Source organism: Cryobacterium melibiosiphilum (genome assembly GCF_003602235.1).
GTDB lineage: Bacteria > Actinomycetota > Actinomycetes > Actinomycetales > Microbacteriaceae > Cryobacterium > Cryobacterium melibiosiphilum.
In genome coordinates this window covers 1-56,538 of record NZ_QZVS01000080.1, presented here as the reverse complement: position 1 = coordinate 56,538, position 56,538 = coordinate 1, and the positions used below count along the sequence as shown (strand labels likewise).

Here is a 56,538-nt window from a genome sequence, read left to right as displayed (position 1 = left end):
CCGTCGGCCTGTCGACAGCCCTCGATCAGCTGCACGGGCATCCGCACGCCGCCGTTGGCGATGGTCTGATAAATGCTGGAGACCTGCAGTGCCGTGGTCGTGAGTCCCTGGCCGAACATGGTCGCGTACTGGGTCTGGCTGTCCCAGTTCTCGGGGTCGCGCAGGATTCCGGAGTCTTCGGCGGGAAAGCCGGTTTCGGTGGCCGCGCCGACGCCGAACTTCTTCATGTAGTCGTAGCGCTCCTTGTTCGAGAGCAGCTCGCCGAATTTCGACATGCCGGTGTTCGACGAGTCGATGAGCACGCCGGTCATGGTCAGCTTGTCGTCGCCGTGGGCATGGCTGTCGTTGATGTTGGCACCGTTGGCGGGCAGATAACGGTAGGGCGCCACGACCCCGCTGTTCACGGTGGCTTTACCCGAGTCGAGCACGGATGCCGCGGTCAGCGACTTGAACGTCGATCCCGGCTCGAACGAGGCCGTGAAGGCGCGGGATCCGCGGTTCTCGGGGTCTTCGGTGCCGCTCACGTTGTTCGGGTCGACGCTGGGATAGTCGGCCACGGCCACGAGCTTGCCCGTCTTGGCCTCCTGCACGACGACGGTGCCCCAGGCCGCTCCGGTCGCCTGGGCCTGCTCGGCGAGGGCCTGCTGCACAAACCAATTCAGGTCGGAGTCGATGGTGGTCACGACGTCGCCGCCGTCGACGGCCGGGGTCGTCGTGACGCTGCTCCCGGGAATGCGCACTCCGTCAGCGCCCTTTTCGTACGTTTCGGTGCCGTCGACACTGGCGAGGCAGGAGTCTTCGCCGAGTTCGAGGCCGGCCTGGGCCTTACCCTCAGAGGACACAAAGCCGACGAGGTTTCCGGCCACGGCACCGTTCGGATAGACCCGGCTGGGGTTGGTGCGCGGGTAGATCCACGGGATGTCGAGGTCGTTGATGGCGCGGAGCGCGTCGACGTCGACGGCCCGGGTCAGGTATACGAAGTCGGAGTCGGGGTTGTCGGCCAGGGCCGCGTCGAGCATGGCCTCGATATCGGGACCGGTTTGCCCCGTGACGGCTCCGAGCTCGGCGGCGGCCTGGCCGACGCTGATCGATGTCTTCTCCCCCTCGACGGTGCGGTAGAAGGACTTCGCATTTTTCGGCGACGCGGTCACGTCGTAGCGCATGACCGAACCGGCCAGCAGGACACCGTTGGCATCGAGAATGTCGCCGCGGGCGGCGTAGACGGTCTGCCCGACGGAACGGTTGCCGACGGAGTCGGCGGTGAGGGCATCCGCTCGCACGACCTGGATGTCGACGAGCTTCACCACGAAAACGGCGACGACCGCGAACAGCACGAGCACGGTGACGGCGACGCGCCGTCGGCTGGAGTTGCTGCGCCGATTCATTCCGGGCGCACGGGGCCCTGTCTTCCTCGGCACGGGTAAATCCTTACTGCGGCGTGAGCCGCGGGTTTATCGGGTGGCGGGCGAGGGCAGTCCGCTTTTGATCGGAACCGCGGGGGTGGGTGTGACTGCAACAGTAGCCGCGCCACCGTCGGCAGTGCCGAGCGACGCGTCGTCAATTTGGGTGAGTACGGCGGAATCGGTCAGGAGCGAGTTCGGCACGAGGCTCGCAGCCCCACCCTGCGACCCGAGCGCCGAGCTGGGGGCACCGAGAACCGCACCGTCCGAGAGGCGCAGGTACACCGGATTGGAGTTGCTGACCATGCCGAGGGACTCGGCGTTGGAGGCGAGGCTCTGCGGCGAGGACAACCGCACGAGGTCCTGGCTGACGCTCTCAGACGTGCGGCCGAGTTCGACCTGCTCTCCGCGGAGGGTCGAGATCTCATACGCACCCTGGGAGATGCCGACGCTCAGCAACAGCTGCGCGATCACGATCGCCGCAACACCGGCGGTCGCGGTGAGCGCGTACGTGATGCGGGGTCGCTTGCGGTGCGCCGCCGCCGGAGCCACGATCTCGAGTCGGCGCTCGGTCGGCGCCGCGGACGGGCTCGGGGTGAAACTCGGTCGAACGCGTGCGAGGTTGTCGCTCATTCGGCCCTCCTCAGTCGTTCGGCGGCACGCAGGCGCACCGGTGTTGCACGGGGGTTCTCGGCTTTTTCATCGTCGGATGCCAGTTCGGCGCCGCGGATGAGGAGGGTGAAGAGCGGTTTGTGTTCGGGCAGTTCAACCGGCAGACCGGCCGGGGCGGTGGAACCGGATGCGGCGGCGAGGGCACGCTTGACGAGCCGGTCTTCCAGGGATTGGTAGGCCATGACGACGATGCGGCCGCCGACCGCGACGCTCTCGAGAGCGGCGGGAATGGCCCGTTCGAGCACGGCGAGTTCCTGGTTGACCTCGATGCGCAACGCCTGGAAGACGCGCTTGGCGGGGTGTCCCATCCTCTGCACCGCGACCGGCGTTGCCGCCGTGATGACCTCAACGAGCCGGCCCGACCGCACGAAGGGTGTCGTCTCCCGGGCGTCGACGATGGCTTTGGCGTAGCGCGCCGCGAGTTTCTCTTCGCCGTAATCGCGGAAGATGCGACGAAGGTCCGCCTCGCTGTACTCGGCGAGGATCCGTTCCGCGGTGAAGTCCTGGGTGTTGTCCATGCGCATGTCGAGCGGGGCGTCCTTGGAGTAGGAGAAGCCGCGGTCGACGCGGTCGATCTGCAGGGAGGACACGCCGAGGTCGAAGAGCACGCCGGCGACCTCGGGAATACCCAGTCCGTCGAGGGCCTCCGCGATGCCGTCGTAGACGGTGTGCACGAGGTGGATCCGGTCGCTGAACGGCGCGAGGCGTTCTGCCGCAATGGCGAGGGCGTCAGTGTCGCGGTCGAGGCCGACCAGGGTCAGCTCCGGGAATCGCTGCAGGAAGGCTTCGGCATGGCCGGCCATGCCGAGCGTCGCGTCGACGAGCACGGCGCCGGGCGCGCTCAGCGCGGGGGCAAGCAGCTCGATGCACCGTTCCAGCAGAACCGGGGTGTGGATATCGCTGAGCGGGCTACTGAGCGGGCTGCCGATCGGACGGCCGGGGTGCTCGCCAGTGGGTGGGCTGTCGTTGGTTGTCATAATGCCGGGCCAGACCCTGAGTCCTGATTCCCATCCATTCCTGACCTGGCACCGGGGAAGTGTGTCAGGGAAAGAACGGCTGGGAGTCAGGGGCCAGGGGCTAGAAGAGTCCCGGAATCACCTCCTCCGTGGTGTTGGCGAATGAGATCTCCTGCTCGGCCAGGTAGCTGCTCCAGGCCTCGCTGTCCCAGATTTCGACGCGGCTGCCAGCACCGATGACGGTGAGCTCCCGGTCGAGTCCCGCGTAGGTACGGAGGTTTGCGGGAATGGTGACGCGGTTCTGCTTGTCCGGCGTTTCCGAGCTCGCGCCGGAGAGGAACACCCTGAGGTAGTCCCGCGCCTGCTTGCTCGTCACGGGGGCCTGGCGGATCTTGTCGTGCAGCTCCCCGAACTCCTGGGTGCTGAAGACGTAGATGCAGTTTTCCTGACCACGGGTCATGACTACCCCGGTGGAGAGCTCCTCGCGAAACTTCGCGGGGAGAATGATGCGGCCTTTTTCATCGAGTTTGGGGGCGTAGGTCCCGAGGAACATCGTCACCCCTTCCCGATTCGACGGATTCGCTCCACCCGGCTCAGGTGTTGCTCCACTTTACTCCACTATCACCCACGTTCTCCGGATTCACGAGCAGATTCGGAGAATGTTCACCGGAACACCCGGAAACTACGGGGATCGGATCGGTGGAGGAAAAGGGAGGGGCCTGAGCTTTTCGCGCGGGATCTGGACGAAAAATGGGCGCAAAAAAAGGGCCGATCGGATGATCGGCCCTTTTGGAGGTCAGATTATGAAGTCTGGGGCGGTGCGTGTGAAGCGTGGGGAGAGCTGTGGAGCTGGTGGAACAGGCTTGACGCTCGAGCTACTGCTGTCCGTCCTGGCGACGGTCCCAACGGTCGTTCATGCGATCCATGAAGCCCTGCTCCGACGAGGCCGGCGCAGAGCTGCGGCCGGCGGGGGGCGGACCGGAGAATCCGCGAACGGATTTTCCGGGGGTGATGGCAATCAGCACGCCGCCGAACATGAGCGCGAAGCCCACGATGCCCAGCCACAGTTGCTGCAGTGCAACCCCGGCTATCAGCGCGCCGATTCCGGCAACGGCAAGCAAGACGCCGATGACGATTGAGCGATAGTTGGGTCGAAGTCTCGTCACACCGACGCTGGCGACAAAGTCGGCATCGTTGTGATAGAGGCTGCGCTCCATCTCTTCAAGGAGTCGCTGCTCCTGTTCCGAAAGCGGCATCTCATTCCCTCCAATAACGGGATCGAGCGGGTTGGCTCTCAATTCTAACCCCGCCACGGTGGCTAGGCTAGGCAGGTGACTGAAAGCACCCATCTGGTCGATCTGGTTGATTCTCGTGTCGACGAATTCCTGATTACCCGTGAACCAATTGTGACCTTGATCAGCCGTGACCTGACGCCGTTAGTGGACTTCTCACGGCAATTTCTCAGCGGTGGAAAGCGGTTTCGAGCCCTCTTCTGTTACTGGGGTTGGCAGAGCGTTCGGGGCGACGAATCCGGCGACCTCAGACCCGTCGTTTCGGCCGCCGCCGCCCTCGAAATCTTCCATGCCGCGGCACTCGTTCACGACGACATCATCGATAATTCCGACACCCGGCGGGGCGGAGCATCCGCTCACAAACTGTTCGAGGGCCTGCACCGGTCGGAGGGCTGGGCGGGCACCGCCGACGACTTCGGCCGCGCGTCCGCCATCCTGCTCGGCGACCTGCTGCTCGGCTGGAGCGATGAGCTGCTCGACGAGGGGCTCGAGGCCCTGCCCGCGGATGCGCCGACCCGTGCCGCCGGCCGGCGCGCCCGGCTCGAGTTCAACCACATGCGCACCGAGGTCACCGCGGGCCAGTACCTGGACATCCTGGAAGAACGGGCATGGATCGTGCAGGCCGAGTCGGAACTGCTCGAGCGGGCGCTGCGGGTCATCACGTTCAAATCCGCCAAGTACAGCGTGCAGGCGCCGCTCGTGATCGGCGCGGCTCTCGCCGGCGGCACCGCGGAGCAACTGGACGCCCTGCGGGCTTTCGGGCTACCGCTCGGTATCGCCTACCAGCTGCGCGACGACCTGCTCGGAGTCTTCGGCGACGCATCCGTCACCGGAAAGCCGAGCGGGGACGACCTGCGCGAGGGTAAGCGCACGGTATTGGTGGCCCTGGCTCGCGAAACGCTCACCGCGGGCGAGCGCAGCCTGTTTGATGGGGAACTCGGCGACGTCACGCTGGATGCGGCCCGCATCGTGGCGCTGCAGGAGCTGATCCTGGCCAGTGGAGCGGTCGACCGGGTCGAAGCGATGATCGCCGACCGGGTTGCCGAGGCCGAAGCGGTGCTTGCGGACGCACCGCTGGCAGAGGGTGCTCGGGACCAGCTGAGAACGCTCAGCGCGAGGGTGACGCGCCGAGCGTTCTAACCGCGGTCGTTCTCATCGCGGCGTGGCGCTGGCTCAGGCCAGCGCCTGGGCGACGCGGCGCACCTCGGCCTTGCGGCCGGCGCGGAGCGCGTCGATCGGGGCAACGCCGAGGCTGTCGTCGACGTTGAGCAGCCAGTCCATGGCCTGGTCGTCGGTGAAGCCGTCATCGCCGAGCACATAGATGGTGCCGCGCAGTTCGGGGAGCGGAGCGCCATCACGGATGAACGCGGCGGGAACCTGCAGCACGCCGTCACGGCGAATCGCGAGCAGGAGTTTGTCTTCAATCAGCTGCTTGACACGGCTGGGGCTCACGTTGAGCACATTTACAAGGGCAGGGAGGGTAAGCCACTGAGGCTCTGAAAACTCTTCGGTCACCTGCTAAGCCTCCCACGAATCGAGGTTCGGTTCAAACATCACGACGTGGGGTCACCCATCCGCTTGCACAACTCCCTGCACATTCGCCCCACCCGCACCACTGATTGACTCCTCTATCGATGTGTGCCAGCGTGGTCAGTCGACCGCAACGAACGGGAGCTCAATGTCGGCTGAAGTGAGCACAATCGTCCAGAAAGTCGTGGCCTTGGCCCAAAAGCGCCGGGATTCCCGGCCCAACGATGAGACCCCCAGTTCGCGGGGTGCCTCTCGGAGCCTGGCCCTGAGCGTGCCGATCGTGCTCGTGAGCACCCTCGCCATCTCGCTGAATCTGGCTTCCCCCGCGCAGGCGGCCGTCATCGCGAAGAAACCTCTCGGCTCCGGCCCGCTCCTTGCCGCGCCCGCACCGACCCTCGCGACGGCTGCCGTGCGCGCCGAGGCCGCACCCGTCGACTACACCGTGGCGGAGGGCGACACGATCAGCGGCATCGCGGCACGGTTCGGGCTCGCGAGTGCGTCCGTCCTGGCTCTCAACGGCCTGGGCTGGTCGGCGCTCATCTTTCCCGGCCAGGTACTGAAACTGGCCGAGCAGGCCCCGGCACCCGCGGCGACCCCGGCAGCCGCGCCCGCCGCCGGACAGCACACGGTGGCGTCCGGCGATACCATCAGCGGCATCGCGGCGGGCTCCGGGCAGTCGATCCAGGCGATCCTCGACGCCAACGGACTCACCCGGAGCAGCACTATCTTTCCCGGGCAGTCCCTCGTGATCCCGGGCGCCGCGGCAACCGTGGCCGCCGTCACGCCCGTTGCTGCTCCGGTCGCCATCACCCCCGTGGCCTTCGTGGCACCGCCGGCCGGCAGCCACACCATAGCCGCCGGCGACACCATCGGCGCCGTCGCGGCCGCTGCGGGCCTGTCGGTGCAGGAGATGCTCGACGCCAATGGCCTCGGCTGGTCGAGCATCATCTACCCCGGCCAGGTGCTGACCGTCCCGCAGCCGGCCGCCGTCATCGCGGCCGCTGCGGCAGCGGCAGCGGCAGAGGCCGCGGCCGCGGCTGCCCAGGCCGAAACAGCCGTCGCCGTGACCACCGTCATGACCGACGAGATGCGCCAGAACGCCCAGACCATCGTCTCGGTCGGCCGGGCGGCCGGCGTCTCCGACCAGGGTCTCGTGATCGCCCTCGCCGCTGCGGCCCAGGAATCCGGCCTGCGCAACGTGGACCATGGCGACCGCGACTCGCTCGGCCTCTTCCAGCAGCGTCCCAGCATCGGGTGGGGCACCGACGAGCAGGTCATGGATCCGACCCGGGCGAGCCTCGCCTTCTTCGGTGGTGCCGGTAACCCCAACCCCGGTGTGACCCGCGGGCTGCTCGACATTCCCGGCTGGGAATCGATGAGCGTGACGGATGCCGCCCAGGCGGTGCAAATATCCGCTCACCCCGATTTCTATGCCAAGTGGGAGGCTTCGGCACGGCTCTGGTTGCCGCAGCTGGGCTGACGATCGGTCTTCGTCGGTCTCCCCGCAGCCCTCCGGCTGCCAATAGGGTGTGCAGGATTCGTCTTGGCGGAGTGTTTGCCGCCCGGGCGCTCCGCGAATCCCTAGAATAAATCGAGTGAGTGATATTCCGACCGACCCGATGCTCGGCCGTCTGATCGATGGTCGTTATGAGGTGCGCTCGCGAATCGCCCGCGGGGGCATGGCAACGGTCTACCTCGCGACCGACCTGCGCTTGGAGCGGCGGGTCGCACTCAAGATCATGCACGGGCATCTCGCCGATGACGCCGCCTTTCGCAGCCGATTCATCCAGGAGGCCCGCTCGGCCGCGAGGCTCGCCCATCCCAACGTGGTCAACGTCTTCGACCAGGGCCAGGACGCCGATATGGCCTACCTGGTCATGGAGTATCTTCCCGGCATCACCCTGCGCGACCTGCTCAAGGACTATGGCCGGCTGACGCCGGAGCAGACCCTCGACATTCTCGAAGCCGTGCTCAGCGGTCTCGCCGCCGCCCACAAGGCCGGCATCGTGCACCGCGACGTCAAACCCGAGAACGTGTTGCTCGCCGACGACGGCCGCATCAAGATCAGCGACTTCGGCCTCGCTCGCGCGAGCAATAACAACACCGCCACCGGACAGGCCCTGCTCGGCACCATCGCCTACCTCTCCCCCGAGCTGGTCACGCGGGGTGTAGCGGATGCCCGCAGCGACATTTACGCCCTCGGAATCATGACCTTTGAGATGCTCACCGGCGAGCAGCCATATGTGGGCGACGCGCCCATGCAGATCGCCTACCAGCACGCGAACGACACCGTGCCGATGCCGAGCAGCAAGGTGCCGTCGATCCCCCAGGAACTCGACGAACTGGTGCTGTGGGCCACGGCCCGCGACCCGGAACAGCGGCCCAGAGACGCTCGCGTCATGCTCGACCAGCTGCTCGACGTCGGAAGCATGCTGCGCCCGGCAGCGGCCGGTGCACAGACGATGGTCATGCCGCGCGGCGGCCAGTCCAGCGGAGTGCTGCTCGGGGCACCGGTCTCCGCCCTGACGGCCGAAGCCGAAACCCAGATTCTCGGAGCCGCCACCCTCGTGGCAACCGGGCCGGGAGCCCCCAACGACCTCGTGCTGCCGGGCGGCGGCACGGTACCCAACGGAACCGTGCTGGCCAAGAAGACGCGTGGCCGCAAGACCCGCGGCTACTGGCTCTTTGCCCTCGTGCTCTTTCTCGCGACTCTGGTCGGCGGCACCGGCTGGTATTTCGGCTCGGGCCCGGGCTCCGAGGTGGCCGTCCCCAGTTCCCTGGTGGGCACCACGCCGGAAGACGCCGCCGCACAGCTGCTCGAACTCGGGCTCATTGCCGAACCCGGCGAGGTGTACAGCGCCACCGTCGCGGAAGGCCTCGTCGTCGCAACGGATCCCGATGCCGGTACTCGGCTCGCCCAGGACAGCGTCGTGACCGTCATCGTCTCACTGGGGCTGCAGCCCATCACCCTGCCCACCCTCGCCGGCCTCAGCCAGGCCGACGCGGAAAACGCCATCACCGGTCTCGCTGCTGTCGTCGGCACGATCGACCCGGTCTTCAATGCCGACGTCGAGTCGGGAGTCGTGATCGCAGCGACCAGAGAGAGCGATGGCGGCGATGTATCCGCTGGTGGCGGCTACTTCGAAGGCCTGACCGTCAACCTCGTCGTGTCTCTCGGCGCCATCCCGGCCGTGGCCGGCGAGACGGTGCAGGACGCCACGGCCATCTTCGCCGACAAGGGCCTCCTGGTCACGCGCGGCGAGGAGTCCTACCACGACAGCATTCCCGAAGGAGACGTGATCCGCGGCACAGCGCCCGAGGGAACGATCCGCGCCGGCGCAACGATCACGCTGACCATCTCCCGTGGCCCGGAGCCGGTCGAGGTGCCCAACGTCGTCGGTATGGGCTGGAGCGAGGGCAAACAGGCCCTGATCGACCTCGGCTTTGAGCTGAGCTACAATCCCGGAGCCGACCTGGTCGCTGCGCTGCTGAAGATCACGTCGACGGACCCCGTGGCCGGAACATCCGCTCCCCGGGGCAGCACAGTCACCCTCACCGGCCAGATCTAGGCCACAGCACGTCCTGGCGCACGGCGCGCCCGATATTGGTGCGCTACTGTCACGGCGGTAGCGCTCACCCGCATCGGGCGCGGTCGTGCTCAGCGCGACCGCGCCTGACAGGTACTCACTTCGCGGCACTCGCTCAGTCAGCGGGCACTCGTTGAGCCAGCGGGCACTCATCGGAACAAGTGCCGGCTCGCAGAACGAGTGCCGCGACAGCGGGACCGAGCCTCAGCAGCCCCGGGCGCGGCATCCGCTGCCGAGAACGGATGCCGCTGAGCTGATTATCTAGCGGACGGCGAGTTCCTCGGCGACCAGGAAGGCCAGTTCGAGGGACTGCATGTGGTTCAGTCGCGGGTCGCAGAGCGACTCGTAGCGGGTCGCCAGGGCGGCCTCGTCGATGTGCTCCGAACCGCCGAGGCACTCGGTGACGTCGTCGCCGGTGAGCTCCACGTGGATGCCGCCCGGGTGCGTGCCGACCGCGCGGTGTGCCTCGAAGAAGCCCTTGACCTCGTCGACGACGTCATCGAACCGACGGGTCTTGTAGCCGGTCGGAGTCGTGACGCCGTTGCCGTGCATCGGGTCGGTGACCCAGAGCGGGGTGGCGTCGCTCGCCTTGATCGCCTCGAGGAGGGGCGGCAGGGCATCGCGGATCTTTCCGGCGCCCATGCGGGTGATGAAGGTCAGGCGACCGGGTTCGCGGTTCGGGTCGAGCTTGTCGATCAGGCGCAGCATGTCGTCGGCCGAGGTGCTCGGGCCGAGCTTGACGCCGATAGGGTTGCGCACGCGCGAGAGGAAGTCGACGTGGGCACCGTCGAGGTCGCGGGTGCGCTCCCCGATCCAGACGAAGTGCGCACTCGTGTTGTAGGGCGTGCCGGTGCGGGAGTCGATGCGCGTCATCGGGCGCTCGTAGTCCATCAGCAGGCCCTCGTGGCTTGTGTAGAACTCGGTGCGGCGAAGGGCTTCGAAATCGGCGCCGCAGGCGATCATGAACTTGATCGCGCGGTCGATCTCCTTGGCCAGCTTCTCGTAGCGCTGGTTGGCCGGGTTTGCGGCGAAGCCCTGGTTCCAGCTGTGCACCTGGCGCAGGTCGGCAAAGCCGCCCTGCGTGAAGGCACGGATGAGGTTGAGGGTCGACGCGGCGGTGTGGTACCCCTTCACCAGGCGGGCCGGGTCGGCCTCGCGAGACTCCGGGGTGAAGTCGTAACCGTTGACGATGTCGCCGCGGTAGGCGGGCAGTGTGACGTCGCCGCGGGTCTCGAAGTTGCTCGAGCGCGGCTTGGCGAACTGGCCGGCCATGCGGCCCATCTTGATCACGGGCATCGAGGCACCGTAGGTGAGCACGACGGCCATCTGCAACACGGTCTTGACGCGATTGCGGATCTGCTCGGCGGTGGCGCCGCTGAAGGTCTCGGCGCAGTCGCCGCCCTGCAGCAGGAAGGCGTGGCCGCTGGCGGCCTGGGCGAGCCGGTCGCGCAGGATGTCGACCTCGCCCGCGAAGACGAGAGGCGGCTGCGTGGCCAGCTCGGCGGAGGCCGCGGCTACGACGGCGGCGTCGGGCCAGGACGGCTGCTGCTTGATCGGCAGTGTGCGCCAGTGGTCAAGGCCGGCGATCACGGATTTTTCTGCCACGACAACCGGTTCGGTGGGGTCTACCACGGGGTGATTCCTGGTTTCTCTTGGGCGCACATCGTCCGAGCTCGAGAGTATCGAGCTGTCATCGGTCGAGAACTGTGGGCGGTGAACAGGCCTAAACGTGCTAGACGGCCTGCGCTGAGCCTATCGCGAAAGGGTCGCGCGCTTTTCCTTGACGGACGTGGCATAGACGTCGACGTACTCCTGGGTGCTGAGGCGCTGCAGCTCGTACATGAGCTCATCGGTCACGCTGCGCAGCACGAAGCGGTCGCCCTCCATGCCCTCGAAACGGGTGAAGTCGAGCGGAGTGCCGATCACGATGCCGATGCGCCGAACCTTCGGGATGCGCGTGCCGGTCGGCATGGCCTTCTCGGTGTCGATCATCGCGACCGGGATCACCGGGACACCGGATTCCAGCACCATGCGGGCCACGCCGGTACGGCCGCGATACATCTTGGCGTCGGGGCTGCGGGTGCCCTCGGGATAGATGCCCAGCACGCCGCCCTGGCCGAGAACCCGGAGCCCGGTGTTCAGGGAATCCTCGGAGGCCTTGCCCCCCGAACGGTCGATCGGCAGCTGGCCCGTCGCCTTGAAGAACTGCTTGGTCGCCCAGCCCTTGAGGCCCTTGCCGGTGAAGTACTCGCTCTTGGCGAGGAAGACGACCCGGCGGGAGACGACGAGCGGCAGGAACACCGAGTCGATGAACGACAGGTGGTTGCTGGCGAGAATCACGCCGCCGTTCTTGGGGATGTTGTCGAGGCCGACGACCCAGGGCCGGAAGATACCGAGCAGCAGGGGGCCGACGACAATGTTCTTCATGAACCAGTAGAACAACGTTATTCCTTAGGTAAATTGACGGCGGCGTGACTGATGCAGCCTACTGCGTGACGCTGTGGCGGGCGAGGTCGGCCGCGCCGACGACTCCGGCGTCATTCACGAGCTGGGCGATCACGAACTCCGGCTCGGGGTGGTACCCGCGGGCGGGCAGGTGTTCCAGGAACGCGGTGCGAATCGGTTCGAGGAGCAGGTCCCCGGCCGCGGCCACTCCCCCGCCGAACACGAAGACCTGCGGGTCGAGCACGGCGCCGAGGCTCGCGCAGGCCTGGCCGAGGGCACCGCCGAGCTGGCGCAGCGCGGCGAGGGCACCGCCGTCGCCGGCCAGGATGAGCCGGCCGACCTCCTTGCCGGTCAGTTTGCCCTTGCGGGACCTGGCGGCGGCCAGCCCGAGCCCGACGCCACCGGCATCCGCATACTCGTTGGCGATGCGCAGCAGGGCCCGGCCGGATCCGTATTGCTCGATGCAGCCGTGGGCGCCGCACCCACAGGGCAGGCCGTTCGGCACGAGGCGCAGGTGCCCGAGCTCGGCGGCCGCGCCGAAGCCGCCGCGGAAGAGGCGATCGCCCGCGACGATGGCGCCGCCGACGCCGGTGCCGATGGTGAGCATGACCATGTCGTGGAAGGGCCGGCCGGCGCCGAAACGGAACTCCGCCCAGCCGGCGGCATTGGCGTCGTTCTCGATGAGGATCGGCAGGTCGAGTCGGGCCTCGAGCTTGGAGCGAAACGGCTCGTTGCGCCAGTTGATGTTGGGGGCGTAATGCACCGTGGATTGCTCGGCGTCGATGAATCCGGCGGCCGCGACACCGGCGGCGATGACCTGCTCCCCCGCCACGAGGCCCTCGATCATGGCCACGACGGCGTCTTCGATCTCACGAGGGTCGGTGGCCTCGGTGGGGACCCGATCGGAGCGGATGATGGTGCCGCTCGCGTCGACGAGGGCGCCGGCGATTTTGGTGCCCCCGATGTCAATTCCAATGGCGTGCACGGCGCACCTTTCGTGGTGGATGGTCATCGATGCGTCACAACTGTTATAAGCATGGGCGCGGCTCCGGGTGACCCACAACCGCACCCTCTAGAGTGTAGTAAAACAGTTTGCCGTGAGGCGAAAATGCCCCCTTGACCGCAGATTTACTTCGAGCGCAGATTTGCTCGGTAGAGTGTGGGCATCCGCTGCCGGTACCGAAGGAGTTACCGTGAAACAATTTGACGTCCCCGCCATCGTTCCCGCCGATCCCGGCGCCAATGTCACCGATCTTCTCATCGATCGTCTCGCCGCCACCCCCGACTCCGTGCTGTTCTCACTGCCGAGAAACGGTGAATGGGTGCCGGTCACGACACGCGAATTCCACACCCAGGTCGTCGCCCTCGCCAAGGGCCTCGTCGCCGCCGGCATCGCCCCCGGCGACAAAATCGGCTTGATGTGCAAGACCCGCTACGAGTGGACCCTCATCGACTTCGCCGTCTGGTTCGCCGGCGCCGTGCTCGTGCCGGTCTACGAGACCAGCTCCCCAAGCCAGGTGCAGTGGAACCTGAGCGACTCGGATGCCACGGCCCTCATTGTCGAGACGCCGGACCACTTCGCGCGCTTCGACGAGGTGCACCCGGACCTGCCGAACATCGGCCAGGTCTGGCAGATCGATCTGGGCGACCTCGACAAGCTGGCCGCCGGAGGCATCGACGTCGCGGACGCCGAGATCGACCGTCGCCGCAACCTCACCGTCGGCGACGACATGGCTACCCTGATCTACACCTCGGGGTCAACCGGTCGGCCGAAGGGCTGTGTGCTCACCCATGCGAACTTCCTCGAGACGAGCCGCAACTCCGCGGTGGCCCTCAAAGAGGTGCTCACGCACCCGCAGGGCGCCTCGACGCTACTGTTCATCACGACCGCGCACGTCTTCGCTCGTTTCATCTCGGTGCTCTGCGTGCACGCGGGCGTGCGGGTCGGGCACCAAGCCGACACTAAGCAGCTGCTGCCGGCTCTCGGCAGCTTCAAACCCACGTTTTTGCTGGCCGTTCCCCGGGTCTTCGAAAAGGTCTACAACTCCGCGCAGCAGAAAGCCGAGGCCGGCGGCAAGGGCAAGATCTTCGACGCGGCCGCCCACATCGCCGTCGAACATTCCAAGGCGGTCCAGGCCGGAACCACGATTCCGCTGATGATGAAGGTCAAGTTCGCCCTGTTCGACCGTCTCGTCTACAGCAAACTGCGCGCCGCGATGGGCGGCAACGTGGTCTACGCCGTCTCGGGCTCCGCGCCCCTCGGCGAACACCTGGGCCACTTCTTCCACAGCCTCGGCATCGTCATCCTGGAAGGCTACGGTCTCACCGAGACGACGGCCCCGGCGACGGTGAGCCTCGCCACCCGCGCCAAGATCGGCACGGTCGGCCCGCCGCTTCCGGGCGTCTCGGTGCGCGTCATGGACGACGGGGAGATCGAGGTGAAGGGCGTCAATGTCTTCAAGGAGTACTGGAAGAACCCCGAAGCCACCCGCGACACCTTCAACGAGGGCTGGCTGCGCACGGGCGACATCGGCTCCTTCGACAGCGACGGGTTCCTGACGATCACCGGCCGCAAGAAAGAGATCATCGTCACGGCCGGCGGCAAGAACGTCGCCCCCGCCGCGCTCGAAGATCCGATTCGCGCCAACCCGCTCGTCGGCCAGGTTGTCGTCGTCGGCGACCAGAAGCCCTTCATCTCGGCGCTCGTGACACTCGACCCGGATATGCTGCCGGTCTGGCTCAACAACAACCACGAGGATGCCGGAATGACCCTCACCGAGGCATCCGTCAACCCCGCCGTGCGCGCCGAAATCCAGCGGGCCGTCGACCTGGCCAACCAGGGTGTGTCCCGGGCTGAGTCGATTCGCAAGTTCACGCTGCTCGACATCGAACTGACCGAGGCGAGCGGGCACCTGACGCCGAAGATGAGCATCAAGCGCAACATCATTCTGCGGGACTTCGCCGCCACCATTGACGACATGTACGCCGGTGCACCGGTGACCGAGGGCTTCTCGATTCGGGACTAGCACCACCCCGAAAACGACCGGGCCCCGAGAACCTGAACCGCTACGAAATGGGCCGCCCTGCCGAGGCAGGACGGCCCTTTTCTGGTCGGCCGGAATTTTCGGGGTGGCCGGTTAGAACCAGGTCGACTCGCGGACCTCTTTCATGGCCGCACGCCGGTTGGCCTTGTCGAGCCGGTCGAGGTAGAGCAGGCCGTCGAGGTGGTCGGTTTCGTGCTGCAGCGCCTGCGCCATGATGCCGGTGCCGGAGAGTTCAACCGGTTCGCCATCGAGGTCGATCCCGGTGACGCGGGCGAACGGATACCGCATCGTCGGGTACCAGAGTCCCGGTACCGACAGGCAGCCCTCATCAAGTAGCACCGGCTCACCGCTGACCTCGACGACGACGGGATTCAGGATGTAGCCGATGTCGCCGTCGACGTTGTAGCTGAAGGCGCGCAGGTTCACGCCGATCTGCGACGCGGCTACTCCGGCGCGGCCGGGCAACTTCACGCTGTCGACGAGGTCCTGCACGAGGGACCGCACGCGGTCGTCAATGGTGAGGATCGGGTCGGACACGGTTTTGAGGACCGGGTCCCCGAGAAGACGGATCTGGCGTTCGGGCACGGAGGAAACCTTAGGGTAAGGGGAAAGTGGGTGGGAGCGGGTCAGGCGTTCTGGTCGGCCGGCAAGCCCTCCACCACGAGGGCGGCCAGGGTTCGCGCGGCGAGCTGGGTGATGGGCTGCAGGTCTTTGTAGGACACCACACTGCCCGCGGCGAGTTGGGCGTCGTAGGGAATACGCACGATCTCGCGCACCCGGGACCGGAAGTGGGACTCGATCTCTTCCAGGCGAACCAGGTTGGTGCCCTGCGTGGCCGTGTTGATGGCCACGATGCTGTTGCGCACGAGGTCGCCGTAACCGTTGGCTTCGAGCCAGGTCAGGGTCTCCGACGCGAGCCGGGCCTCGTCGACGCTGCCCCCGGAGACGATCACGATGGAGTCGGCGCGCTGCAGGGTCGCCCGCATCACGGAGTGCACGATTCCGGTACCGCAGTCGGTCAGCACGATCGAGTAGAACCGGGCCGCGAGGTCGGCGACGACGTTGTAGTCGTTCTCGTCGAAGGCCTCCGAGAGCAGCGGGTCGGTGTCGGAGGCGAGAATGTCGAGCCGGGTCTCGTCCCGCGAGACGAGCGCGGTGAAGTCGGTGAAGTTGCCGATCGAGGCGGCGCGGGTCACGACGTCGCGCACGGTGAGGCGGGTCTGCTTGCTCACCCGTTCCGACAGCGTGCCGCGGTCGGGGTTGGCGTCGACGGCGATGATGCGGTCTTCGCGGGCGTCGGCGAGGGCCATTCCGAGCAGGGCGGTCACAGTGGTCTTGCCCACACCACCCTTGCGGGTGAGGATCGGCACGAACCGTGCGCCGCCATCGAAGTGGCGGCGGATGCGTTCATCCATCTGCTGGTGCGCCCGCACCTTGGCGGAGTCGCCGAGGTTGACCAGGTGCAGCGTGGCGTCGTAGACGAACCGGTTCCAGGCGCCGCGTGGGGCGCGGCGCGTGCGGCGGTTGACCTCGAGCAGGCGGTCGGACGTGAGCATTGACGCTGATTCCGGCGCGCCGCCTTCGGTGCGGGACGCGCGGGCGTTTTCGGCCGGTGGCGTGCCCAGCGGCACGGCAACGGATGTCGTGGCGAGCGACGCGCGCACGCCGCGCGGATTCGACGGAGTGCTGACCTCGACGGTGTGCGTGGCCGGGTGCTGGGTGGAAGCCCGCGCGAGTGTGCCCCGCGGGAGAGTGGGCTGCGAGAGAGCGGATTGGCTACCCGGTCCGACGGGCACGGTCCCGGGTGCGCCGGCGCGGCGCGGGCCCGGCGGTCGCTCTGCGGCGACCGCCGCGACGGGCAGGGGCACACTCAGGTTCTCGGGCAGGGCGGCGGCCAGGTTGTCGATGCTGTGCGGCGGGAGCTCGCTGTTGTACTCCTCGGTGAAGACATCACCGGACGCGGCCGAGGCTCGCGCCTCACCGTGCGCCCCTCGCGCGCTGCCGGTGCCGACACCGCCGCGTGCTCCCGACGCGCCGGTTGCGCCCGCAGTTCCCTGCGCGGCGGAACCGCCGTCGTCGTTACCCTTTTCTGCCATGTGTCCCTGCCCTTCGATAGCCGGGCCTAATCCTAGCGCGGACGTACCACCACAAGCAGATCGCCTGCATCCACCTGCTGGGTGACCGGGATGGCGACGCGTTCGATGACACCGCTGATCGGCGAGGTGATGGCGGCTTCCATCTTCATCGCTTCGATACTGGCGATGCTCTGGCCGGCTTCGATGGTCGCGCCCTCTTCGACCTGCAGGGTGACGACTCCGGAGAACGGCGCGGCGATCTGGCCGGGCTGATTAGCGTCGGCCTTCTCGGCGGTGCGAGCTTCGACCGTGATGCTGCGGTCCCGCACGAAGACGGGGCGCAACTGACCGTTCAGCACCGTCATCACCGTGCGCATGCCCTTCGCATCCGCTTCACCGATGGCTTCGAGGCCGACATAGAGACGCACGCCCGGGGCGATGTCGACGGCGTGCTCCTGGCCCTGTTGCAGGCCGTAGAGGTAGTCGACGGTGTCGACAACCGACAGGTCACCGAACAGCTCACGGATCTGCTCGAACTGGCGGGTCGGCGCCGGAAACAGCAGTTGGTTGAGCATGCTGCGCCGGGTCGGGCTGTCGGCGTCGAGTGCGGTGCGCTCGGCCCCGGTGAGCTCGGTGACGCCGATGCGGATGTTGCGGCCGGCGAGCACCTTGCTGCGGAAGGGTTCCGGCCAGCCGCCGGGCAGGTCGCCCAGTTCGCCCGCCATGAACCCGATGACGGAGTCGGGCACGTCGTACTTGTCGGGGTTCTTCTCGAAGTCGGCGGGGTCGGCCTTCACCGCCGCGAGGTAGAGGGCCAGGTCACCGACGACCTTCGACGACGGTGTCACCTTCGGCACCCGGCCGAGGATCTTGTTCGCCGCGGTGTACATGTCCTCGATGAGTTCGAAGTGGTCGGACAGGCCGAGCGCGACCGCCTGGGTGCGCAGGTTGGAGAGCTGCCCGCCGGGGATCTCGTGCTTGTAGACCCGCCCGGTGGGCGCCGACAGGCCGGACTCGAACGGCCGGTAGACGTGACGCACGGCCTCCCAGTACGGCTCCAGGTCGCAGACGTTCGACAGCGAGATGCCGGTGTCGCGTTCGGTGTGGGCGAGGGCGGCGACGAGGGAGCTGGCCGAGGGCTGGCTGGTGGTGCCGGCCATCGGAGCGCTGGCCACGTCGACCGCGTCCGCGCCCGCGCGGGAAGCGGCCAGCAGGGTCGCGAGCTGACCGCCGGCGGTGTCGTGCGTGTGCACGTGCACCGGAAGGTCGAAACGCTCCCGGAACGCGCTGACGAGCTTCTCAGCGGCGGCGGGGCGCAGCAGACCGGCCATGTCCTTGATCGCGAGTACGTGCGCGCCGGAGTCGACGATCTGCTCCGCGAGGCGCAGGTAGTAGTCGAGGGTGTACAGGTCTTCGGCCGGGTCGAGCAGGTCGCCGGTGTAGCAGACGGCCACCTCGGCCAGGCTGCTGCCGGTTGCCAGGACCGCATCGATCGCCGGGCGCATCTGCGACACGTCGTTCAGGGCGTCGAAGATGCGGAAGATGTCAACGCCGGTCGAGGCGGCTTCGCGCACGAAGGCATCCGTCACCTCGGTCGGGTACGGGGTGTAGCCGACTGTGTTGCGGCCGCGCAGCAGCATCTGGATGTTGATGTTCGGCAGCGACTCCCGCAGCGCGGCGAGGCGCTCCCACGGGTCTTCACCGAGGAACCGCAACGCGACGTCGTAGGTCGCGCCCCCCCAGGCCTCAACCGACAGCAGTTCGGGGGTGAGCCGGGCCACATACGGGGCGACGGCAACGAGGTCTTTGGTGCGCACCCGGGTCGCCAGCAGCGACTGGTGGGCATCACGGAACGTGGTGTCGGTCACGGCGAGGGCGGTCTGGGCTCGAAGGTCGGCCGCGAACTTGACCGGTCCGAGCAACTGGAGGCGCTGGCGTGAGCCCTCCGGAGCCGGCACGGTCAGGTCGAGTTCGGGAAGCTTCTCGGTCGGGCTGACCAGCGTCAGGGGCACGCCGTTGGGCTGGTTGACGGTGACGTCGGCGAGCCAGTTGAGGATCTTAGTGCCGCGGTCCTTCGACGTTCGGGTGCGCAGCAGGTCGGGACGCTCATCGATGAACGAGGTACTCACGTCGCCGGCGGCGAAGTCAGCGTCTTCGAGCACGGCCTGCAGGAACGCGATGTTCGTCGAGACGCCGCGGATGCGGAACTCGGCGAGGGCACGCTTGGAACGGGTGACGGCGGCCGAATAGTCACGGCCACGGCAGGTGAGCTTGGCGAGCATCGAGTCGAAGTGCGGGCTGATCTGCGTGCCCGGGTTGATCGTGCCGCCATCGAGACGGATGCCCGCGCCACCCGGGGAGCGGTAGGTCGTGATCTTGCCGGTGTCGGGTCGGAACCCGGCGGACGGGTCTTCGGTCGTGATGCGGCACTGGAGCGCAAAACCACGCAGGCGGATCTGCTCCTGCCGCAGGTCGAGGTCGGCGAGGGTCTCCCCCGCCGCGATGCGGATCTGGGACTGGACGAGGTCGACATCCGTCACCTCTTCGGTCACGGTGTGCTCGACCTGGATGCGCGGGTTCATCTCGATGAAGACGTGCTGGCCAGCGCGCTCGCCCACGGTGTCGAGCAGGAACTCGACGGTGCCGGCGTTCACGTAGCCGATGCTGCGGGCGAACTTGATCGCGTCGGCGTAGAGCTTGGCGCGGATCTCGTCGTTCAGGTTCGGTGCCGGCGCGATCTCGATGACCTTCTGGTGGCGGCGCTGCACCGAGCAGTCCCGCTCGAACAGGTGCACGGTTTCCCCGGTCGCGTCGGCGAGGATCTGAACCTCGATGTGGCGGGGGCGCAGCACGGCAGCCTCGAGAAACATCGTCGGGTCGCCGAAGGCGCTGTTGGCCTCGCGCATGGCCTCTTCGAGGCTGCCGCGGAGGTCCTTCATGCTCGCGACGCGGCGCATGCCGCGCCCGCCGCCACCGGCGACGGCCTTGGCGAAGATCGGGAAACCGATCTCCTCGGCCTGGCTGATCAGCAGCTCAACGTCTTGCGACGGCGGCGTGGACTTCAGCACCGGAACCCCGGCCGCAATGGCATGCTCCTTCGCGGTGACCTTGTTGCCGGCCATTTCGAGCACGTCGGCGCCCGGACCGATGAAGGTGATGCCGGCCGCGGCGCACGCCTCGGCGAGCTCCGGGTTCTCCGACAAAAAGCCATAACCGGGGTAGATGGCGTCGGCGCCACTCTGCTTGGCGACCCGAATGATCTCGCCCACATTCAGGTACGCGCGCACCGGATGCCCCGGCTCGCCGATCTGATAGGCCTCATCTGCCTTCAGGCGGTGCAGCGAATTGCGGTCCTCGAAGGGAAACACCGCAACGGTCTTCGCCCCGAGCTCAAACGCCGCGCGCATCGCACGAATCGCGATCTCTCCACGGTTGGCAACAAGGATTTTCGTGAACATGCAGACCTTTCGACGGTGACGCGGCGTACAGGCAACGGTTAGGTTCTCCCAGACTAGTGAAGGTAACGTAGCTTCTTGTGCACGTACTAAGCGTTAGCTCCCTCAAGGGAGGAGTAGGAAAGACCACGGTGACCCTTGGTCTGGCTTCTGCTGCCTTCGCCCGGGGTGTCCGCACCCTCGTGGTGGACCTCGATCCCCAGTCCGACGTCTCGACCGGAATGGATATCCAGCTTGCCGGCCACCTGAATGTGGCCGATGTGCTGACCAGTCCGAAAGAAAAAACCGTGCGGGCTGCCATCGCGCCCAGCGGCTGGACCCGTGGCGGCCAGGGCACGATCGATGTCATGATCGGCAGCCCGTCGGCCATCAATTTCGACGGCCCGCACCCCAGCATCCGCGACATCTGGAAGCTTGAAGAAGCCCTCTCCACCGTCGAAAAAGACTATGACCTCGTGCTCATCGACTGTGCACCGTCGCTGAACGCCCTCACGCGCACGGCGTGGGCCGCGAGCGACCGCGTCGCCGTCGTCACCGAACCGGGACTCTTCTCGGTCGCCGCCGCCGACCGTGCGCTGCGCGCGATCGAAGAGATCCGTCGTGGGCTCAGCCCGCGCCTGCAGCCGCTCGGCATCATCGTGAACCGGGCGCGCGTGGCGTCGCTCGAACACCAGTTTCGGATCAAAGAGCTGCGCGACATGTTCGGGCCGCTCGTGCTCAGCCCCCAGCTGCCGGAGCGCACGTCGCTGCAACAGGCGCAGGGCGCCGCGAAGCCCCTGCACGTGTGGCCGGGCGAGAGCGCCCAGGAGATGGCCGGCTACTTCGACCAGCTGCTCGAGCGCATCCTGCGCACCGCACGCATCGGCGAGTACGCCGAAACCGCCGTCGCGCACTAACCTCGCGCGTATCCGCCGCCGGCCGCGGCTCGTGACAGCGCGTCAATCGTCGGTGTGATCTACTCACGCCGACGATTCAGCCGCTTTCACGGCATAGTCGGTGCGGTTAGGAGATTTTGCGGGTCGTGCGACGCTGGGCGAGCTCATCATCGGGGTCGGCGAGCTGCAGGTCGAGTTCGACCAGGCTCGTCTCGACCTCGCGCAGCACCTTGCCCACGGCAATGCCGAACACGCCTTGGCCGCGGCTGACGAGGTCGATGACCTCATCGTTGCTCGTGCACAGGTAGACGCTGGCGCCGTCGCTCATGAGCGTGGTCTGGGCGAGGTCGCTGACGCCGGACTCGCGCAGCTGGTTGACCGCGGTGCGGATCTGCTGCAGGGAGATGCCCGTGTCGAGCAGGCGCTTGACGAGCTTGAGAACGAGAATGTCACGGAAGCCGTAGAGCCGCTGGGTGCCGGACCCGGTGGCCCCGCGCACAGTGGGCTCGACGAGAGCGGTGCGCGCCCAGTAGTCCAGCTGGCGGTAGCTGATGCCGGCGGCGCGGGCGGCGACGGCACCGCGGTAGCCTGCCTGGGCATCCAGTTCGGGCATGCCGTCGGTGAAGAGAACGTCCATGCCGTAACGGTCGGCATCGTCTTGCGGGTTTACGTCAGTCATGATGCCTCCCTCCGGAGATGTTCACAAGCAGGTGTGTGGTGCTTGGACAACGCTATCGATGCGGGTGGCTTCGACCCGGGACATCCGCTTGACCAAAATCGTGTCGAGGCACATCGGCTTGGGGTGGGCGCACCACGGCATCCTCCAGTGTACGACCTACTTGGTCAAGCGGCCGAGGGCAGATCGAATGAGGCTGCTGCGCACAACCTCGAGCTGGCCGGCGATTTCGACGGCCATTTCCGAGGCTTTCGCCCGGCTGGAGGCGTCTTTGCGGCGCGCCTGCGGCACGAGGGCGCTCTCGATCAGGCCGAGTTCGCGTTCGGCGGCCCCGCGGAACCCGCGGAGGTGGCGCGGTTCGATACCGCTGCGCTGCAACTCGACGAGGGCGCGCAACACCAGCAGGACATTCTCGCCGTAGTAGTCGGCGGGCAGGATGATCGAGGCCGATACAGCGTCGTGCATCAGGGCAGCGGATGCCCCGGCGTCACGAATCAGCTCGTCACGGCTCAGTCGCCGCGCGGCGGAGAGCATGGTGAGTCCCGGAGTCGCGCCACCGGGCAGCGTGGGTGACAGCCCGGCGTCGAGGTCGTCCAGGTACGCCCGGATCACCTTGAGCGGCAGGTAGTGGTCGCGCTGCATGGATAGGATCAGGCGCAGGCGCTCGAGGTCACCGGCGGCGAACTTTCGATATCCCGATTCGGTGCGTGCCGGGGAGACCAGTCCCTGCTCTTCGAGAAACCGGAGCTTCGACGGTGTGAGATCGGGAAAATCCGGCGTCAGGCGCGCGAGAACCTGGCCGATGCTGAGGAGAGGCGCCGCGCCCGAGGCCAACGCCCGGGCGGAGGATGCCGCCATTAGTCGCTCGCTGCGGCGGCGTGCGCGAGGTCAAGGCGCGACGCGTAAAACGTGAGGCGGAACTTGCCGACCTGAACTTCGGCACCGTCACTCAGCTGCGCGGTGTCGATGCGGTTTCCGTCGAAGTACGTGCCGTTCAACGACCCGAGGTCTTTGACCCCAAAACGCGTACCGGTGCGCAGGAATTCGGCGTGACGACGGGACACGGTCACGTCATCGAGAAAAATATCAGCGTTCGGGTGGCGTCCCACGCTCGTCACGTCGGCGTCCAACAGAAATCGTGCGCCCGTATTGGGTCCGCGACGGACGACGAGCAGAGCCGAACCGGACGGCAGTGCCGCGATCGCCGCCTGTTCCTCGACCGATACGTCGCCGTCGAGTGCGGCGAGTTGCGCCGCGAATTCGTGACCGAACGTCATCGTTGAGTCTGTCATCGGGCTCTGAGAAACCGAGTCTGCGGGCGTCACGTGAGCCTCTTTCGGGTCCTCGGACTTGTTTGTGCTGTCGAAATCGACCACCGTGCACCTCCTATCGTTCAAGCGTATCGGATGGAGAGGGTGCTCGAACCCGGGGAATGCGAGTTACGCGCACTGTTTCGATGAGGTAGATGATGCCGGCCCACCAGTAGAGGAACGCTCCCCAGAGTCCGAAGGCCCAGCCGACCGGCCCGGACCACCACGCCAACTCTGGAAAGGCTTGCCCCAGCATGATCACTGGCAGCGCATAAAACAAGCAGAACGTGGCTATTTTTCCGAGCAGGTGCACCGGAAGCGGCCCAAAGCCGTAGTTGGCCAGCACCACCCCGACGACGAGCATGAAGACGTCGCGCCCGACCACCACTGCGACCAGCCACCACGGAACCAGGTCACGCAGGGCGAGCCCGATGAGGGCCGCGAAGATGTAGAGCCGGTCGGCGGCGGGGTCGAGGAGCTGGCCGAGCCGGGTGATCTGATTGAAGCGCCGAGCGATGTATCCGTCGAGAAAATCGGTGGCGCTGGAGAACGCGAGAACGAGCAGCGCTCCCGCGTCGTGGCCCTCCGCCAGAAGGTACAGGAAAACCGGCACCAGGAGCAGCCGCAGCAGGCTCAGCACGTTGGGCACAGTCCAGACCCGGGAACTGACCGGGCTGGTGCCGGTGGGGTGCGGGCGGACGGGACGCGACCCCGCGGATCCGCTCGGTGTGCTGGTCACAGGCCGAGTCTACCGGGGCGACCGCTGCAGCCCACGGATCAGCCGCGACCCCTGCCGCTGGCCCCGGTTTGTTCACTCCGGTTGGTTTCAGCGCCGTTGGTTTCAGCGCGGTTGGTTTCAGCGCGGTTGTTCTCGACGCTGCGGCGCAGGGCCTCCATCAGGTCGAGCACCTCACCGCCACCCGTCGCGTCGTCATCGCCGTCACCGTCACCCGGCAGGCGTCCGAAGGTCTCGTCGGTGTCGACCGAGTCGCCGCGCTCGAGCTTGGCCTGGATGAGCGCGTTCAGCTGGGCCTGGTAATCGTCGGTGAAATTCTCGGGGGCGAAATCCGCCGCAAACGAATCGACGAGGGTCGCCGAGAGCTCGAGCTCCCGATCGGAGATGCGCACCCGTTCGCCGAGCGCCGGGAATTTCGCCTCGCGTACTTCGTCGTTCCAGAGCAGCCCCTGCAGCATCAGCACGTCGCCGCGCACCCGCAGCGCGCCGAGCCGGGTCTTTTGGCGCAGTGCGAAGCGCACGATCGCGGTGCGCTCGGTGGACTCGAGGGTTCGCCGCAGCAGAACGTAAGCCTTGGCGGATTTGCCGTCGGGTTCCAGGAAGTAGCTGCGTTCGAACATGATCGGGTCGAGTTGCTCGTTGGGCACGAACTCGACCACGTCGATCTCGCGGCTGCGTTCCTCGGGCAAGGATTTGAGTTCGGTGTCGGTGAGGATCACCGTTTTGTCGCCGTCGTCGTAGGCCCGGGTGATGTGGGCGTAGTCGACGACGCGGCCGCACACCTCGCAGCGGCGCTGATAGCGGATGCGGCCGCCATCCGTGTCGTGAACCTGGTGCAGCGAGATGTCGTGGTCTTCGGTGGCGCTGTAGACCTTGACGGGAACGTTGACGAGCCCGAAGGTGATCGCGCCTTTCCAGATCGATCTCATGCAGACAGTACACACCCGCCGTGCGTTCGCGGCTACCCGGGGTTGATCTTCGGTCTGGGCGCACGGTCTGGATGCACGGTCTGGATGCACGGTCTGGTCGGGCGGGCGACCTCGGGGCATGCTGGGCGCATGACCGATGCCCGCCAGGTGGTGACCGTGAACGGACACCGCATCACGCTCACCCACCTCGACAAGGTGATGTACCCCGAGACCGGCACGACCAAGGCTGAGGTGCTCGCGTACTACGCCAACGTCGCGCCCGCGCTCATCCGCTACACCGCGAACAGACCGGCCACCCGCAAACGCTGGGTGCACGGTGTGGGCTCCACCGATGAGCCCGGTGCCGTGTTCTTTCAGAAGAATCTCGAGGAGGGCGCACCGGACTGGGTACGCCGCCTGCCGATCCAGCACACCGACCGGATCAGCGTCTACCCCCTGGTGAACGATCTCGCCACCCTCACCTGGCTCGCGCAGCTGAGCGCCCTCGAAATCCATGTGCCGCAGTGGCAGTTCGCACCCGGCGGTGAAGCCCGAAATCCCGACCGGCTCGTGCTGGATCTCGATCCCGGGCCGGGAGTCGGCCTGGCCGACTGCGCCGAGATCGCCCGGTTCGCGCGAACGATACTGCAGGGAGCGGGCCTCGAACCGATGCCCGTCACGAGCGGCAGCAAGGGCATCCACCTGTATGCACCGCTCGACGGACGGTATTCGGCGGAGCAGGTCGTGCTCGTCGCCCACGAACTGGCCCGGGCCCTCGAGGTCGATCATCCCGACCGGGTCGTCAGCGGCATGAGCAAGGCCCTGCGCCCCGGCAAGGTGTTCGTGGACTGGAGCCAGAACAGCGCGGCCAAGACCACGATCGCGCCGTACTCACTGCGCGGGCGGGCCAGGCCGACCGTCGCAGCGCCCCGCCACTGGGCGGAGCTGGACTCCCCCGGCCTGGCCCAACTGGAGTTCGGCGAGGTGGTCGAGCGCCTCGCTCGGCTCGGCGACCCCCTGGCCGTGATCATGCCTGGGGAGGGTTCCTCTGACGAGGCGATCGCGACCGTCGACGATCGACTCACGGCGTATCGCGACAAACGCCGCGCAGACCGCACACCCGAACCCGTGCCGGCGCGCCCCGCGGCGACCGGGGCGGCGACGGATGCCGCAGCATCCGTCGCCCCCGCACCGGTCGGAAGCGCGACCGGTACCTCGTTCGTGATCCACGAGCACCATGCCCGGCGCCTGCACTGGGACCTGCGATTCGAACGCGACGGCGTGCTCGTGTCGTGGGCGTTGCCGAAGGGTGTGCCGTCGGATTCGGCACACAACCACCTCGCGGTGCACACCGAGGACCATCCGCTCGAGTACGGCTCCTTCGAGGGCACCATACCGACGGGCGAATACGGTGCCGGGCAGATTTTCATCTGGGACCACGGCGAGTACGAGCTGGAAAAATGGCGCGACGACGAGGTGATCGCAACCCTGCACGGGCAACCCGGCGGGAGCCTCGGGGGCCCGCGCCGTGTCGCGCTGATCCAGACCGGAGGCGGGGCGGGCTCCGGTGACGCCAAGGCGGCCCAGAACTGGCTCATTCACCTGATGAAACCGACGGGCCCACAGTCGGGCGCGGGGAACGCGGCCACGGCCAACCCGACCGAGGCCCGGCCGGGGGCGGCACTGACTCTGCCGGACTACGTGTCACCGATGCTCGCCACGGCCGGGTCGGAGCGGGACCTGGGCGAGGATGCGTGGGCGTTTGAGATGAAGTGGGACGGGATTCGGGCGATCGCCCTGCTCGACGGCGCGGGAGGGGTGCGCCTGCTGACGCGCAACGGCAACGACGTGACGGCGTCGTACCCCGAGATCGTGGCGGGCCTGAGGGCGACCGTGCCGGTCGGTTCGGCGGTGCTCGACGGCGAGATCGTCGCCCTCGACCGGTCGGGGCGGCCCAGCTTTGGACTGTTGCAAACGCGCATGAACCTCGGTGCCGCCGAGGCGCGCGCCGCGGGGCTCCGGGTTCCGGTGCATTACCTGCTCTTCGACGTGCTCGAACGCCACGGGCAGGCGCTTATGGCGGAGCCGTATGACGCCCGGCGCGCGGTGCTCGACGGGCTCCTCGCGACGACGCCCGACGGAGCGCGGATCCAGGTGCCGCCGGCACTCGAGGGCGACTATGCCGACGCCCTCCGCACGAGCCGGGTGCTCGGTCTCGAAGGGTTCGTGGCAAAACTGCGCACGTCCGCGTATAGCCCCGGGCGAAGATCCCGCTCGTGGATCAAGGTCAAGCACACCCTCATGCAGGAGGTCGTGATCGGCGGGTGGCGCCCCGGCACGGGCAATCGTGCGAACACGGTCGGGGCGCTGCTCCTCGGAATTCCCGGAGCGAGCGCGCGACCGGGCGAGCTCGTCTACGTCGGGCGCGTCGGAACGGGCTTCAGCGAGCGAGACCTGTCCGCGGCGCACGCCCTGCTCGAGCCGCTTGCAGCCGCAGAGTCGCCGTTTCTGACGATGCCACGACTTGACGCTCGGGACGCGCACTGGGTGCAGCCGGTTCTCGTGGGCGAGGTCGAATTCGGCGAGTGGACGCCGGCGGGGCGCCTGCGGCATCCGTCGTGGCGTGGCTGGCGCACCGACAAGGAACCGGCCGACGTGCGGGCGGAGCTCCCGACTCACGCGAACTAGGCCAGCAAAAGAGTCAGCTTAGAGGCGGATGCGCAGCGCGGGCCAGGCTGCTGCGAAACCCGGGTGCAGGGAGAGGGAGTCCACCGCAGCCGGGTCGACCCAGCGCAGGGCGATGCTCTCGGCATCACCGATCACCGGCTCAAAACTTTCGGTGGCCAGGGCGACGACGGTTGTGTAGGACCAGAACCCGAGGTCGAAGACCGACGTGGACTGCACGTGCAGCAGGTGCGCCGGCACCCCGGCCTCTTCGTTGGCCTCCCGCAGGGCCGCTTCGAGGGCGCTTTCGTCTTCGTGGCGGGCCCCTCCCGGCAGGCCCCAGGTATCACCGAAGTGACTCCAGAGGGCCCGGTGCTGCAACAGGACACCACGATCGGGATGGTGGACCAGGAGGCCAGCAGCACCGAAGCGACCCCAGTATTTGCGCCCGTCGGGACCGACCACCCAGGCGTCGCCGCTGGGCCGGGTATTTCCGATCGCGCTCATGACTTAAGCATGCCTCTCCTGCCACCCGGAATGCACATTGACCCTGAAGATTCCGTCATGCTCCGGTTCAGGCGGCGACGATCGCGTGCACTGGTGCGGCGCCGAGGCGGGCGCGGCCCTGCAGGGCGGTGAGCTCGAGCACAACCCCGACGCCGGTGAGTTGGTAACCGGCGCGTTCGATCAGGCGTGAGGTGGCCGCGATCGTTCCCCCGGTCGCGAGCACGTCGTCCAGCACAAGAACGCGGGAGTCCGGCGGCAGCTGACCGACTTCGAGTTCCAGCCGCGCCGACCCGTACTCGAGGTCGTATTCCTCGGTCAGGACCGGGCCGGGAAGCTTGCCGCCCTTGCGCACGGCGAGCACAGCGGCATCGGCAGCGTAACCGACCGCGGCGGCCAGCAGAAAGCCACGCGCCTCGATGCCGGCCACGGCATCGAACTGGCCGACATGGGTGCCAACGAGCTCATCGACGATCGATCGGAACGCTTTCGCGTGGGCGAAGACCGGGTTGAGGTCCCGGAAGAGAATCCCGGCCTGTGGAAAGTCGGGGTACGAAGCCAGGAGGGAATGGACGTAGTCAGCAGCGGGAGAAGTCACTGCGTCAGCCTACGTGGCTAGGAGGGCGCGTCGCCGTTCTCACCGACGGCGGCGCCGAGGCCGTCGAGGAAGCGGATGATCGTTTGCTGCTCGTCAGCGCTGAACGCCGTGACGACGTCGAGCATGCGGGCGTGGGAGTGTCCGAGGACCTGCCGAATCGCGGCGTGCGCCTCGGCGGTCGCGACGATGAGCTGGGCGCGCCGGTCGGTCGGGTGCGGTTCGCGGCGGATGTGGCCGAGCAGCGCGAGGCGATTGAGCAGTTTGGTCGTGGCGGCCGAGGAGATCGCAAGATGTGCTGAGAGTTCGGTGGGGCTGACCTGTTCGCCGAGGCGCTCGGCGTTAACCAGGTGGCGCAGGGCAGCGAGGTCGGTGGCGTTGACCGACAACTCGGTCGCCGTGCGCGTGCGCATGGCCGTGTCGGAGCCGCGGAAACGGCGCACGGCGTGGAGCACGGCAACCGCGCGCTCGCGCTCGTCGAGCACCGGGGTCAACACGGCGGTTTCGGCCGCGGCGGCGGTTTCGGACACAGCGTCGGTTTGTGGCCGAACGGTCGCCTCGGGCGACTCGGCGGGCAGGCCAGTGGGCAGGACTGAAGCGTCCGAGGTGGGGGCAACCGAAGCGGGGTACCAGTACCCGGGCACCGATGGGCGCTCTGTAACGGTCATTCCCCTATGTTAATGCCGGGCGGGCTGCGTGTTAGCCTCATTACTCGCTAACTTAGTTAGATATAATTTTGCTGTAGCTTATGTTGGCAGGTGCTGCCATCGAAGGAGTCCGTTGGTCCAGATCGAAGACACTGAGGCTGATCGCGTCAGCCCGAGTGAGACGGATGCCTCCCTCGAGCGCGTGGTTGTGCTCGCCGAGGACGGAACTCCCATCGGGACGACCCCGAAAAGTACGGTGCACACCTTGGATACCGTTCTGCACCTGGCGTTCTCCTGCCACGTGTTCAACAACGCCGGCGACATCCTGGTCACCCGACGGTCGTTGGGCAAGCGCGCCTGGCCCGGCGTGTGGACGAACGCCTTTTGCGGGCATCCGCTGCCCGGAGAATCGATGACCGACGCGATAGCGCGCCGTGCCGGCTTCGAGCTGGGCCTGACGCTGACCGATGTCACCGTGGCCCTGCCCGATTTTCGCTACCGCGCGACCGATGCCAGCGGCATCGTCGAAAACGAGATCTGCCCCGTCTATGTCGCCACGGCCGTCGGCTCCCCCGTGCTGAATCCGGATGAGGCCGCCGAATATGCGTGGACGTCTCCGACTGCTTTGCGGCGCGCCGTGACGGACGCGCCGTGGGCGTTCAGCCCCTGGCTGGCCTTGCAACTCGCGGACACCGACGCGACGGCACTCTTTGACAGCTCCGCTCGGGAGGCCGACGGTGTTTGACGTCTCCCCCGCCACGGTGGAAACCGCCCTTCAACGCTTCTTCACGGGGGCCCGTCTGCGTGCGGCCGCGTACGGCGACCACTATGTCGCACTCTGGGACGCTCTCGAGGTGGCCAGCCAGGGCGGCAAGCGCGTGCGTCCCGCCCTCGTGCTCGCCGCCTATGACGGCTTCGGCGGTCGGGACCAGTCCCTCGCGACGCCCGTCGCCGTGAGCTTCGAGCTGCTGCACACGGCCTTCCTGATCCACGACGACGTCATCGACCGTGATCTCGCCCGCCGCGGCGTGGCCAACATCGCCGGCCGGTTCAACGACCGGGCGGTGGCACACGGCGCCGCCGCCGACCAGGCCGGCATCTGGGCGGCCGCCGCCGCTATTCTCGCCGGCGACCTGGCCCTCAGCGAGGCGCACCGCGCCCTCGCACTGCTGCCCGTCGATGCGGCCATGCGCGCTCGCCTGCTCGACCTCCTCGACCGCGCGGTCTTCGTGTCGGCCGCCGGGGAGCTCGCCGACGTCACGAACACCGCCGCCCGCGAGCCGCTCAGCGTGGCCGAGGTCATCGCGACCCTCGAGCACAAGACGGCCGTGTACTCCTTTGAAGGTCCGCTGCAGGCCGGTGCGGTGCTGGCGGGGGCGACGGATGCCGCCATCGACGCCCTGGGCGAGTTCGGCCGGTTGGTTGGAGTCGCGTTCCAGCTGACCGACGACATCCTCGGTGTCTACGGCGACCCCGCCAAAACCGGCAAGAGCGTCGTGGCGGACCTGCGCGAAGGCAAGCAGACCGCGCTCATCGCCCACGCCGGCACCACGCCGGCCTGGTCGATCATCGCGCCGCTGATGGGCAAGCCTGATCTGAGCGAGGCCGAAGCCGACCTGGCCCGCTCGCACCTGACCGCGTGCGGCGCCCGCAACGCCGCCGAGAACCTCGCGCAGGACCATGTGGACCGGGCGATCGCGGCGCTTGATCCCGAGCACATTCCCGCGGCCCTGCGGGCACGCCTGATCGACCTGGCCGATGCCGCCGTGAATCGCGTGCGATGACCCGCCGCCCCGCGCGCGGTGATGCCCGCCGCCCGGTCGCACCGACCGGCCTCGAAAAATACAGCGCCGCCGCCCGCGCCAGTTCAGCGACCGTGATCGGAATCTACTCGACCTCGTTCGGGCTCGCGGCCCGCCTGCTCGCACCGGGCGTGCGCGAACAGGTGCGCACCATCTACGCCCTCGTACGCATCGCGGATGAGATCGTCGACGGCGCCGCCGCGGGCGCCGGAGTCGGTACCGAGGGCCAGCGCGAGCTGCTCGACGACCTCGAACGGGAGACGGCCCGCACACTGGAACGCGGTTACAGTACCAACCTCGTCGTGCACGCTTTCGCCCAGACGGCCCGGAACGCCGGTATCGACGCCCGCCTCACGGCACCGTTCTTCGAATCGATGCGCCGCGACCTCGACCCGAGCCCGTTCACGGCCGCCGGCGTCGCCGAGTACATTTATGGCTCAGCGGAAGTCATCGGGCTGATGTGCCTGGCCTGCTTTCTGGCCCAGGATCCACCGCCCCCGGCCCGCCGACTCGAACTCGAACTCGGCGCTCGGCACCTCGGGGCCGCTTTTCAGAAGATCAACTTTTTGCGCGATCTGGCCACGGACCGCGAGACACTCGGACGTAACTACTTTCCCGGAATCGAGCCCCTGTTGATGACCGACGCCGACAAAGACCGCATCATCGATGACATCGACCTCGACCTGCGCGAGGCGGCCCAGGTGCTGCCGATGCTTCCGGTCGGCAGTCGCCGCGCGGTCGCCGCCGCGCAGGGACTGTTCGGCCGACTGACCGAACAGCTGCGGGCGACTCCGGCCGCCGAACTGTTGCAGACCCGCGTGCGGGTCAGCAATCCGCAGAAGCTGCTGATCGCGGTGTCGGCAGCCGTGTCGAACGGCGCCACGGCCAACCAGCGCACGGCCGGGTGGCGTCGATGAGCGCCGCGCTGGCCCCGCAGGCCACCGCCCAGACCACCGCGGCGCCGCGGACCATCGTGATCGGCGGCGGCATCGCCGGCCTCGCGAGCGCGGCCCTGCTGGCCCGTGAGGGCCACGCCGTGACCCTGCTCGAGGCCCGCCCCGAGCTCGGCGGCCGGGCCGGAACCTGGGACGTCGACGGATTCCGCTTCGACACAGGACCCTCCTGGTACCTGATGCCCGAGGTGTTCGAGCATTTCTACCGCCTGTTCGGCACGAGCGCTGCCGAACAGCTCGACCTCGTGCGGCTCGACCCCGGCTACCGGGTGTTCTTTGAGGGGGACGCCACCCCGCTGGACATCGCGGACGAGCGCGAGGCGAACATCCGTCTGTTTGACAGTGTGCAGCCGGGAGCCGGGGCCGCCCTCGCCCGGTACCTGGAATCTGCGCGGGAAACCTACGAGATGGCCGTGCACCGCTTTCTGTACTCGAGTTTCGAATCGTTCAGCCCGTTCCTGGTGAAGGATGTCGTGACCCGCCTCGGGCGCCTCGGCCGCCTGCTGCTGCAGCCGCTCGATAAATTCGTCGCCGGCTACGTCGACGACCCGCGGCTGCGCCAGGTTCTCGGCTACCCGGCCGTCTTCCTGGGCTCGTCCCCCGATCAGACCCCGTCGATGTACCACCTGATGAGCCACCTCGACCTCGTCGACGGTGTGCTCTACCCGCAGGGCGGCTTCACCCGGCTGATCGAGAGCATCACCGCCATCGCGGTGGCGGAGGGCGTCGAGATCATCAATGGCGCCCGCGTCACCGCCATTCGCACCGAATCGCGAGTCTCGCCCGGTGGGCGGCTCGGCGCGCGGCGCGGGGCCCCGTACGGCAAGGCCCGTGTCACCGGGGTCAGCTACATCGCCGCCGACAGCACGCTCGTGCGGCTGGACGCGGACCGGGTCGTGTCGGCCGCCGACCTCCACCACACCGAGACCGAGCTGCTGCCCGAACGCCTGCAGACCTACCCCGAGCCGTGGTGGAACACCCGGGTCTCGGGCCCGGGCGCCGTGCTCGTGATGCTCGGCATCACCGGGGAGCTCACTCCGCTGCAGCACCACACCCTGTTCTTCACCGAGGATTGGGGTGACAATTTCGGGCGGATCTTCGGCAAGACACCCTCGATTCCGTCGCCGGCGTCGTTCTACGTCTGCAAACCGAGCGCGACGGATGCCTCGGTCGCCCCCGAGGGCCACACCAACCTGTTCATCCTGGTTCCGGTGCCGGCCGACCCCGAGATGGGCCGCGGTGGCGTCAACGGTGACGGCTCCCCCATCGTGGAAGGCGTCGCCGACAACACGATCGCCCAGCTGGCCGAATGGGCCGGAATCCCGGATCTTGCCGACCGCATCGTCGTGCGGCGCACCGTCGGGCCCGCCGACTTCAGCGAGGACCTGAACTCGTGGCGCGGCGGGGCCCTTGGACCGGCGCACACCCTGAAACAGAGTGCGTTTCTGCGCGGCTCGAACGTGTCGAAGAAGGTCGACGGGCTCTACTACGCCGGCGGAACCACCATCCCCGGCATCGGCCTGCCGATGTGCCTGATCAGCGCCGAGATCCTGCTGAAGCGGGTGCGCGGGGACGTCAGCACCGGACCGCTGCCGGAGCCGCTGGCGGCTCGACCGGCCAACCAGCCGGCCTCACGCCCCGCCACGGCAGCACCGGACACCGCGGAGCTGCCGGCCTGATGGGCGTGCTGTACCTCCTGACACTGCTCGTCTCCCTCGCCGGCATGGTCGTGCTGGATTGGCGGTTTCGGCTGTTTTTCTGGGCGTCGGCGCGGCAGGCCGCGATCGTGCTGGCCGTTGGTGTCGCCTTTTTGCTGGCCTGGGACCTGACCGGGATCGGGCTGGGCATCTTCTATCGCGGCGAGACGAACCTGATGACCGGGGTGCAGCTGGCCCCGGAACTGCCCCTCGAGGAGCTCTTCTTTCTGACCTTTCTCTGTTACCTCACCATGAACCTCGTGCAGGGCGCCCGGCTGGTCTTCGGGCACGCGGCGACCCGATCGTCGAAGGAAACGGCATGACCTACCTGGCGCTGAACGCGGTTTTCATGGCGGTGGCGGCAGCCGTCGCCGCTGTCGCCGTCTGGCGGAGGCGCGGCCGGCAGACCGGGCGCGGGGCGGCATCCGTCGCCGTCGCGTTGCTCATTGTGATGCTGCTGACGGCCGTGTTCGACAACGTGATGATCGCGGCCGGCCTCTTCACCTACGAGCCCGGGCTGATCTCGGGACTGGCGGTGGGGCTCGCGCCGATCGAGGACTTCGCCTACCCGGTGGCCGCCGCGCTGCTGCTGCCGGCGCTCTGGAGCCTGCTCGGCGGGCCGAGCCCGACAAGGGGACGCCCCCGAGCGGAGGCCGCCCGATGAGCGCGCCGGACACGCGCGGCACGGCCTGGAAGGCGAAGCAGGTGCTGCTCTCCAGCCGCCCGCTGAGTTGGATCAACACGGCCTTCCCCTTCGCGGCCAGCTACGTGGTCACCACGGGCCGCGTCGACGCGCTGCTGATCGTGGGCACACTGTTCTTCCTGATTCCCTACAACCTGCTCATGTACGGCATCAACGACGTGTTCGACTACGAGAGCGACCTGCGCAATCCCCGCAAGGGCGGCGCGGAGGGGGCGCTGCTCGACCCGGTGCTGCACAGACTCGTGATCGGGGCCGGCATCGTCAGCGCCGCCCCGCTCGTGGCGACGATGCTGGTGCTGGGCGGGGCGGGACATCCGTCGTCGTGGATCGTGTTGGCCGTGAGCCTGTTCGCGGTGGCCGCGTACTCGGTGCCGAAGCTGCGGTTCAAAGAACGGCCACTGGTCGATTCGATCACCTCGAGCACCCACTTCGTCAGCCCGGCCGTCTACGGTCTGGCCGTCGCCGGCGTGACCTTCGACCCGGCGCTCGTGGCGCTGCTGGTGGCCTTCTTCTTCTGGGGCATGGCCAGCCACGCCTTCGGTGCCGTGCAGGACGTCGAACCCGACCGGGAGGCTCACATCCACTCGATCGCGACCGCTTTTGGCGCGGCGACGACCGTGCGGCTGGCCATGACCCTGTGGGCCCTCGCGGGCGTGCTGATGCTCGCCACCGACTGGCCCGGACCGCTCGCCGCGATTCTCGTGGTGCCGTACATTCTGGCCGCGTTCCCGTATCGCTCGGTGACGGATGCCGCCTCCGCGGCCGCGAACCGCGGCTGGAAGCGCTTTCTGTGGCTGAATTTCGTCAGCGGTTTTCTCGTCACGATGCTGCTGATCGCGTGGGTCGCCGTCGTGCCGCGAGCATAGGCTGGACGTATGGCGGATCTGACGAGTGCACGGGTGGACAGCTACACCTGGGCGATCCGGCTCTTTCGCACCCGGTCGCTCGCCACTGCGGCCTGCCGCGCGGGACACGTGAAGGTCAACGGGGACAAGGCCAAGGCCGCGCAGGCCCTGCATATCGGCGACGAGGTGCGCGTGCGCAGCGACGGCTTCGACAAGGTTCTCGTGGTGTCGCGCCTGGTCGTGAAGCGGGTCGGAGCGAGTGTCGCCGCGGAGTGTTACGTGGACAACACGCCGCCCCCGCCGCCGCGCGAAGAGGTCGCGCTCGTTCCAACTCGGGACCGTGGGGCCGGCCGCCCCACCAAGCGGGAGCGCCGCGAGATCGAGGAACTGCGCGGGCACTAGGCCGGCGTTACCGCCCGGGCACAGAGACGCGCGCCCGAAAGCTGCAGGTGCGACCGAAACCTGCACGCTTGGGCGTTCCTGCGCCTGAAAACTGCTCGTGCGCGTGGCAGGCCAGCCGCACGAGCAGTTTTTGGGCGCATGAGCGGTGGGTGATGGGTCAGGCAGGCAGGCAGGCAGGCCGTCAGAGCGCAAGTGACGGTACCTCCCGCACCCCGAACTCGGTGCGCAGGGCCAGCACGGCGGCGTGAAAGCCGTTCATGCCGTGCACGGCGGGGCCCGGCGGGGTGGCCGAGGAACACAGGTAGAGGCCGGGAACCGGGGTTTTCCACGGGGTGCGCCCGACGACCGGACGCTTGATGAGCTGCCGCAGGGTGAGCTCGCCGCCGAGAATGTCCCCGCCGACGTAGTTGGGGTCGTGCTCCGTCAGCTGGCTCGCGCTCATGGTGGCGGTACCGAGGATACGGTCACGGAAACCGGGCGCGAAACGCTCGATCTGCCTGATGATCGGCTCGGTCATATTCACATCCGAATTGCGCGGCACGTGCGTGTAGGCCCAGAGCACCTGGCTGCCCACCGGCGCCCGCGACAGGTCGAGCACGCTCGGCTGGGTGGCGAGCACGAACGGATGCTGCGCCACCCGGCCGCGGGAGACGGCATCCGCGGCCGCGACGATCTCGTCACGACTGCCGCCGAGGTGCACGGTGGGGGCGTGCAGCACCTCGGGATTCGCCCACGGCACCGGGCCGGAGAGCGCGAAGTCGACCTTGAAGACGCCGGTTCCGTACCGGTAGCGCAGCAGCGCCCGGCGATACCGCTCCGGCAACGCGTCGCCGGCGAACGACGCGAGAAACCGCGCCGAGGTGTCGAGCAGCGTGACGCGCGAGGATTCGAGGTCGGCGGGGCGACGAATCTCGCGGTCGAGCTGCAGCCGGCCGCCGTGGGCGAGGAAGTCGTCGGTGAGGGCATCCGCGATCGCCTGCGAACCGCCGATCGGATACCCCCAGCCGCCGGCGTGCGCGTGAGCGGCGAGCAGCAGGCCGGTGCCGGCCGCCGAGAGCGACGGTTGCCGGGCGGCCGCGTGACCGCCGACGCCGGCGAGCAGGGCCGGCGCGACGCGACCGCGAAAACGCGGCCAGCCCAGGGGGGTCCCTTGCTCGAGCACCCGCACGGCGTAGGCGATGGCGGCCCGGGTATCGTCGGGCCAGCGCAGCATCTGATTGGCGGTGAAGGCGACGACGCCCTCGATGCGGTTGAGGAGCGGCTGGAACAGGCGCTCCCAGGCCCGACCGTCGATGCCGAGAGCGTCGGCGGTACGGTCCACGCTGCGGTAGGCCAGCGCGGCCACGCCTTCATCGAGCGGATGCGCGTAGGAGATTTCGGGGGCGACGAACCGCACCCGGCGGGTCAGCTCGAAGGCGCGGAAGAACGGGGACGCCAGCGCGGCCGGGTGCACGGCCGAGCAGAGGTCGTGCCGGTACCCGGGAAGGGTTACCTCGGCGGTGCGCAGGCCGCCGCCGGCGGTTGTCGCGCGCTCCGTGAGCTGCACGGTCAGTCCGGCGCGGGCCAGCACGACCGCGGCGGCGAGTCCGTTGGGTCCGGAACCGACGACGTTGACGTCGATCACGGCACACCTGCCGGGAGACACACACCCGCCGGGCGCCGCATACCTGCCGGGAGACACACACCCGCCGGGCGCCGAGGCCGGAGACCACTCATGACAGACCACGCACCAGCAGGTGCGATTGGCGCCACACCGGTCCCTTTCGCGTCAAATCTAGGCGCGCGTTGGCCTGAATTCAAGACCCAGTCGTGATCATTCGTGTCTTGACTCGGCCGCCTAAACCGGTATAGCGTGAGAGCTCTAAACCGGTTCAGGCTTGCGATTGTGCAACTGAACAGGTCATCTTTTCGACGAGGAGCCCGGTGAGTCTGAAACCCGCAGCCGTGAAAGCCGCACCCGGCAAGCCCGTCACCATCATGGACGTCGCCAAACGAGCCGGGGTCAGCAAGGGCTTGGTCTCCTTCGCCCTCAACGATCGCCCGGGGGTCTCCCCCGAAAGCCGCGAACGCATCCTCGCCGCCGCCCGCGAACTCGGCTGGACTCCCTCGCTGCGCGCCCGCTCGCTGTCAACCAAGCGCTCGTTCGCACTCGGCCTGGTGGTGGGCCGCACCCCCGAGATGCTCGGTGCCGACCCATTCTTTCCGTCCTTCATCGCCGGCGTCGAGAGCGTGCTCGCCCCCGAGGGCCGTGCCCTCGTGCTGAGCGTCGTACCCGACGAGGAGGCCGAACTGCGCACCTACCGTTCCCTCGTGGCCGACGGGCGCGTCGACGGAGTCTTCCTGAGTGACCTGCGCCACAACGACCCGCGCATTCCGCTGCTGATGGAACTCGGCCTGCCCGCCGTCACCCTGGGCCGCCCCGAAGGGCTCTCCCCGACCGAGCAGAATCCCTCCGGCCGCAGCCCGTTCCCCGCCGTCTCGATCGACGACACCCTCGGCATCACAGAATCGGTACAGTACCTGGCCGGCCTCGGCCACCGCCGCATCGCGCACGTCGCCGGCAGCGCGAGCATGCTGCACGGCAGCCGGCGACGGATAGCGTTCGACGACGCAGTTCGCGCGGCCGGCCTGGCCGAATGCCAGACGATCGAGACCGACTTCTCCATCGGCGCGGGCGCCGCGGCAACCCGCCGCTTACTCTCCCAGGACGAACCGCCGTCCGCAATCGTCTTCGCGAACGACCCGATGGCGATCGCCGGACTCGGCGTCGCCCACGAACTCGGCCTGACGATTCCCGGGGACCTCTCGATCACCGGTTTCGACGACATCAACTTCGCCCGCTACGTCTATCCGCCGCTCACCACGGTCAGAACGACTCCGGCCCAATGGGGGCAGGCCGCCGCCCGCACCCTGCTCGCCCTGATGGAGCACGGCTCAGCGCCGGACCTCGACCTGCCCGCCGCCCGGCTCACGGTGCGCGGCTCGGCCGGCGCGCCCGTCAGGTCAGCCAGCGGCGCGGCATCCGTCGCCGGATCGGAACCCAGCCGGTAGCGGCCCAGAACCTACCCCGCAGCAGAGCTGCTGCGATTCCCCACGCACGACCAGCAAGTGAAACCTGGAGACAATGATGTACACCACACCAACAATCAGGCGCGCCCTGGCGGCCACCGCAGCGTCGGCCGCCGTCGTTCTCGCGCTCGGCGCCTGCAGCAGCGGAGGTGGCGGCGGGGGCGCCGATTCCCGCGGCGACATTACCATTTGGCTGTCCAACAACGAGACCGAGATCGCCTGGGGCACCCAGATGTTCGAGGCCTGGAACGCCGAGAATCCCGACGAGCAGATCACCTCGCAGGAGATCCCCGCCGGGTCGAGCAGCGAAGAGGTCATCGGCGCGGCGATCACCGCCGGCAACGCGCCCTGCCTGATCTTCAACACCGCGCCCGTCGCGGTGCCGCAGTTCGAAAAGCAGGGCGGTCTCGTCGACCTGTCGAGCTTCGAGGGCGGCGAGCAGTACATCGAGGATCGCACCGGCGACGCGGCCGAGCAGTACCAGAACGCCGATGGCGAGTACTTCCAGATGCCGTGGAAGTCCAACCCCGTCATGATCTTCTACAACAAGGACATGTTCACGGCGGCCGGCCTCGACGCCGAGAACCCGTCGCTCGCCACCTACGACGAGTTCCTGGCGACCGCCCGCACCCTCGTGGCGAGCGGCGTGGCGCCGAACGCCATTCTGCCGGCCCCGACGAGTGAGTTCTTCCAGAGCTGGTTCGACTTCTCGCCGCTGTACGCGGCCGAGACCGGCGGCGACCAGCTGGTCGAAGACGGCGAAGCCACCTTCAACGATGAGGACGGCCTCGCGGTCGCCGAGTTCTGGGCCACCCTCTACGACGAAGGCCTCTCGGGCAAGGAGACCTACCAGGGCGACTCCTTCGCCGACGGCGAAGCGGCCATGTCGATCGTCGGCCCGTGGGCCGTCTCGGTCTACCAGGACGCCGTGAACTGGGGCGCCGTGCCGGTGCCGACGAGCGAGGGCACCCCGGCCGCCGAGACCTACACCTTCAGCGACGCCAAGAACGTGGGCCTATTCTCGGCCTGCGAGAACCAGGGCACCGCCTGGGACGTGCTGAAATTCGCGACGAGCGAGGAGCAGGATGGTCAGCTGCTCGAGCTGACCGGCCAGATGCCGCTGCGGGACGACCTGACGACCGTCTACCCGGAGTACTTCGCGGCCAACCCGGCCTACGAGCAGTTCGGTGACCAGGCCGCTCGCACCGTCGAGGTGCCCAACGTCGCCAACTCGGTCGCCGTCTGGCAGGCCTTCCGTGACGCGTACTCGAAGTCGGTCATCTTCGGCGAGGGCGACATCCAGACCTCCCTCGACGATGCGGCCGCCGAAATCGACGCCCTGGTCGCCGACGAGTAGCAGCCATGTCACTCGTCACCAAAGCTCCGCCGGCCGCGGGTTCTGCCCCGGCCGGCGCGCGCGGCGGTCACCAGAAGGGTGACCGCCGGCGCCGCGCTCTCGGCAAGAACCCCATCGGGTTGCTGCTGAGCGCCCCCTACCTGATCTTCGTGCTCGCGGTCTTCGCCTGGCCGCTCGTGTTTGCGGTGTGGATGTCGTTCCACGAGTACTTCTTCGCCGCGCCCGGCGCGCAGGTCGACCGCCCCTTCGTGGGATTCGACAACTTTCGTGAGGTGCTCGGGGACCCCGACGTCATCCGCTCGTTCGGTAACGTGGGCATCTTTCTGATCATCAACGTGCCGCTGACCGTGGTGCTGTCGCTCGTGCTGGCCTCGGCCCTGAACAAGGCCGTGCGTTTTCGCACGTTTCTGAGGGTGGGCTATTTTGTGCCGTACATCACGGCATCCGTCGCGGTGGTCGGCGTCTGGCTGTTTTTGTTCAGCGGCGCGGGCCTGGTGAACCAGATTCTGGGCCCGCTCGCCCCCGAACCGAGCTGGCTGATCAACTCGCAGTGGGCGATGCCCACGATCGCGCTGTTCGTGACCTGGAAGCAGCTCGGATTCTTCATCCTGCTCTACCTCGCCGCGCTGCAGAACGTGTCGCAGGAGCTTTACGAGGCGGCGGCGACGGATGGCGCGGGCAAGGTGCAGAGCTTTTTCTCCGTCACGATCCCCGGCGTGCGCCCGGCCACCGTGCTCGTGCTGCTGCTGTCGACCGTGACGGGTGCGAACCTGTTCACGGAACCGTACCTGCTCACCGGTGGCGGCGGCCCGAACGGCGCCTCCACCTCGCCGGTGCTGCTGATGTACCAGCGCGGCATCGAGCAGGGCTCCCCCGATGTGGCCGCGGCGATCGGCGTGCTGCTGGTCATCGGCGTGCTCATCATCGCGTTCATTCAGCGGCAGGTCGCCGGAGGTGACGAATCATGAGTCCTCGTAAGTCCACGAGCAAGATCGAGGGCGGACAGCTTGACCGGGGCCAGCACATTCTGCGCGGAATCGTGCTCTTTCTCGGGGCGCTGGTTTTTCTGTTCCCGTTCTACTACATGATCATCGGCTCGCTGCAGAAGTCGCCCGACCCGACCGTGGCCGGCGCATTCCCGAACCCGGCGAACCTCACGCTCGACAACTACACGGCCATCAACAGCCGGGTAGACCTCGTGCAGGGGCTCATCAACTCGGGCATCTTCACCGGCGGCGTCATCATCGGCACCGTGGTGTTCGGGGTGCTCGTGGGCTACGCGCTCGCGCAACTGCAGTGGCGGGGCCGCGGGGTCACGTTCGCCCTCGCCCTGCTGGTGCAGGTGGTGCCGTTTCAGCTGCTGATGATTCCGCTCTACGTGCTGATCGCCCGGGATTACGGACTCGCCGACAACTACCTGGGCATGATCTTGCCGTTCGCGATCAACTCGACCGCGGTCATCATCTTTCGGCAGTATTTTCTGCAGGTTCCGCGAGAACTCTTCGACGCCGCCCGCATCGACGGGGCCGGGGAGCTCGTGCTGCTCTGGAAAATCGCGCTGCCGCTCGTGCGGCCAGCCCTGCTGACCGTGATCCTGCTGACCTTCATCGGCCCGTGGAACGAGTTCCTGTGGCCGTTCCTGATCACCAAGGAGGCATCGATGCAGCCCCTCGCCGTATCGCTGGCGAACTACATCAGCACCGTGGCCGCATCCGCTGCGAACCCGTTCGGGGCCGTTCTCGCCGGCGCGTGTGTGCTGGCCGGCCCCGCCGTGCTGCTCTTCATCCTGTTCCAAAAACACTTCGTCGCGACCAATATCGGTTCCGGCGTGAAAGGTTAGACCATGAGCACCACCACCGCAGTCGCCGTCGCCTTTCCCTATACCCTGACCCGCATGGGCGTCGTCATGACGCCCGAGGAGGGCAACGCCTACGAGGCCGAGGGCGTGCTCAACCCCGGCAGCGGCCACACCCCCGACGGCACCCTGTACCTGCTGCCGCGACTCGTCGCGACAGGAAACGTGTCGCGGGTGGGCCTGGCCCGGGTGATCATCACCGACGGCGTCCCGACCGGCGTCGAGCGTGAAGGTGTGGTGCTCGCACCCGACCAGGGCTGGGAGCGCGGCGCGAACAACGCCGGCGTCGAAGACCCTCGGGTGACCTGGGTGCCGCTGCTGGGGCTGCACGTGATGACCTACGTCGCCTACGGCCCGCTCGGCCCGCGCACCGCCGTCGCGGTCAGCGATGACCTGCGCGCGTGGCGCCGCCTCGGCCCGGCCCTCTTCACCTACGACGAGGCCCTCGACATGGACCTCAACCTGTTCCACAACAAGGACACCGTGTTCTTCCCCGAGCCGGTGACCGCACCGAACGGGGTGTGGAGCTTCGCGGTGCTGCACCGGCCCATGTGGGACCTCGGCGAAGTCAAGCCCGGCGAGGGCGTGCGGGTTCCGGCCGGCATCACCGACACCCGGCAGAGCATCTGGATCAGCTATATCCCGGTCGACGCGGTGATGACGGATGGCGCGGTGACCGACATCGGCCGTCTCGCCCTCTGGGAGGGCCACCGGTTTCTGGCCGGCTCGGAGTATCCGTTCGAGCAGCTCAAGATCGGCGGCGGACCGGCTCCGATTCGCGTGCCCGAGGGCTGGCTGCTGATGCACCACGGCGTGACCGGTGTCATCGACGGCGCCTTCAGCCAGCAACAGAAAGTGAACTATGCCGCCGGCGCGATGATTCTCGACGCGGACGACCCGAGCCGGGTCATCCGTCGCACCAGCGTTCCGCTGTTGAAGGCGGAGACCAAGGACGAGACCGACGGCATCGTGCCGAACGTGGTTTTCCCGACCGCGATCGAGGAGATCGAGGGGCAGCTCTTCGTGTTCTACGGCATGGCGGACTCGAAGATCGGCGTGGCGCGGCTGGACCGCGTGGGCGCGTAGCACGCGGGCCAGGCCGATGACCGCGCCCGATGCGGGTGAGCACTACGGCCGTTACGGTAGCAGCGACCCGTTTTGGGCGCGGCCACGGCGCGCGCCCTCGCGGGCCGGTTAGTCGGCCGGTGTGGGTGGGTGCGGCCGCGGGGATGTCGTCGGCGCGGGTGCTTCGGGCGCAGCGGCGGGAACCCCCAGCTGCAGGCCGCCGAGGGCCAGGCCCAGGCTCGCCTTGATGCGGGCCTCGGCGTCGGCGTCGGCGAGGGTCGCCGCGAGGTTGGCCTCGGTGACAGCGCGCAGCACCTCGTCGCGCTGGATCTTCACGCCGCGTGGGGCGTCGATACCGATGCGCACGCTGTCTCCGCGCGCGTCGAGCACGGTGATGACGATGTCGTCGCCGATGAGGATCTTCTCCCCCGGTTTGCGTGTCAGAACCAGCATCTGACCAGCTTATCGCGACCCATTGCCGGCCATTCCCCGTGCCGCCCGCCGGGTGGTGGGCGGGGCGGGTTCCACCGTCGCGTGCCACAGCACCGGCAACCCGAGGCTTGCGAGGGTTTCCGGGGTCGACGTGGATTCCCGGCCGATGCCGATGGCACCGTCGACGGGCACCGCGGCCGCCACCACCTGCACCCAGCGGTCGGTGTCGGCGGCCTTGAGGGCGGCATCCGCGACCACCCAGACCTGGTCCGCACGCAGCACGGCCAGCGATGCCGCACGCTGCGCGAAGTCGGTGCTGACGTCGACGCGGCTGTTCCCCAGGCCGAAGGCGACGAAGACCGGATGCTGCCGCTCGACCCCGGCCGCCCGGGCGGCTCCTGCAGACCGGCGGTCGTCAACACGGTCGACTCCGGGCGCCGTGAGCAGCCCGCCCACGCGCAGCTCACCGCCGTTGGCGCGCACGATCATGGCCCGGGCAACCTCGAGGGTGCGATCGGTGAGCCCGACGAGCAGCACTAGATCCCCGCGACCGGTGAGCACGCGCGGCACGATCGGAGCCACCACGCCCGCGGCCGACGCGGCAAACCCTGCACGTGCGGATTTCTCGGAGCCCTCGCGTCTCCCGGACAATTCGGACAGGTCGGACGGTTCCGACGGGTCGGACACTCCGGCGCCGCTCAGGCCCGTACGACTCGCGGACACGGCCGAAATCGCCGTCGCCGCCGAGCGGGGAACCCACTGCGGGCCGGTGTCCAGGAGCGCCGCGGCGCGCTCCGCCGCCGATGGAGGTGCTGGACGGGGTGTTCCTGACGCCGGAACCGCTGCCGCCATGAGGCCCGTTGAGAGCGTCTCGGCTTCTGCTCGGTCCGCGGCAGCGAGGAGGGCGGCCATCCCGCCGAGCGCAGCGGGCGTCTCGACCGGGGCCGACAGCGCCACAGTACCGGGCGCGCCAGAACCGCCCGCGACAGTACTGCCTGCACGAGCACGATCCTGGCCGGCATCCGTCGCTCGGCGTGGGGTGATCTGCCCCTCGGCCTCGGCGCCGTCGGCGGCGCCGAGATCGTCGAGCAGGTCCGCGAGGTCGTCCCGGCGCNATCCTGGCCGGCATCCGTCGCTCGGCGTGGGGTGATCTGCCCCTCGGCCTCGGCGCCGTCGGCGGCGCCGAGATCGTCGAGCAGGTCCGCGAGGTCGTCCCGGCGCTCGGCATCCGAGCGCGCGGTGCGCCGGGGCGAGACGTGCGCGGCCGCGATGGCCGCGGCATCCTCGGCCGCGCGTCGCGGCACCGGCACCGGAAGGGGCGGCGGCATGGGTGCGCGCGGCGCGCTCGACGGGGCGCCCGATCGTCCGGTAGGCCGTTCAGCCCCCGCGGGCGGGCCCACCGGCGGCTCCGCACGGGCCGTCGCGAAGGTCAGTTCGTCCATCAGCGCGGCAAAACCGTCGGACTCCGTCGACACCGGCAGTGCGGGCGGCACGGCCGCGGCGCGCGGCCGCAGCTGCGACTCCTGTTCGTCGGCGTCGTCGAGCAGCGCGGCGATGCCGAGCCGGGCCGGCAGGTCGAGGGCATGCGCGGCCCGGCGGCGCGGCGGCACCTCCACGGTCACCTCGTAGTGCTGGCGGGCGAAGAACCCTTTGATGCCGCCGACCGTGACCTTCTCGGCCGACACGATCAGGGCATCCTCACCGTGATCCAGACGGATGCGTTCCTTCAGTTCAGCCAGCGTCGCGCCTCTAAGCTGAAATCGTCTCGGCTCCACGGACCACCCCCACGGTCTCGATGGTCACGTTCGATGCCGTGACCTCCTGATACGACAACACCGGCAGTCCGTCGGACTGCGTCGACACGAGCCGCCGGATCGCCGGCCGCAGCGCCGGAGCGCAGACCAGCACGGCGCTCAGGCCGGTGGCTTCGACGGCCGCGACCGAGCTGCGCACCGACGCCAGCACGGCCTCGATCTTCGCCGGGTCCATCAGAATCTGGGTGCCCTGCTCCGACGGCCGCATGCCCTCAAGCATCGACTGTTCGAGCAGCGGCTCGATCATGATGACCCGCAGCACGGTGCCGTCGAGGTACTGCGCGGTCAGCGCCGGGCCGAGCGCGTGCCGGGCGGCCTCGATCAGGCCCTCCGGGTCGGTCGACACCTTGGCGCGCAACGACAGTGCCTCATAGATGCGCGGCAGGTCGTTGATCGGGATCTGCTCGATCAGCAGGCCCTGAAGCACCCGCTGCACCTCCGCGAGCGAGAGCATGCCGGGGATCAGATCGTCGACGGCCGACGGATTGACCTGGCGCACGCCATCCGTCAAGATGCGCACGTCTTCGCGGGTCAGCAGACGGGCCGCGTTCGAGGTGATGATCGACGACAGGTGCGTGACGAGCACCGAGACCCGGTCGATGACGGTGGCGCCGGTCATTTCGGCGCTGTAGCGCATCTCGCTCGGCACCCATTTGCCGGCCAGGCCGAAGACGGGTTCCACCGTGACCGTGCCGGGCAGGCCGTCGAGGGCGTCGCCGAGGGCGAGCACCTTGCCGGCTGGCGCGATTCCGCGCCCGGCTTCCACGCCGGCGATACGGATGACGTAGGTCGAGCTGGGCAGGTCGATGCTGTCCCGCGTGCGCACCGGCGGAACAACGACTCCGAGGTCCATCGCAATCTTGCGACGGAGGCCCCGCACCCGGGCGAGCAGGTCGTCACTGGCGCCCGAGACGATGTCGACGAGGTCGGGGGCGAGCTGGATCTCGAGGGCGTGCACCCTCATCTGCTCGATCAGGTCTTCGGAGCTGTCGGTTTTCGGGGCGACCTGTTCGGCCGCGGCGGCGGCATCCGTCGCGGCCTTCTTCGTCGCCTCGGTCGTCTTGATGCGCTGCGAGATGAAGATCAGGCCGAAACCCACGATGATGAACGGGATGATCGGCATACCGGGAATCAGGGCCATCAGGATGGCGGCGGCACCGGTGATGAGCAGGGCGTTGCGGCTCTGGGTGAGCTGAGCCGAGGCCGTCGTGCCGATGTCGCTTTCGGCGTTCGACCGGGTCACGATCATGCCGGTGGAGACCGCCATCAGCAGCGCGGGAATCTGCGTGACCAGGCCGTCGCCGATGGTCAGCAGCGCGTAGGTGTCGAGGGCCTCGCCGATCTCGAGGCCGCGCTGCAGCATGCCGATCGCGATGCCGCCGACGATGTTGATGATGATGATGATCAGGCCGGCGATCGCATCACCCTTGACGAACTTCGACGCGCCGTCCATGGCGCCGTAGAAGTCGGCTTCGGCGCTCACCTCGGCGCGGCGGTCCTTGGCCTGGGCGTCGGTGATCAGGCCCGCGTTGAGGTCGGCGTCGATGGCCATCTGCTTGCCGGGCATGGCGTCGAGGGTGAAGCGGGCGCCGACCTCGGCGACGCGCTCGGCACCTTTGGTGACCACGACGAACTGGATGACGACGAGGATCAGAAAGATGACCGCGCCGATAATCATCGATCCGCCGACGGCGACGTGGCCGAAGGCCTCGATCACCTGGCCGGCATAGCCGTCGCCGAGCACCAGCCGCGTCGACGCCACGTTCAGGCCGAGCCGGAACAGCGTCGCCACGAGCAACAGCGAGGGGAAGACGGAGAAGTCCAGCGGCTTCTTCACGAACATCGTCGTGAGCAGCGTGACGAGCCCGAGCATGATGTTGACGATGATGAGCACGTCGAGCAGCGCCGCCGGAATCGGCACGACCAGCAGCAGGATAATGCCGACGACGCCGACGGGAACGGCGAGCATGGCAAGATTGCGGTTTTTCACTTAGAACCCCCTCGAGGTGCTGGTGGACGAACTGGTCATGGTGTGCACGCCGGCCGTGCTGCCGCCGGACTGCGAGCCGCGGGCCTTCAGCGCCATGACGAAGGCGAGCACCCGGGCCACCGCGTTGTACAGGTCGGTCGGAATCTCCTGGCCGATCTCACACGCCGCAAACAGGGCCCTGGCCAGCGGGATATCCGCGACGATCGGCACATTGTCGATGGCGGCCTGCTCGCGGATGCGAGTGGCCACGTGTCCGGTGCCCTTCGCTACCACCCGGGGTGCCGACTTTCCCGGTTCGTACACCAGGGCAACGGCGACGTGCGTCGGGTTGACCATGACGACATCCGCATCGGCAACCGAGGAGATCATGCGGTTGCGGCTCATCGCCAGCTGCCGGGAGCGGCGCTGCGACTTGATCTGCGGGTCTCCCTCGGAGGCCTTGTTCTCGTCGCGCACCTCCTTCTTGGTCATGCGGGTCTTCTTGCGGTTGCGTTTCATGACCACGAACACGTCGGCCGCGGCGAGGAGGAGCCCGGCGACGACCGCCGACTGCAGCAGCGCGCCGGCACCGCCCGCCGCGCCATCGAGCAGCGCCGAGATGGGCAGCCCGCCGGCGGTCATCAGCACGGGCATCAGGCCCTGAATCACGGTGACCAGTACGAGCCCGACGACCGCGGTCTTCGCGAGGGATTTCACGCCCTCCCAGAGGGCCTGGGTGCCGAAGACCCGTTTCATGCCGTTGACGAGGTTGAACTGCTCGTACTTACCCTCGAACTTCTTGAAGTGGATGCCGCCCTGCAGCGCCGCTCCCCCCAGCACGACCACGACGACCACGGCGAGAAGCGGTGAAATCGTGTCGGACAGCGACGCGAGTCCCTCGACGAGCATCTCGAGGGCGACTTCGGGGTCGGGGTTCGCGGCGATGGTCTCGATGCCGAACAGCTGCGCGGTGCCGGCGATGGTGCCGGCCGCGATGGCACCGGCGAGCATGACGCCCGCCGCTCCCACGCCGAGCCACGCGGTGATGTCCTGGGATTTGGAGAGCTGCCCCTTGGCCCGCACCTCTTTCATGCGTTTTTGGGTGGCCATCTCGGTACGTTCACCGGAGTCGGGTTCAGACATCTACTTCACCCCCATCAGTGCGTCGGCGGCCTGGCCACTGAGCGTCGAGACGATACGCGGCAGGGCGATGAAGACGGTCGAGGCGAGGATCAGGGTGATCAGGATCTTCAGCGGAAAACCGAGGGCGAACGCGTTGAGCGCAGGGGCGACCCGGGTGAGCAGGCCGAGACCGGCATCCGCCAGAAAAAGCACGACGAGCAGCGGGCCGGCGATCTGCACCGCGGCGAGGAACATCTGCGTCGTCGCCGCCGTGATGGCCTGGATCGGGGCGGCGAGTTCGAGTCCGCCGCCGAGCGGGATCGCCGTGAACGTGCGGATGAGGCCGCCGATGATCAGCTGGTAGCCGCCCGAGGCGAAGAGCAGCGCGATGGCGGTCATCTGGAACAGCCGGGTGAACTGGGCGCCGTTGACCATCGACTGCGGGTCGAAGCCCTGCGCCATCGAGAACCCGCTGAACATGTCGATCAGGCCACCGGCGGACTGCACGGCCGCGAACACAACGAAGACCAGAAATCCGAGGATGCCGCCGACCAGGATTTCGAGCACGAGCGCGCCCAAGAATTCCGCGGTGGTCGAGGAGACGTAGCCGTCGGTGGCGCGCGGTGACACGGCAAGGGCCAGGCCGAGGGCGAGCATGCCCTTGATGCGCAGCGGGAACGCGTTGTAGGAGAACGGCGGCGCGATGACGATGAAGGCGATCATGCGCACCCCGGCGAGCATGGTCGCTTCGATCCAGGCGAGGTTCAGGCTGAACTCCATCAGCCACCGCCGAGCAGCGAGGGGATCTTGTCGAACATGGCATGGGTGAAGGCGACCGATTCGGCGATCATCCAGTGCCCGCAGACGATCAGCGCGATGGCGACGGCGATCGCCTTCGGCACGAACGACAGCGTCACCTCCTGGATCTGGGTGATCGACTGCAGCAGCGAGATGGCGAAACCGACCACGAGGGCGGTGATGAGCACGGGCGCGGAGAGCTTGGCGGCGAGGATCAGGCCCTGCAGGCCGATGTCGAGAACGGCGTTGGAGTCCATCAGCCGACCTGGTAACTGCCGATGAGGCTCGTGATGATCAGGCCCCAGCCGTCGACGAGCACAAAGAGCAGGATTTTGAACGGCAGCGAGATCATGACGGGCGGCAGCATCATCATGCCCATGGACATCAGCGCGGCCGAGACCACGATGTCGATGACCAGGAACGGGATGAAGATGACGAAGCCGATGATGAACGCCGCGCGCAGTTCACTGATCATGAACGCCGGAATGAGGGTCAGCAGCGTGACGTCGTCGGGGCTGTCGGGGTTCTCCATGTCCGCGGCTCGGGTCATGAGGGCGAGGTCTTCCTCGCGGGTGTTGGCGAGCATGAATACCCGCAACGGTTCGCCGGCCGCCGCGAGGGCGTCGGTGAAGGTCAGGTTGCCGTCGAGGTAGGGCTCCACGGCGAGGGTGTTGATGTCGGTCAGCACCGGCGCCATGATGAACAGCGACAGGAACAGGGCGAGGCCGGCGAGCACCTGGTTCGGCGGGATCGACGGCAGCGCGAGGGCGTTGCGGGTCATCGCGAGTACCACGAAGATCTTCGTGAAACTCGTCATCATGAGCAGCAGAGCCGGCGCCACCGAGAGCAGCGTGATGCCGACGAGGGTGACGATCGCCGACGACGGAGCGCCGTTCGGGCCGTTGATGTCGATGCTGACATCGCCGCCGCCGCCCTCGCTCGGGTCGGTCTCGTCGATCGGCTGCATCGGAACGTTCGCGAGGGCGTCGGCCGACGGGGTCGTGACCCAGAAGACGGCGAGCACGATCACGAGCAACAGGCCGAGCTGCACGGTGAGGCGGGCGGCGCGGGTGAGGCGGTCGCCGGCCGGGGTGGGGGCCCCGGAGAACTGCAGGGTGCGGCGGGTGCGGGGCGAGCCGAGGGCGGTGTTCACCGTCGCTGCCGCAGTGCGGCGGCGGCCTGCTGCCACGTGCTCGGGGAGAGGATCGAACCAACGAAACGCGCGGCATCCGGCCCCGGGGCCGGGGACGCCGGGCCCGCGGTGGCGAGGGCCGGCTGGGTGCCGGGTTCACCATCCGTCGCCGCGGCGAGCAGGCGCGCGAATTCGGCCTGTCCGGTGCCGCCCTCGGTTGCGATCGGCGTCGCGCCGCCGTGCAGCAGGCTCACGGACTGTTCGGTGACTCCGAGAACGAGGCGCTGGCCGTCGACGTCGACGACGACGACGGATGACTTCGCCCCGACCACCTGACGGCCCACCACGGTCACCAGGTTGACCACCTGGTTGCCGCGGGCGGCTTTGCTCAGGCGTTTCTGCAGGTACCAGAGCAGCACGAGCACCACTCCGAGCGAGAGGATGACGCGGAGCGCCACGATGAGGGTGTCCAAGGTTACGCCAGGCCCTCGGCGACATCGAGAATCTGGGTGATGCGCACGGCGTAGTCCTGGTCGACGACCACGATCTCACCGTGGGCGATGAGGCGGCCGTTGAGCAGGATATCGGCGGGCGCTCCGGCGGAGCGGTCGAGTTCGATGACGGCGCCGGGCTCGAGGCTGAGCACGTCGCGCACGGACATGCGGGTGCGGCCGATCTCGACGGTGAGGGCCATTTCGACGTTGCGGATGCGGCCGAGCTTGCCGACCACGGTGTCGGGGGTGGTGAGGTTGAAGCCCGCGACGATGCCGTTCTTGCGCAGTCGAATGGCGAACCAGCCGATGACCGCGCCGTTGCCGATCAGGTCGAAGACCACGGTCTCGTCGGACGCGAAGAGGGCGGAGGCGTCTTCGACGCGGGTATCGCCGAGCACGCCGACGCCGAGCACCGCGGCGGCGGCCTGCAGGGCGGGGCGCAGCACGTCGTGACTGGAGACGAGGGAGCTGGCCGCGCCGGCGGCGACGTCGGTCGAGCTGGGGTCGGCGAGCACGACGGAGATATCGGCGCTGGTCACACCGACGAACGACGCGACGGCTGCGGAGCCGACCTGCGTGCTCAGCACCGCGCCGACGTGCGGCGTCGCCTGCAGGGCCGTCGCGGCCGGCAGCACGAGAATCAGACCGTTGACTGCGGCAGCGGGAAGCGCGGTTGCGGTGGTGTTGGCGGCGGTGTTCATGGCGTTTTCTCCAGTGTTGCTACTGCGGGTGCGGGTGGAGCTGATGAGGGTGTGGGGGTCATCGACTGGCTATTCGGTGTCGATGACGATGCAGGCCAGGCGCGCGCCGTTGGCGCCCACGGCCGCCCGGGCCAGCACCCGGCCGTCGACCGTGAGGTCGAGCGGTCGGTACTGCGGATGCGGGATGGTGATGATGTCTCCGACCGTCAGCGCCAGGATTCGGCTCGGCAGCACCGGCGCCGGCGTGAGCTGCAGCGCGACGTCGACGGGCACCGCCGCGATCTGCTCCTGGATGAGTTCGCGAGCATTGGTGATGCTCGTCGTCGGGTTGGCATCACCGAGCTGCGGCATCAGTGCCGCGGCCGGGATGGCGACGGTGGCGCGCACGGTCATCTCAGCGACCCGAATGGAAAACACGGCGACGATCATGAGGTCACCGGTCGCGGCCGCTTGGGCGAACTGGGAGTTGTACTGAATCGCGTCGACGTGCAGTTCGTCAACGAGCAGATCGCTCAGCGAGTAGCGCAGGTCTTCGAGCCCCTCTGCCATGAGCTGGCGCACGAGCGCCTGCTCGATCTGGGTGAACTTGCGTTCGGGGGTGGGCGCCATGGGTCCGTTGCCGCCGAGCATATGGGCCACCCAGGACAGCGCCGCCGCCGTCGGAAACTGGATCACGCCGCGGGCGTCGATGCCCTCGATCCCGAACAGCACCATCGCGGTCGTATTGGGCAGGGACGTGGCGTACTCGTCGTAGGTGTGCATGAGCACGGTTTCGCAGGTGACGGTGCAGAGAACGCGCACGCGCGCGGTCAGCTGTGTTCCCCACTGCCGGGCGAAGGTTTCAAAAGCGAGTTCCAGAACGCGGGCGTGCTCGCGCGCCAGGGTGGTCGGACGACGAAAGTCGTACAACTCAATCGTTTTCGCCGCCTTTGCGGGCGCACCGATGTTCACCTGTTCCTGGACCGTCACGGTTGCCACTATCGGCCGGCCCATCGCTGATGTAAGCACAGCGGGCAGGGGATGTTGAAGAATCTCGCCTAACCCACGATCTCCGGAATCAGCTCCCGCACCGCGTCGGACTGGTTTGAGAGCACGACGACGTCAACCCGCCGGTTTTGCGCCTGGTCGACGAGAGTGTCCCCCGTGGTGATCGGCCGGGCCGAACCGAACCCCACCGCCAGGATGGTCTCCTGCGGTACGCCACCCTGTTCTACGAGGCGGCGCAGCACCCGGGCCGCGCGCCCGGCGGAGAGTTCCCAGTCGGTGTCGTAGTTCACCGACTGGCCGTGGCGGTCGGCATGGCCCTCGACGGAGATCTCGAGGCCGGCCGCGACCAGTGACGGTGCCATCGCGTCGATGACGGTCGTCGCAACTTCACTGAGGTCGGCGCTGTCGGGCATGAAAAACGTTTCCGACCCGATCAGGCCGACGGTCAGCCCGCGCTCGTTGACAACGAACTGCGCGGTGTCGGCAAGCCCGACCGCTTCGAGATTCGCGAGAATGTCTTTTTTGAGTTCGGTGAAGTCCTGCACTTCGAGGGCGGCGAGCTCGGCATCCGTGAAGCCCTCGTTGGAGGTGTCGACCAGCTCATCAGGAACGACGACCCCTTCGGCGGTGTCGATGGCTCCCACGTTGACCGCGCCGAAACCGGTCGCGAGCGAGTTCGCGAGCTGCTCGAACTTGTCCTGGTCGACGGTCGACATGGCGAACAGCACGATGAACATGCACATCAACACGGTGACCATGTCCATGTAGGAGGCCATCCAGCGCTCGTCCGGGCCGTCTTCTTCATGGTCGGGGTCGGCGTGCGGTCGGCGGCGCCCGCGCGGCACGCTCATGCGGCGTCGGTCAGGTCCGCCGCGTCTTTCGCGGCGGCCTTCGCTGCTGCTTTCGCGGCGGCCTTGTCGGCCTTATCGCCCTTGCTTGGTCCCTTGCCGCCACCCTTGCCGCTACCCTTGGGCGCCGTGCCGCCCTCAGCGACCATGGCCCGCAGGCGTTCGCCGAGCAGACGCGGCTGGCTTCCGGCCTGCACTGCCAGGGCGCCCTCCATGAGCAGGGTCATGCGGTCGACCTCGATCTCCGTCAGCCGCTTCAGGCGTGAGCCGATGGGCAGCCAGATGAAGTTGGCCGACAGCAGACCCCAGAGCGTGGCGACGAACGCCGTCGCGATCATCGGGCCGAGCTCGTCGGGGGTGGAGAGGTTTTCGAGCACGTGGGTCAGTGACACCACCGTTCCCACGATTCCGACGGTCGGGGCGTACCCGCCGAGCGCCATGAAGAACTTGGAGGCGGTGCGGTCGCCCTTCGCCTTCGTCGCGATTTCGTCTTCGAGCAGGATGCGCAGCTCGTCACCGTCGGTTCCGTCGGCGATGTTGCGCAGGGCGCCCCGCAGAAACGGGTCGTCGACCTTGTCGGCCTCCTGTTCGAGTGCCAGAAGGCCCGAGCTGCGGGCCTTTTCGGCGAGCGACACGACCTGGTCGATGACCCGGTGCGGCGGCGTGGTCTTGCCGCGAAACGCGCCGGGAAGGGCCTTCACGGCGGTGAAGAAGTCCTGCAGGGTGCCGCCGGCGATACCCACGGCGATCGTCGCACCGAAAACGAGGATCATCGGAGCCGGCAACAGAATTGACGTCACCGAAGAGCCCTCAAGGGTGATCATCGCGATGAGAGCACCGAAGGCGACCAGCAGGCCGATCAGGGTTGCCGGATCCACTAGAGCTTCCTGGGGCCCCGGGGAATTTCTTCACCCTGGGAGTCATAGGCCAGGGCGATCACGTGCGCCCGATAGGTCGCGATGCGCTCGATGACCTCGGCCATCGTCTCGGTGACGATGAAGTTGGCGCCGTCCACCATGATCAGGGTCGTATCGGGGTTGGCGTGGATGCGTTCGATCAGGTCGGGGTTGATCGCGAACTGCACATTGTTCAGCCGCGTGACAATGATCATGATTTCCCTTTCCGGCTGCCCTGGCGGCTGACTCTCGAACGCTTTAGAAAAGTCGTCATCCCGTACTGTCGGCCGTCGTGACGCCCATGTAAGGCGATCACGACGGCCGATAGTTGACGGGGTTAGCTAGAGCGCGTCAGCCCACGCGAAGGGAGCGCGGAGCTAGCGCTTCAGGCTCGTGATCTCCTGCAACAGCTCGTCGCTCGTGGTGATGATGCGAGCGTTGGCCTGGAACCCGCGCTGGGCCACGATGAGGTTCGTGAACTCCTGCGAGAGGTCGACGTTCGACATCTCGAGGGAGCCGGCTACAAGCGAGCCGAGTCCGCCCACACCCGCAGTGCCGAGGGTGGCGCCGCCGGAGTTGGTGGTCTCGCGGTACGACGAGCCGCCAGTCTTCTCGAGACCGCCCGGGTTCACGAAGTTCGCCAACGCGATGCGGCCGAGCGCGAGCTGGTCACCGTTACTGAAGATGCCGGTCAGGGTGCCATCGGAGCCGAGGGTGTACGACTCGAGGGTGCCGGCGGCGTTGCCGTTGACACCGCTGCTGGTCATCGTGTTCTCGCCGGCGAAGCTTTCCAGCGTGTCGAGGCTCACGGCGATGCCGTCAACCTCCAGGTTGCCCACGATGTCGAACCCGCCGCTGCCGTCGGCCGTCAACACCGCATCCGAGGTGGCGCCATCCGACGTGGCGGTCCAGACTCCGTCGCCGCTGCTGGTGAAGCTCACCGAGATGGTGCTGCGCACGCCGGCGGTGTCGAAGACGTCCATGTCGCGAACGACCGGGCTCTCGGCATCCGTCGGCAGGTTGCCGGTGAAGGCGGCGACGGTGGTGGCCGCCGCGGGGGCCAGGGCCGCGACGGGCAGGCTGATGGTGCTCGTCGCTCCCCCGGTCGCGATGTTGCCGGCACCGTCGGCCATGTAGCCCTGCACCAGCGCGCCATCGGGAGCAACGAGGTTGCCGTTCGCGTCGAAGTCGAATGATCCGGCGCGGGTGTAGAGGGTCTCGCCGCCGAGCTGGGTGACGAAGAAGCCGTCGCCCGAGATCATCAGGTCGGTGGCCTTGCCGGTCGCCTGGGTCGAGCCCTGGGCGAAGTTGGTGCTGATGCCGGCGACCTGCACGCCGAGGCCGACCTGGGCGGAGTTGGTGCCACCGACGAGGTCCTGCGGGGCGGAGCCGGCGCTGGTCATCTGCGAGAGGGTGTCCTGGAACTGGGCAGCGGATGCCTTGAACGCCGTGGTGTTGACGTTGGCGATGTTGTTGCCGGTCACGTCGAGCATGGCCTGGTGCGAGCGGAGTCCGGAGATGCCGGAGTACAGGGAACGAAGCATCGGATGCTGCCTTTCAAGAGTGAAGAATGAGTAAAAGAGAAGAGTTGGTGGAGGTGGAGTTACGCCGTGGTCGCGGCGGTGACAGCCGGCGTCACGACACCGCTGATCACGTCGAGCGCGACGGGCTCGCCGTTCACGGTGACGGTCGGCACCGCATCGGCGAACGAGACGGATGTCGCGGTGCCGGTGATCTCGGTGCCGTCGGACGTCGTGTAGGTGACGGTCTGGCCGACCATCGCCGCCGCCGAGGTGCGCATCTGCAGGGAGAAGCCCTCTTCGCTGGCCGTGGCCATTTCGGTGAGTTTCTCCATCATCGCGAGCTGGGTGGTCTGCGCGATCATCTCGTTGGTGTCCATGGGAGAGCTCGGGTCCTGGTTCTGCAGCTGGGTCACGAGCAGCGACATGAAGACCTCGGAGTCCATGGCCTGGCTGGGTGTGCGGGTCGCCGGGGCGACATAAGAGCTCGCGTTGCTCGCCGCGGACACTGCGTCGATGGTCATATCGGTTCTTTCTCTAGGCCATCACGTCGATGGTCGATGCGGAATTGGTTCGTGAAGTTCGGGAGCCGTTTTGCCACGGGTTCGGCGGCGGCCGAGGCGGGTCGGGGTCGCCGCTCGGCGCGCGGGCTCCGGGCTGGCCGTCGGCCGGGGTGCGCGGCTGCCGGCTGCCCTGCGGGTCGCCG

Annotated in this window: 55 protein-coding genes (1 of these 55 only partly in view); 19 read left to right on the top strand and 36 right to left on the bottom strand. The window is 67.8% G+C overall.

Annotated features, from left to right (window positions below; all coding sequences use genetic code 11):
* From D6T64_RS09400 to D6T64_RS09380, 5 genes are all read right to left on the bottom strand, one after another.
* On the bottom strand, positions 1-1,418 hold the 5' portion of the coding sequence (locus D6T64_RS09400; RefSeq protein ID WP_233550985.1) for a peptidoglycan D,D-transpeptidase FtsI family protein. Its footprint begins 394 nt before the window's first position; the window shows 1,418 of its 1,812 coding nt (coding positions 1-1,418); its start codon is at positions 1,416-1,418; its stop codon lies beyond the left edge, outside the window.
* Between the two features lie 33 nt (positions 1,419-1,451).
* The gene (locus D6T64_RS09395) at positions 1,452-2,033 is read right to left on the bottom strand and encodes a hypothetical protein (protein WP_119974460.1); all 582 of its coding nucleotides are present in this window, start codon (positions 2,031-2,033) and stop codon (positions 1,452-1,454) included.
* Positions 2,030-3,049, bottom strand: a complete 1,020-nt coding sequence (rsmH, locus tag D6T64_RS09390) for a 16S rRNA (cytosine(1402)-N(4))-methyltransferase RsmH (protein ID WP_119974459.1) — start codon at positions 3,047-3,049, stop codon at positions 2,030-2,032. Before rsmH ends, D6T64_RS09395 begins: the two co-directional genes overlap by 4 nt.
* Positions 3,050-3,149: 100 nt before the next feature.
* Positions 3,150-3,581: a division/cell wall cluster transcriptional repressor MraZ gene (gene mraZ, locus D6T64_RS09385; RefSeq protein WP_119974501.1), complete on the bottom strand. Its 432-nt coding sequence runs from the start codon at positions 3,579-3,581 to the stop codon at positions 3,150-3,152.
* Between the two features lie 322 nt (positions 3,582-3,903).
* Positions 3,904-4,284 (bottom strand): DUF3040 domain-containing protein, encoded by a 381-nt coding sequence (locus tag D6T64_RS09380; protein ID WP_119974458.1) that lies wholly within the window; start codon positions 4,282-4,284, stop codon positions 3,904-3,906.
* A gap of 75 nt (positions 4,285-4,359) precedes the next feature.
* On the opposite strand from D6T64_RS09380, the gene D6T64_RS09375 reads away from it, so the two are divergent.
* Positions 4,360-5,460, top strand: coding sequence for a polyprenyl synthetase family protein (locus tag D6T64_RS09375; RefSeq protein ID WP_119974457.1), 1,101 nt, complete (start codon positions 4,360-4,362; stop codon positions 5,458-5,460).
* Positions 5,461-5,493: 33 nt separating this feature from the next.
* Here D6T64_RS09375 and D6T64_RS09370 read toward each other — a convergent pair whose 3' ends face one another.
* Positions 5,494-5,835: an Rv2175c family DNA-binding protein gene (locus D6T64_RS09370; RefSeq protein WP_119974456.1), complete on the bottom strand. Its 342-nt coding sequence runs from the start codon at positions 5,833-5,835 to the stop codon at positions 5,494-5,496.
* 175 nt (positions 5,836-6,010) lie between these two features.
* Here D6T64_RS09370 and D6T64_RS09365 point away from each other — a divergent pair, with 175 nt between their 5' ends.
* Entirely contained in the window at positions 6,011-7,330 is a 1,320-nt protein-coding gene (locus tag D6T64_RS09365) for a LysM peptidoglycan-binding domain-containing protein (protein WP_233550983.1), read from the top strand.
* A 115-nt stretch (positions 7,331-7,445) separates the two neighbouring features.
* Positions 7,446-9,419: a Stk1 family PASTA domain-containing Ser/Thr kinase gene (gene pknB, locus D6T64_RS09360; RefSeq protein ID WP_119974454.1), complete on the top strand. Its 1,974-nt coding sequence runs from the start codon at positions 7,446-7,448 to the stop codon at positions 9,417-9,419.
* A gap of 279 nt (positions 9,420-9,698) precedes the next feature.
* Here the strand turns inward: pknB and D6T64_RS09355 are convergent, their stop codons facing one another.
* The 3 genes from D6T64_RS09355 to D6T64_RS09345 all read right to left on the bottom strand — a co-directional run bounded on the left by D6T64_RS09355 (position 9,699) and on the right by D6T64_RS09345 (position 12,867).
* The gene (locus D6T64_RS09355; RefSeq protein WP_377011439.1) at positions 9,699-11,069 is read right to left on the bottom strand and encodes a class II 3-deoxy-7-phosphoheptulonate synthase; all 1,371 of its coding nucleotides are present in this window, start codon (positions 11,067-11,069) and stop codon (positions 9,699-9,701) included.
* Between the two features lie 120 nt (positions 11,070-11,189).
* On the bottom strand, positions 11,190-11,879 hold the full coding sequence (locus D6T64_RS09350) for a lysophospholipid acyltransferase family protein (RefSeq protein WP_119974453.1): 690 nt from the start codon (positions 11,877-11,879) through the stop codon (positions 11,190-11,192).
* A 43-nt stretch (positions 11,880-11,922) separates the two neighbouring features.
* Positions 11,923-12,867: an ROK family glucokinase gene (locus D6T64_RS09345; RefSeq protein WP_119974452.1), complete on the bottom strand. Its 945-nt coding sequence runs from the start codon at positions 12,865-12,867 to the stop codon at positions 11,923-11,925.
* 208 nt (positions 12,868-13,075) lie between these two features.
* Here D6T64_RS09345 and D6T64_RS09340 point away from each other — a divergent pair, with 208 nt between their 5' ends.
* Positions 13,076-14,908, top strand: coding sequence for an AMP-dependent synthetase/ligase (locus D6T64_RS09340; RefSeq protein WP_119974451.1), 1,833 nt, complete (start codon positions 13,076-13,078; stop codon positions 14,906-14,908).
* Positions 14,909-15,019: 111 nt separating this feature from the next.
* Here D6T64_RS09340 and def read toward each other — a convergent pair whose 3' ends face one another.
* From def to D6T64_RS09325, 3 genes are read right to left on the bottom strand one after another with little or no spacing between them, the layout of a single operon-like run.
* On the bottom strand, positions 15,020-15,511 hold the full coding sequence (gene def / locus D6T64_RS09335; RefSeq protein WP_119974450.1) for a peptide deformylase: 492 nt from the start codon (positions 15,509-15,511) through the stop codon (positions 15,020-15,022).
* A gap of 41 nt (positions 15,512-15,552) precedes the next feature.
* The gene (locus D6T64_RS09330; RefSeq protein ID WP_119974449.1) at positions 15,553-17,022 is read right to left on the bottom strand and encodes a MinD/ParA family ATP-binding protein; all 1,470 of its coding nucleotides are present in this window, start codon (positions 17,020-17,022) and stop codon (positions 15,553-15,555) included.
* Between the two features lie 32 nt (positions 17,023-17,054).
* The gene (locus D6T64_RS09325) at positions 17,055-20,459 is read right to left on the bottom strand and encodes a pyruvate carboxylase (protein ID WP_119974448.1); all 3,405 of its coding nucleotides are present in this window, start codon (positions 20,457-20,459) and stop codon (positions 17,055-17,057) included.
* A 77-nt stretch (positions 20,460-20,536) separates the two neighbouring features.
* Here D6T64_RS09325 and D6T64_RS09320 point away from each other — a divergent pair, with 77 nt between their 5' ends.
* Positions 20,537-21,352 (top strand): ParA family protein, encoded by an 816-nt coding sequence (locus D6T64_RS09320; RefSeq protein WP_119974447.1) that lies wholly within the window; start codon positions 20,537-20,539, stop codon positions 21,350-21,352.
* A 106-nt stretch (positions 21,353-21,458) separates the two neighbouring features.
* On the opposite strand, the gene D6T64_RS09315 is transcribed toward D6T64_RS09320, so the two are convergent.
* The 5 genes from D6T64_RS09315 to ku all read right to left on the bottom strand — a co-directional run bounded on the left by D6T64_RS09315 (position 21,459) and on the right by ku (position 24,982).
* The gene (locus tag D6T64_RS09315) at positions 21,459-22,010 is read right to left on the bottom strand and encodes a MerR family transcriptional regulator (RefSeq protein ID WP_119974446.1); all 552 of its coding nucleotides are present in this window, start codon (positions 22,008-22,010) and stop codon (positions 21,459-21,461) included.
* Between the two features lie 156 nt (positions 22,011-22,166).
* Entirely contained in the window at positions 22,167-22,865 is a 699-nt protein-coding gene (gene ftsR / locus D6T64_RS09310; RefSeq protein WP_119974445.1) for a transcriptional regulator FtsR, read from the bottom strand.
* Positions 22,865-23,299, bottom strand: coding sequence for an FHA domain-containing protein (locus D6T64_RS09305; RefSeq protein WP_119974499.1), 435 nt, complete (start codon positions 23,297-23,299; stop codon positions 22,865-22,867). The genes ftsR and D6T64_RS09305 overlap by 1 nt, the downstream gene beginning before the upstream one ends.
* Before the next feature lie 94 nt (positions 23,300-23,393).
* Positions 23,394-24,056 carry a CDP-alcohol phosphatidyltransferase family protein gene (locus D6T64_RS09300; RefSeq protein WP_119974444.1) on the bottom strand — a complete coding sequence of 221 codons (663 nt, stop codon included), beginning with the start codon at positions 24,054-24,056 and terminating at the stop codon, positions 23,394-23,396.
* A 38-nt stretch (positions 24,057-24,094) separates the two neighbouring features.
* Positions 24,095-24,982 carry a non-homologous end joining protein Ku gene (gene ku / locus D6T64_RS09295; protein WP_119974443.1) on the bottom strand — a complete coding sequence of 296 codons (888 nt, stop codon included), beginning with the start codon at positions 24,980-24,982 and terminating at the stop codon, positions 24,095-24,097.
* Between the two features lie 129 nt (positions 24,983-25,111).
* Between ku and D6T64_RS09290 the strand changes: the two genes are divergently transcribed.
* Complete coding sequence (locus D6T64_RS09290; protein WP_119974498.1) at positions 25,112-27,649, top strand: ATP-dependent DNA ligase; 2,538 nt, start codon at positions 25,112-25,114, stop codon at positions 27,647-27,649.
* Positions 27,650-27,667: 18 nt separating this feature from the next.
* Here D6T64_RS09290 and D6T64_RS09285 read toward each other — a convergent pair whose 3' ends face one another.
* From D6T64_RS09285 to D6T64_RS09275, 3 genes are all read right to left on the bottom strand, one after another.
* On the bottom strand, positions 27,668-28,132 hold the full coding sequence (locus D6T64_RS09285) for an NUDIX domain-containing protein (protein WP_119974442.1): 465 nt from the start codon (positions 28,130-28,132) through the stop codon (positions 27,668-27,670).
* A 67-nt stretch (positions 28,133-28,199) separates the two neighbouring features.
* Positions 28,200-28,727, bottom strand: a complete 528-nt coding sequence (locus tag D6T64_RS09280) for an adenine phosphoribosyltransferase (protein WP_119974441.1) — start codon at positions 28,725-28,727, stop codon at positions 28,200-28,202.
* 17 nt (positions 28,728-28,744) lie between these two features.
* Positions 28,745-29,392, bottom strand: a complete 648-nt coding sequence (locus tag D6T64_RS09275; RefSeq protein WP_119974440.1) for a MarR family winged helix-turn-helix transcriptional regulator — start codon at positions 29,390-29,392, stop codon at positions 28,745-28,747.
* Positions 29,393-29,513: 121 nt separating this feature from the next.
* Here D6T64_RS09275 and idi point away from each other — a divergent pair, with 121 nt between their 5' ends.
* The 8 genes from idi to D6T64_RS09240 are packed head-to-tail and all read left to right on the top strand — an operon-like array spanning position 29,514 to position 35,773.
* A complete protein-coding gene (gene idi / locus D6T64_RS09270) occupies positions 29,514-30,116 on the top strand; it encodes an isopentenyl-diphosphate Delta-isomerase (protein ID WP_233550998.1) in 603 nt (200 codons plus the stop codon).
* Positions 30,109-31,155 carry a polyprenyl synthetase family protein gene (locus tag D6T64_RS09265; protein ID WP_119974439.1) on the top strand — a complete coding sequence of 349 codons (1,047 nt, stop codon included), beginning with the start codon at positions 30,109-30,111 and terminating at the stop codon, positions 31,153-31,155. The genes idi and D6T64_RS09265 overlap by 8 nt, the downstream gene beginning before the upstream one ends.
* Positions 31,152-32,090: a phytoene/squalene synthase family protein gene (locus tag D6T64_RS22590; protein ID WP_158594855.1), complete on the top strand. Its 939-nt coding sequence runs from the start codon at positions 31,152-31,154 to the stop codon at positions 32,088-32,090. Before D6T64_RS09265 ends, D6T64_RS22590 begins: the two co-directional genes overlap by 4 nt.
* Entirely contained in the window at positions 32,087-33,805 is a 1,719-nt protein-coding gene (crtI, locus tag D6T64_RS22585) for a phytoene desaturase family protein (RefSeq protein ID WP_158594854.1), read from the top strand. The genes D6T64_RS22590 and crtI overlap by 4 nt, the downstream gene beginning before the upstream one ends.
* A complete protein-coding gene (locus D6T64_RS09255; protein WP_119974438.1) occupies positions 33,805-34,146 on the top strand; it encodes a lycopene cyclase domain-containing protein in 342 nt (113 codons plus the stop codon). The genes crtI and D6T64_RS09255 overlap by 1 nt, the downstream gene beginning before the upstream one ends.
* Positions 34,143-34,487 carry a lycopene cyclase domain-containing protein gene (locus D6T64_RS09250; protein ID WP_119974437.1) on the top strand — a complete coding sequence of 115 codons (345 nt, stop codon included), beginning with the start codon at positions 34,143-34,145 and terminating at the stop codon, positions 34,485-34,487. Before D6T64_RS09255 ends, D6T64_RS09250 begins: the two co-directional genes overlap by 4 nt.
* The gene (locus D6T64_RS09245; RefSeq protein WP_119974436.1) at positions 34,484-35,392 is read left to right on the top strand and encodes a prenyltransferase; all 909 of its coding nucleotides are present in this window, start codon (positions 34,484-34,486) and stop codon (positions 35,390-35,392) included. Before D6T64_RS09250 ends, D6T64_RS09245 begins: the two co-directional genes overlap by 4 nt.
* 9 nt (positions 35,393-35,401) lie before the next feature.
* Positions 35,402-35,773, top strand: a complete 372-nt coding sequence (locus D6T64_RS09240) for an RNA-binding S4 domain-containing protein (protein ID WP_119974435.1) — start codon at positions 35,402-35,404, stop codon at positions 35,771-35,773.
* A 181-nt stretch (positions 35,774-35,954) separates the two neighbouring features.
* Here D6T64_RS09240 and D6T64_RS09235 read toward each other — a convergent pair whose 3' ends face one another.
* The gene (locus D6T64_RS09235) at positions 35,955-37,397 is read right to left on the bottom strand and encodes a phytoene desaturase family protein (RefSeq protein WP_119974434.1); all 1,443 of its coding nucleotides are present in this window, start codon (positions 37,395-37,397) and stop codon (positions 35,955-35,957) included.
* A gap of 299 nt (positions 37,398-37,696) precedes the next feature.
* On the opposite strand from D6T64_RS09235, the gene D6T64_RS09230 reads away from it, so the two are divergent.
* The 5 genes from D6T64_RS09230 to D6T64_RS09210 all read left to right on the top strand — a co-directional run bounded on the left by D6T64_RS09230 (position 37,697) and on the right by D6T64_RS09210 (position 43,140).
* Positions 37,697-38,824, top strand: coding sequence for a LacI family DNA-binding transcriptional regulator (locus D6T64_RS09230; RefSeq protein ID WP_233550979.1), 1,128 nt, complete (start codon positions 37,697-37,699; stop codon positions 38,822-38,824).
* A 76-nt stretch (positions 38,825-38,900) separates the two neighbouring features.
* A complete protein-coding gene (locus D6T64_RS09225) occupies positions 38,901-40,199 on the top strand; it encodes an ABC transporter substrate-binding protein (RefSeq protein ID WP_377011473.1) in 1,299 nt (432 codons plus the stop codon).
* Positions 40,200-40,204: 5 nt separating this feature from the next.
* Positions 40,205-41,167 carry a carbohydrate ABC transporter permease gene (locus tag D6T64_RS09220; RefSeq protein WP_119974433.1) on the top strand — a complete coding sequence of 321 codons (963 nt, stop codon included), beginning with the start codon at positions 40,205-40,207 and terminating at the stop codon, positions 41,165-41,167.
* Positions 41,164-42,039 carry a carbohydrate ABC transporter permease gene (locus D6T64_RS09215; protein WP_119974432.1) on the top strand — a complete coding sequence of 292 codons (876 nt, stop codon included), beginning with the start codon at positions 41,164-41,166 and terminating at the stop codon, positions 42,037-42,039. Before D6T64_RS09220 ends, D6T64_RS09215 begins: the two co-directional genes overlap by 4 nt.
* A 3-nt stretch (positions 42,040-42,042) precedes the next feature.
* Positions 42,043-43,140, top strand: coding sequence for a glycoside hydrolase family 130 protein (locus D6T64_RS09210; protein ID WP_119974431.1), 1,098 nt, complete (start codon positions 42,043-42,045; stop codon positions 43,138-43,140).
* 108 nt (positions 43,141-43,248) lie between these two features.
* Here D6T64_RS09210 and csrA read toward each other — a convergent pair whose 3' ends face one another.
* The 15 genes from csrA to D6T64_RS09130 all read right to left on the bottom strand — a co-directional run bounded on the left by csrA (position 43,249) and on the right by D6T64_RS09130 (position 56,356).
* Positions 43,249-43,572 (bottom strand): carbon storage regulator CsrA, encoded by a 324-nt coding sequence (gene csrA, locus D6T64_RS09205; RefSeq protein ID WP_119974430.1) that lies wholly within the window; start codon positions 43,570-43,572, stop codon positions 43,249-43,251.
* Positions 43,573-43,581: 9 nt separating this feature from the next.
* Entirely contained in the window at positions 43,582-44,274 is a 693-nt protein-coding gene (locus D6T64_RS09200) for a hypothetical protein (RefSeq protein ID WP_119974429.1), read from the bottom strand.
* A gap of 1,026 nt (positions 44,275-45,300) precedes the next feature.
* On the bottom strand, positions 45,301-47,334 hold the full coding sequence (locus D6T64_RS09190; RefSeq protein WP_199719126.1) for a flagellar biosynthesis protein FlhA: 2,034 nt from the start codon (positions 47,332-47,334) through the stop codon (positions 45,301-45,303).
* A 21-nt stretch (positions 47,335-47,355) separates the two neighbouring features.
* Entirely contained in the window at positions 47,356-48,477 is a 1,122-nt protein-coding gene (locus tag D6T64_RS09185; protein WP_119974426.1) for an EscU/YscU/HrcU family type III secretion system export apparatus switch protein, read from the bottom strand.
* Positions 48,478-49,236, bottom strand: coding sequence for a flagellar biosynthetic protein FliR (locus D6T64_RS09180; RefSeq protein ID WP_119974425.1), 759 nt, complete (start codon positions 49,234-49,236; stop codon positions 48,478-48,480). It lies immediately after the preceding gene.
* Complete coding sequence (fliQ, locus tag D6T64_RS09175; RefSeq protein WP_119974424.1) at positions 49,236-49,511, bottom strand: flagellar biosynthesis protein FliQ; 276 nt, start codon at positions 49,509-49,511, stop codon at positions 49,236-49,238. The genes D6T64_RS09180 and fliQ overlap by 1 nt, the downstream gene beginning before the upstream one ends.
* Positions 49,511-50,407 (bottom strand): flagellar type III secretion system pore protein FliP, encoded by an 897-nt coding sequence (gene fliP, locus D6T64_RS09170; protein ID WP_377011417.1) that lies wholly within the window; start codon positions 50,405-50,407, stop codon positions 49,511-49,513. Before fliP ends, fliQ begins: the two co-directional genes overlap by 1 nt.
* Positions 50,404-50,859, bottom strand: coding sequence for a flagellar biosynthetic protein FliO (locus D6T64_RS09165; RefSeq protein WP_119974423.1), 456 nt, complete (start codon positions 50,857-50,859; stop codon positions 50,404-50,406). The genes fliP and D6T64_RS09165 overlap by 4 nt, the downstream gene beginning before the upstream one ends.
* Before the next feature lie 2 nt (positions 50,860-50,861).
* Entirely contained in the window at positions 50,862-51,581 is a 720-nt protein-coding gene (gene fliN / locus D6T64_RS09160) for a flagellar motor switch protein FliN (protein WP_119974422.1), read from the bottom strand.
* Positions 51,582-51,650: 69 nt separating this feature from the next.
* Positions 51,651-52,550 carry a flagellar motor switch protein FliM gene (locus D6T64_RS09155; RefSeq protein WP_233550977.1) on the bottom strand — a complete coding sequence of 300 codons (900 nt, stop codon included), beginning with the start codon at positions 52,548-52,550 and terminating at the stop codon, positions 51,651-51,653.
* 68 nt (positions 52,551-52,618) lie between these two features.
* Positions 52,619-53,419, bottom strand: coding sequence for an OmpA/MotB family protein (locus tag D6T64_RS09150; RefSeq protein ID WP_199719125.1), 801 nt, complete (start codon positions 53,417-53,419; stop codon positions 52,619-52,621).
* Positions 53,416-54,294: a motility protein A gene (locus D6T64_RS09145; RefSeq protein ID WP_119974420.1), complete on the bottom strand. Its 879-nt coding sequence runs from the start codon at positions 54,292-54,294 to the stop codon at positions 53,416-53,418. Before D6T64_RS09145 ends, D6T64_RS09150 begins: the two co-directional genes overlap by 4 nt.
* Positions 54,294-54,527, bottom strand: a complete 234-nt coding sequence (locus D6T64_RS09140) for a flagellar FlbD family protein (RefSeq protein ID WP_119974419.1) — start codon at positions 54,525-54,527, stop codon at positions 54,294-54,296. Before D6T64_RS09140 ends, D6T64_RS09145 begins: the two co-directional genes overlap by 1 nt.
* A gap of 162 nt (positions 54,528-54,689) precedes the next feature.
* On the bottom strand, positions 54,690-55,856 hold the full coding sequence (locus D6T64_RS09135) for a flagellar hook protein FlgE (protein WP_119974418.1): 1,167 nt from the start codon (positions 55,854-55,856) through the stop codon (positions 54,690-54,692).
* Between the two features lie 59 nt (positions 55,857-55,915).
* Positions 55,916-56,356, bottom strand: coding sequence for a flagellar hook assembly protein FlgD (locus D6T64_RS09130; RefSeq protein ID WP_119974417.1), 441 nt, complete (start codon positions 56,354-56,356; stop codon positions 55,916-55,918).
* Positions 56,357-56,538: the final 182 nt, after the last annotated feature.

Bases quoted from the DNA above. Each gene is read 5' to 3' on its own strand.
- D6T64_RS09275 (WP_119974440.1), bottom strand. From the start codon at position 29,392: ATGACCGTTACAGAGCGCCCATCGGTGCCCGGGTACTGGTACCCCGCT.
- D6T64_RS09330 (WP_119974449.1), bottom strand. From the start codon at position 17,022: ATGGCAGAAAAGGGTAACGACGACGGCGGTTCCGCCGCGCAGGGAACT.
- D6T64_RS09180 (WP_119974425.1), bottom strand. From the start codon at position 49,236: ATGGAGTTCAGCCTGAACCTCGCCTGGATCGAAGCGACCATGCTCGCC.
- D6T64_RS09135 (WP_119974418.1), bottom strand. From the start codon at position 55,856: ATGCTTCGTTCCCTGTACTCCGGCATCTCCGGACTCCGCTCGCACCAG.
- rsmH (WP_119974459.1), bottom strand. From the start codon at position 3,049: ATGACAACCAACGACAGCCCACCCACTGGCGAGCACCCCGGCCGTCCG.
- crtI (WP_158594854.1), top strand. From the start codon at position 32,087: ATGAGCGCCGCGCTGGCCCCGCAGGCCACCGCCCAGACCACCGCGGCG.
- D6T64_RS09220 (WP_119974433.1), top strand. From the start codon at position 40,205: ATGTCACTCGTCACCAAAGCTCCGCCGGCCGCGGGTTCTGCCCCGGCC.
- D6T64_RS09210 (WP_119974431.1), top strand. From the start codon at position 42,043: ATGAGCACCACCACCGCAGTCGCCGTCGCCTTTCCCTATACCCTGACC.
- D6T64_RS09380 (WP_119974458.1), bottom strand. From the start codon at position 4,284: ATGCCGCTTTCGGAACAGGAGCAGCGACTCCTTGAAGAGATGGAGCGC.
- D6T64_RS09315 (WP_119974446.1), bottom strand. From the start codon at position 22,010: ATGACTGACGTAAACCCGCAAGACGATGCCGACCGTTACGGCATGGAC.
- fliN (WP_119974422.1), bottom strand. From the start codon at position 51,581: ATGAACACCGCCGCCAACACCACCGCAACCGCGCTTCCCGCTGCCGCA.
- D6T64_RS09240 (WP_119974435.1), top strand. From the start codon at position 35,402: ATGGCGGATCTGACGAGTGCACGGGTGGACAGCTACACCTGGGCGATC.
- mraZ (WP_119974501.1), bottom strand. From the start codon at position 3,581: ATGTTCCTCGGGACCTACGCCCCCAAACTCGATGAAAAAGGCCGCATC.
- D6T64_RS09150 (WP_199719125.1), bottom strand. From the start codon at position 53,419: ATGAGCGTGCCGCGCGGGCGCCGCCGACCGCACGCCGACCCCGACCAT.
- D6T64_RS09290 (WP_119974498.1), top strand. From the start codon at position 25,112: ATGACCGATGCCCGCCAGGTGGTGACCGTGAACGGACACCGCATCACG.
- D6T64_RS09215 (WP_119974432.1), top strand. From the start codon at position 41,164: ATGAGTCCTCGTAAGTCCACGAGCAAGATCGAGGGCGGACAGCTTGAC.
- D6T64_RS09140 (WP_119974419.1), bottom strand. From the start codon at position 54,527: ATGATCATTGTCACGCGGCTGAACAATGTGCAGTTCGCGATCAACCCC.
- D6T64_RS09190 (WP_199719126.1), bottom strand. From the start codon at position 47,334: ATGCTCGCCGTTCCCGTCGGCGTCGTCGGCATTATCCTGCTGCTGGTC.
- ku (WP_119974443.1), bottom strand. From the start codon at position 24,982: ATGAGATCGATCTGGAAAGGCGCGATCACCTTCGGGCTCGTCAACGTT.
- csrA (WP_119974430.1), bottom strand. From the start codon at position 43,572: ATGCTGGTTCTGACACGCAAACCGGGGGAGAAGATCCTCATCGGCGAC.
- D6T64_RS09130 (WP_119974417.1), bottom strand. From the start codon at position 56,356: ATGACCATCGACGCAGTGTCCGCGGCGAGCAACGCGAGCTCTTATGTC.
- D6T64_RS09245 (WP_119974436.1), top strand. From the start codon at position 34,484: ATGAGCGCGCCGGACACGCGCGGCACGGCCTGGAAGGCGAAGCAGGTG.
- D6T64_RS09305 (WP_119974499.1), bottom strand. From the start codon at position 23,299: ATGACAGACTCAACGATGACGTTCGGTCACGAATTCGCGGCGCAACTC.
- D6T64_RS09325 (WP_119974448.1), bottom strand. From the start codon at position 20,459: ATGTTCACGAAAATCCTTGTTGCCAACCGTGGAGAGATCGCGATTCGT.
- D6T64_RS09255 (WP_119974438.1), top strand. From the start codon at position 33,805: ATGGGCGTGCTGTACCTCCTGACACTGCTCGTCTCCCTCGCCGGCATG.
- ftsR (WP_119974445.1), bottom strand. From the start codon at position 22,865: ATGGCGGCATCCTCCGCCCGGGCGTTGGCCTCGGGCGCGGCGCCTCTC.
- fliQ (WP_119974424.1), bottom strand. From the start codon at position 49,511: ATGGACTCCAACGCCGTTCTCGACATCGGCCTGCAGGGCCTGATCCTC.
- D6T64_RS22590 (WP_158594855.1), top strand. From the start codon at position 31,152: ATGACCCGCCGCCCCGCGCGCGGTGATGCCCGCCGCCCGGTCGCACCG.
- D6T64_RS09250 (WP_119974437.1), top strand. From the start codon at position 34,143: ATGACCTACCTGGCGCTGAACGCGGTTTTCATGGCGGTGGCGGCAGCC.
- D6T64_RS09185 (WP_119974426.1), bottom strand. From the start codon at position 48,477: ATGTCTGAACCCGACTCCGGTGAACGTACCGAGATGGCCACCCAAAAA.
- D6T64_RS09225 (WP_377011473.1), top strand. From the start codon at position 38,901: ATGTACACCACACCAACAATCAGGCGCGCCCTGGCGGCCACCGCAGCG.
- D6T64_RS09395 (WP_119974460.1), bottom strand. From the start codon at position 2,033: ATGAGCGACAACCTCGCACGCGTTCGACCGAGTTTCACCCCGAGCCCG.
- D6T64_RS09285 (WP_119974442.1), bottom strand. From the start codon at position 28,132: ATGAGCGCGATCGGAAATACCCGGCCCAGCGGCGACGCCTGGGTGGTC.